Annotated in this window: 51 protein-coding genes (1 of these 51 running past the window's edge); 25 read left to right on the top strand and 26 right to left on the bottom strand. The window is 61.8% G+C overall.

Annotated features, from left to right (window positions below):
• The 5 genes from sctV to HX868_RS10875 all read right to left on the bottom strand — a co-directional run.
• On the bottom strand, positions 1-1,921 hold the 5' portion of the coding sequence (gene sctV, locus HX868_RS10895) for a type III secretion system export apparatus subunit SctV (protein ID WP_177002852.1). It extends 212 nt beyond the left edge of the window; the window shows 1,921 of its 2,133 coding nt (coding positions 1-1,921); its start codon is at positions 1,919-1,921; its stop codon lies off the left edge, out of view.
• Positions 1,918-2,253 (bottom strand): tetratricopeptide repeat protein, encoded by a 336-nt coding sequence (locus HX868_RS10890; protein ID WP_028616838.1) that lies wholly within the window; start codon positions 2,251-2,253, stop codon positions 1,918-1,920. Before HX868_RS10890 ends, sctV begins: the two co-directional genes overlap by 4 nt.
• Complete coding sequence (locus HX868_RS10885) at positions 2,253-2,609, bottom strand: hypothetical protein (protein WP_033901343.1); 357 nt, start codon at positions 2,607-2,609, stop codon at positions 2,253-2,255. The genes HX868_RS10890 and HX868_RS10885 overlap by 1 nt, the downstream gene beginning before the upstream one ends.
• Before the next feature lie 136 nt (positions 2,610-2,745).
• On the bottom strand, positions 2,746-3,633 hold the full coding sequence (locus HX868_RS10880) for a SctD/MshK family protein (RefSeq protein WP_177002851.1): 888 nt from the start codon (positions 3,631-3,633) through the stop codon (positions 2,746-2,748).
• Positions 3,634-3,718: 85 nt separating this feature from the next.
• On the bottom strand, positions 3,719-3,880 hold the full coding sequence (locus HX868_RS10875) for a hypothetical protein (protein ID WP_016969018.1): 162 nt from the start codon (positions 3,878-3,880) through the stop codon (positions 3,719-3,721).
• A gap of 601 nt (positions 3,881-4,481) precedes the next feature.
• On the opposite strand from HX868_RS10875, the gene HX868_RS10870 reads away from it, so the two are divergent.
• A complete protein-coding gene (locus HX868_RS10870) occupies positions 4,482-4,943 on the top strand; it encodes a winged helix-turn-helix domain-containing protein (RefSeq protein ID WP_425504222.1) in 462 nt (153 codons plus the stop codon).
• Positions 4,944-5,058: 115 nt separating this feature from the next.
• Positions 5,059-5,580 (top strand): superoxide dismutase family protein, encoded by a 522-nt coding sequence (gene sodC, locus HX868_RS10865; protein ID WP_016977469.1) that lies wholly within the window; start codon positions 5,059-5,061, stop codon positions 5,578-5,580.
• On the opposite strand, the gene HX868_RS10860 is transcribed toward sodC, so the two are convergent.
• On the bottom strand, positions 5,577-6,437 hold the full coding sequence (locus HX868_RS10860; RefSeq protein ID WP_177002849.1) for a Dyp-type peroxidase: 861 nt from the start codon (positions 6,435-6,437) through the stop codon (positions 5,577-5,579). The genes sodC and HX868_RS10860 overlap by 4 nt on opposite strands.
• A 138-nt stretch (positions 6,438-6,575) precedes the next feature.
• On the opposite strand from HX868_RS10860, the gene HX868_RS10855 reads away from it, so the two are divergent.
• Positions 6,576-8,192, top strand: coding sequence for an NADP-dependent glyceraldehyde-3-phosphate dehydrogenase (locus HX868_RS10855; RefSeq protein WP_177002848.1), 1,617 nt, complete (start codon positions 6,576-6,578; stop codon positions 8,190-8,192).
• Between the two features lie 23 nt (positions 8,193-8,215).
• Positions 8,216-9,274, top strand: coding sequence for an FUSC family protein (locus tag HX868_RS10850; RefSeq protein WP_177002943.1), 1,059 nt, complete (start codon positions 8,216-8,218; stop codon positions 9,272-9,274).
• A 183-nt stretch (positions 9,275-9,457) separates the two neighbouring features.
• On the opposite strand, the gene HX868_RS10845 is transcribed toward HX868_RS10850, so the two are convergent.
• Positions 9,458-10,216, bottom strand: coding sequence for a TetR/AcrR family transcriptional regulator (locus tag HX868_RS10845; RefSeq protein ID WP_016977465.1), 759 nt, complete (start codon positions 10,214-10,216; stop codon positions 9,458-9,460).
• Between the two features lie 360 nt (positions 10,217-10,576).
• Between HX868_RS10845 and HX868_RS10840 the strand changes: the two genes are divergently transcribed.
• The 4 genes from HX868_RS10840 to HX868_RS10825 are packed head-to-tail and all read left to right on the top strand — an operon-like array spanning position 10,577 to position 15,206.
• Positions 10,577-11,284 (top strand): ABC transporter ATP-binding protein, encoded by a 708-nt coding sequence (locus tag HX868_RS10840; protein WP_095016731.1) that lies wholly within the window; start codon positions 10,577-10,579, stop codon positions 11,282-11,284.
• Positions 11,281-12,498 (top strand): ABC transporter permease, encoded by a 1,218-nt coding sequence (locus tag HX868_RS10835; RefSeq protein WP_177002847.1) that lies wholly within the window; start codon positions 11,281-11,283, stop codon positions 12,496-12,498. Before HX868_RS10840 ends, HX868_RS10835 begins: the two co-directional genes overlap by 4 nt.
• A complete protein-coding gene (locus tag HX868_RS10830; protein WP_177002846.1) occupies positions 12,491-13,969 on the top strand; it encodes a TolC family protein in 1,479 nt (492 codons plus the stop codon). The genes HX868_RS10835 and HX868_RS10830 overlap by 8 nt, the downstream gene beginning before the upstream one ends.
• Positions 13,959-15,206 (top strand): efflux RND transporter periplasmic adaptor subunit, encoded by a 1,248-nt coding sequence (locus HX868_RS10825; protein WP_177002845.1) that lies wholly within the window; start codon positions 13,959-13,961, stop codon positions 15,204-15,206. The genes HX868_RS10830 and HX868_RS10825 overlap by 11 nt, the downstream gene beginning before the upstream one ends.
• 74 nt (positions 15,207-15,280) lie before the next feature.
• Here HX868_RS10825 and HX868_RS10820 read toward each other — a convergent pair whose 3' ends face one another.
• The 11 genes from HX868_RS10820 to HX868_RS10770 all read right to left on the bottom strand — a co-directional run bounded on the left by HX868_RS10820 (position 15,281) and on the right by HX868_RS10770 (position 26,219).
• Positions 15,281-16,672 carry an FAD/NAD(P)-binding protein gene (locus HX868_RS10820; protein WP_177002844.1) on the bottom strand — a complete coding sequence of 464 codons (1,392 nt, stop codon included), beginning with the start codon at positions 16,670-16,672 and terminating at the stop codon, positions 15,281-15,283.
• Positions 16,673-16,684: 12 nt separating this feature from the next.
• Positions 16,685-17,452, bottom strand: coding sequence for an ABC transporter ATP-binding protein (locus tag HX868_RS10815; RefSeq protein WP_177002843.1), 768 nt, complete (start codon positions 17,450-17,452; stop codon positions 16,685-16,687).
• 3 nt (positions 17,453-17,455) lie between these two features.
• Positions 17,456-18,796: an ABC transporter substrate-binding protein gene (locus tag HX868_RS10810; protein WP_177002842.1), complete on the bottom strand. Its 1,341-nt coding sequence runs from the start codon at positions 18,794-18,796 to the stop codon at positions 17,456-17,458.
• Positions 18,797-18,817: 21 nt separating this feature from the next.
• On the bottom strand, positions 18,818-19,867 hold the full coding sequence (locus tag HX868_RS10805; protein WP_123475848.1) for a branched-chain amino acid ABC transporter permease: 1,050 nt from the start codon (positions 19,865-19,867) through the stop codon (positions 18,818-18,820).
• Positions 19,868-19,871: 4 nt separating this feature from the next.
• Positions 19,872-20,753, bottom strand: coding sequence for a branched-chain amino acid ABC transporter permease (locus HX868_RS10800; RefSeq protein WP_034106908.1), 882 nt, complete (start codon positions 20,751-20,753; stop codon positions 19,872-19,874).
• Positions 20,753-21,523, bottom strand: coding sequence for an ABC transporter ATP-binding protein (locus HX868_RS10795; RefSeq protein ID WP_177002841.1), 771 nt, complete (start codon positions 21,521-21,523; stop codon positions 20,753-20,755). The genes HX868_RS10800 and HX868_RS10795 overlap by 1 nt, the downstream gene beginning before the upstream one ends.
• Positions 21,520-22,422: an AMP-binding protein gene (locus HX868_RS10790; protein ID WP_177002840.1), complete on the bottom strand. Its 903-nt coding sequence runs from the start codon at positions 22,420-22,422 to the stop codon at positions 21,520-21,522. Before HX868_RS10790 ends, HX868_RS10795 begins: the two co-directional genes overlap by 4 nt.
• Before the next feature lie 167 nt (positions 22,423-22,589).
• Positions 22,590-23,969, bottom strand: a complete 1,380-nt coding sequence (locus tag HX868_RS10785; RefSeq protein ID WP_177002839.1) for an LLM class flavin-dependent oxidoreductase — start codon at positions 23,967-23,969, stop codon at positions 22,590-22,592.
• Positions 23,969-24,295: an acyl-CoA dehydrogenase gene (locus tag HX868_RS10780; RefSeq protein WP_177002838.1), complete on the bottom strand. Its 327-nt coding sequence runs from the start codon at positions 24,293-24,295 to the stop codon at positions 23,969-23,971. The genes HX868_RS10785 and HX868_RS10780 overlap by 1 nt, the downstream gene beginning before the upstream one ends.
• Positions 24,296-24,304: 9 nt before the next feature.
• A complete protein-coding gene (locus HX868_RS10775; protein ID WP_177002837.1) occupies positions 24,305-25,501 on the bottom strand; it encodes an SfnB family sulfur acquisition oxidoreductase in 1,197 nt (398 codons plus the stop codon).
• 154 nt (positions 25,502-25,655) lie between these two features.
• The gene (locus HX868_RS10770) at positions 25,656-26,219 is read right to left on the bottom strand and encodes a helix-turn-helix domain-containing protein (protein WP_177002836.1); all 564 of its coding nucleotides are present in this window, start codon (positions 26,217-26,219) and stop codon (positions 25,656-25,658) included.
• A gap of 92 nt (positions 26,220-26,311) precedes the next feature.
• Between HX868_RS10770 and HX868_RS10765 the strand changes: the two genes are divergently transcribed.
• The 7 genes from HX868_RS10765 (at position 26,312) to HX868_RS10735 (ending at position 33,454) form a co-directional block, all read left to right on the top strand.
• A complete protein-coding gene (locus HX868_RS10765) occupies positions 26,312-27,256 on the top strand; it encodes a DMT family transporter (protein ID WP_016977448.1) in 945 nt (314 codons plus the stop codon).
• A gap of 158 nt (positions 27,257-27,414) precedes the next feature.
• Positions 27,415-30,336 carry a monovalent cation/H+ antiporter subunit A gene (locus HX868_RS10760; protein WP_177002835.1) on the top strand — a complete coding sequence of 974 codons (2,922 nt, stop codon included), beginning with the start codon at positions 27,415-27,417 and terminating at the stop codon, positions 30,334-30,336.
• The gene (locus tag HX868_RS10755) at positions 30,336-30,680 is read left to right on the top strand and encodes a Na+/H+ antiporter subunit C (RefSeq protein WP_003192163.1); all 345 of its coding nucleotides are present in this window, start codon (positions 30,336-30,338) and stop codon (positions 30,678-30,680) included. The genes HX868_RS10760 and HX868_RS10755 overlap by 1 nt, the downstream gene beginning before the upstream one ends.
• Positions 30,677-32,359, top strand: a complete 1,683-nt coding sequence (locus tag HX868_RS10750) for a monovalent cation/H+ antiporter subunit D (RefSeq protein ID WP_177002834.1) — start codon at positions 30,677-30,679, stop codon at positions 32,357-32,359. The genes HX868_RS10755 and HX868_RS10750 overlap by 4 nt, the downstream gene beginning before the upstream one ends.
• Positions 32,356-32,844: a Na+/H+ antiporter subunit E gene (locus HX868_RS10745; RefSeq protein WP_177002833.1), complete on the top strand. Its 489-nt coding sequence runs from the start codon at positions 32,356-32,358 to the stop codon at positions 32,842-32,844. Before HX868_RS10750 ends, HX868_RS10745 begins: the two co-directional genes overlap by 4 nt.
• Entirely contained in the window at positions 32,841-33,119 is a 279-nt protein-coding gene (locus tag HX868_RS10740) for a K+/H+ antiporter subunit F (protein ID WP_005789171.1), read from the top strand. Before HX868_RS10745 ends, HX868_RS10740 begins: the two co-directional genes overlap by 4 nt.
• On the top strand, positions 33,116-33,454 hold the full coding sequence (locus tag HX868_RS10735; protein WP_016977444.1) for a Na+/H+ antiporter subunit G: 339 nt from the start codon (positions 33,116-33,118) through the stop codon (positions 33,452-33,454). Before HX868_RS10740 ends, HX868_RS10735 begins: the two co-directional genes overlap by 4 nt.
• 112 nt (positions 33,455-33,566) lie before the next feature.
• On the opposite strand, the gene HX868_RS10730 is transcribed toward HX868_RS10735, so the two are convergent.
• Both HX868_RS10730 and lepB read right to left on the bottom strand, forming a co-directional pair.
• On the bottom strand, positions 33,567-34,025 hold the full coding sequence (locus HX868_RS10730) for an HIT family protein (protein WP_177002832.1): 459 nt from the start codon (positions 34,023-34,025) through the stop codon (positions 33,567-33,569).
• Positions 34,026-34,076: 51 nt separating this feature from the next.
• Positions 34,077-34,745: a signal peptidase I gene (lepB, locus tag HX868_RS10725; RefSeq protein WP_177002831.1), complete on the bottom strand. Its 669-nt coding sequence runs from the start codon at positions 34,743-34,745 to the stop codon at positions 34,077-34,079.
• A gap of 112 nt (positions 34,746-34,857) precedes the next feature.
• Between lepB and HX868_RS10720 the strand changes: the two genes are divergently transcribed.
• Positions 34,858-35,409, top strand: coding sequence for a dihydrofolate reductase family protein (locus HX868_RS10720; protein WP_177002830.1), 552 nt, complete (start codon positions 34,858-34,860; stop codon positions 35,407-35,409).
• A gap of 67 nt (positions 35,410-35,476) precedes the next feature.
• Here HX868_RS10720 and cysS read toward each other — a convergent pair whose 3' ends face one another.
• Both cysS and HX868_RS10710 read right to left on the bottom strand, forming a co-directional pair.
• The gene (cysS, locus tag HX868_RS10715; protein ID WP_177002829.1) at positions 35,477-36,865 is read right to left on the bottom strand and encodes a cysteine--tRNA ligase; all 1,389 of its coding nucleotides are present in this window, start codon (positions 36,863-36,865) and stop codon (positions 35,477-35,479) included.
• A gap of 44 nt (positions 36,866-36,909) precedes the next feature.
• On the bottom strand, positions 36,910-38,610 hold the full coding sequence (locus HX868_RS10710; RefSeq protein ID WP_177002828.1) for a glutamine--tRNA ligase/YqeY domain fusion protein: 1,701 nt from the start codon (positions 38,608-38,610) through the stop codon (positions 36,910-36,912).
• Positions 38,611-38,858: 248 nt separating this feature from the next.
• Between HX868_RS10710 and HX868_RS10705 the strand changes: the two genes are divergently transcribed.
• The gene (locus HX868_RS10705) at positions 38,859-39,362 is read left to right on the top strand and encodes a peptidylprolyl isomerase (RefSeq protein WP_016977438.1); all 504 of its coding nucleotides are present in this window, start codon (positions 38,859-38,861) and stop codon (positions 39,360-39,362) included.
• A complete protein-coding gene (gene lpxH, locus HX868_RS10700) occupies positions 39,359-40,108 on the top strand; it encodes a UDP-2,3-diacylglucosamine diphosphatase (RefSeq protein WP_016977437.1) in 750 nt (249 codons plus the stop codon). Before HX868_RS10705 ends, lpxH begins: the two co-directional genes overlap by 4 nt.
• A gap of 114 nt (positions 40,109-40,222) precedes the next feature.
• Here lpxH and HX868_RS10695 read toward each other — a convergent pair whose 3' ends face one another.
• The 4 genes from HX868_RS10695 to HX868_RS10680 are packed head-to-tail and all read right to left on the bottom strand — an operon-like array spanning position 40,223 to position 44,888.
• Positions 40,223-41,752 (bottom strand): DHA2 family efflux MFS transporter permease subunit, encoded by a 1,530-nt coding sequence (locus HX868_RS10695; protein ID WP_016977436.1) that lies wholly within the window; start codon positions 41,750-41,752, stop codon positions 40,223-40,225.
• Positions 41,752-42,951 (bottom strand): HlyD/EmrA/EmrK family protein, encoded by a 1,200-nt coding sequence (locus HX868_RS10690; protein WP_177002827.1) that lies wholly within the window; start codon positions 42,949-42,951, stop codon positions 41,752-41,754. The genes HX868_RS10695 and HX868_RS10690 overlap by 1 nt, the downstream gene beginning before the upstream one ends.
• A gap of 15 nt (positions 42,952-42,966) precedes the next feature.
• Positions 42,967-44,418, bottom strand: coding sequence for an efflux transporter outer membrane subunit (locus tag HX868_RS10685; protein WP_177002826.1), 1,452 nt, complete (start codon positions 44,416-44,418; stop codon positions 42,967-42,969).
• Positions 44,415-44,888: a MarR family winged helix-turn-helix transcriptional regulator gene (locus tag HX868_RS10680; protein ID WP_016977433.1), complete on the bottom strand. Its 474-nt coding sequence runs from the start codon at positions 44,886-44,888 to the stop codon at positions 44,415-44,417. Before HX868_RS10680 ends, HX868_RS10685 begins: the two co-directional genes overlap by 4 nt.
• 168 nt (positions 44,889-45,056) lie before the next feature.
• Here HX868_RS10680 and HX868_RS10675 point away from each other — a divergent pair, with 168 nt between their 5' ends.
• The 7 genes from HX868_RS10675 to HX868_RS10645 all read left to right on the top strand — a co-directional run bounded on the left by HX868_RS10675 (position 45,057) and on the right by HX868_RS10645 (position 56,941).
• Complete coding sequence (locus tag HX868_RS10675) at positions 45,057-47,843, top strand: ATP-binding protein (RefSeq protein ID WP_177002825.1); 2,787 nt, start codon at positions 45,057-45,059, stop codon at positions 47,841-47,843.
• The gene (gene pvrR, locus HX868_RS10670; RefSeq protein WP_177002824.1) at positions 47,830-49,017 is read left to right on the top strand and encodes a response regulator cyclic di-GMP phosphodiesterase PvrR; all 1,188 of its coding nucleotides are present in this window, start codon (positions 47,830-47,832) and stop codon (positions 49,015-49,017) included. Before HX868_RS10675 ends, pvrR begins: the two co-directional genes overlap by 14 nt.
• A 51-nt stretch (positions 49,018-49,068) precedes the next feature.
• Positions 49,069-52,224, top strand: coding sequence for a hybrid sensor histidine kinase/response regulator (locus HX868_RS10665; protein ID WP_177002823.1), 3,156 nt, complete (start codon positions 49,069-49,071; stop codon positions 52,222-52,224).
• Positions 52,225-52,246: 22 nt separating this feature from the next.
• Positions 52,247-52,891: a response regulator gene (locus HX868_RS10660; protein ID WP_177002822.1), complete on the top strand. Its 645-nt coding sequence runs from the start codon at positions 52,247-52,249 to the stop codon at positions 52,889-52,891.
• An 83-nt stretch (positions 52,892-52,974) separates the two neighbouring features.
• Positions 52,975-53,565: a fimbrial protein gene (locus HX868_RS10655; RefSeq protein WP_095016768.1), complete on the top strand. Its 591-nt coding sequence runs from the start codon at positions 52,975-52,977 to the stop codon at positions 53,563-53,565.
• A gap of 60 nt (positions 53,566-53,625) precedes the next feature.
• On the top strand, positions 53,626-54,375 hold the full coding sequence (locus HX868_RS10650; RefSeq protein WP_177002821.1) for a fimbrial biogenesis chaperone: 750 nt from the start codon (positions 53,626-53,628) through the stop codon (positions 54,373-54,375).
• An 85-nt stretch (positions 54,376-54,460) separates the two neighbouring features.
• Positions 54,461-56,941 carry a fimbria/pilus outer membrane usher protein gene (locus tag HX868_RS10645; RefSeq protein WP_177002820.1) on the top strand — a complete coding sequence of 827 codons (2,481 nt, stop codon included), beginning with the start codon at positions 54,461-54,463 and terminating at the stop codon, positions 56,939-56,941.
• Positions 56,942-57,137: the final 196 nt, after the last annotated feature.

Here is a 57,137-nt window from a genome sequence, read left to right as displayed (position 1 = left end):
CTTCGCGAGTGTTGTCACACGCCTGGCGCAGTTGGGCGAGCAAGGCGCGGCTGACTTCTTCGGGGATCAGTTCGCGCTGAGGCTCCTGGCGACGCAGGGAGGCACGCAATTGGTCTTCCAGGCCAGGCGCCAGCACCAGCGCACCGATCACCCGGTTGCGGTCGGCGTATTGATGGCTGATCTGCCGTGCCAGCGCGGCACGCAAGTGTTCGGCCAGGCGCCCGGCGTCGGTTTCGCGGGCGCCCCACTCCACCATGGCTTCGAGCAAGGCACGCTGGTTGCGGATCGACACGCCCTCGCCGACCAACAGGCGCAGGGTTTCAGCCACCCGTTGCAACGGCACCAGGCGCAAGGCTTCCTTGACCAGTTCACCGTAGGTGGCCTCCGTGCGCTCCAGCAGCAGGCGGGTTTCCTGGATGCCGAGGAAGTCGGCGGCATAGCGACGCAGGCTGCGTTCCAGCACGCCGCGCAGCACCTCGTCGGGCATCAGGAAACCGATGCCGGCGTTGCGCAGCGTGTCTTCGTGCTGGCGTTCGACCCAATGGGCGCTGCGACCATTGAGGGGGGAATCGGCCTGCACAGTGGCGATGTCCAGCAGCTGCACATGCACCGGATCGTCCTGCACCAGCAGGCAGTTGATCGGCAATTCGCCTTCGCTCACCGGCACGCCTTCCAGGGACACGCGGAAACTGCCCGGCGTGGCCTTGGCCTCAATGTAGATGCCGGGTACCGGCATGTCCACGCCGAGCTCGGTACGCAAATCGTGGCACAGCGCTTCGACACGCTGGCGCAGCAGTTGGCGCGGCGCGCTCTGGGACACGCCACTGCCGAGGGTCAGCAGCACCCGGGTATCGGGCAGCAGGTTGTCATCCAGCTCGGCCTGCACTTCGACCACCGCTTCCGGCGTCTCGACCAGCACTTCCAGCTCAGGCTGCCGGTGATGGCGGCGATACATCATGAACGCCGCGCCGCCAAACACCAGGGACAGACCGAGGAACACCCAGGTCGGAAACCCCGGCAGCAGGCTCACGCCAATCATGATCAACGCGGTCAAGCCCAGCGCCCGGTAACTGGCGCCCAGTTGCTTGATGATCTCGCTGCCCAGGTCCCCCGCTTCGCCGTCGCTGTTGACGCGGGTGACCACGGTGCCCGCCGCCACAGAAATCAGCAGCGCCGGAATCTGTGCGATCAGGCCGTCACCCACGGTCAACAACGAGTAGGTGTGCACCGCGACGCCGAAGGGCATGTCGCGCTCGATCATGCCGATCAGCATGCCGCCGAGCAGGTTGACCGCAAGGATCACCAGGCCCGCGATGGCATCGCCTTTGACGAACTTCATGGCGCCGTCCATCGCACCGAACATCTGGCTTTCTCGCTCAAGGCGCGAGCGGCGGCGCCGGGCTTCGGCCTGGTCGATGTCGCCGTTGCGCAGGTCGTTGTCGATGCTCATCTGCTTGCCGGGCATTGCGTCCAAAGTGAAACGCGCGGCCACTTCCGCCACACGCTCGGCGCCCTTGGTGATCACCACGAACTGCGCCACGGTGATGATCAGGAACACCACCATGCCCACCACCACTTGCCCGGCAATCACGAAGTCACCGAAGGCCTTGACGATATGGCCGGCGTCGCCGTGCAGCAGGATCAAACGCGTGGTGGTGATCGACAGTGACAACCGAAACAATGTGCTGAGCAGGATCAGCGGCGGCAGCGCGGAGAACTCCACCGAGTGGCCGATGTAGAACGCCACGATCAGGATCAGGATGCTCAGGGCGATATTGAGGCCGATCAGCGCATCCACCAGGTAGGTGGGCAGCGGGATGATCATCATCACGATCGCCATCAGCATGAACGCGACGATGATCACGTCGGTGCGCTGCGCAGCGAGACGCGCCAGGTTGTTCAGGCGGTTGAGTGCACTCATGCGCCGCCCCTGCGTGCAGCCAGGTAGCGTTTGAAGCATTGACGCGCTTCGTCCTTGCGCTCGCCGTACCACAAGGCGCGGGCGCGCAGCAGCAACAGGCTGGCGGATTCGCCTTCCAGCGCGACCAGGCGGTCCAGGGCACTCAGGGCACGGGCGGCGTCACCGCTGTCGGTGAAGGCCAGCACCAGCGAGCGCAGCAACACACCGTCGTGGGGCGCGACGCTGACGGCAATCAGCAGCATCACCAGGGCGCGCTGGGACTGGCCATTGCGCCGGTACAGTTCACCAATGCCTTTGAGCAGTTGCACGGCGTCTTCGTTATCGCGGGCCATCAAGTATGGACCTCCGAGCGTTGCTGTTCGAGGTTGCGGCGCATCTCGATCTCTTCGCCGATCAGCTCGACGGCCAGTGCCTTGATATGTGGCTCGGCGTCCAGGCCGGGCAGGATGTGTTCCATCACATGCTCCAGCAGCTCCAGGGAGCGAGCGCCGCCGAACAGCAACGAGTCGACGCCGGCGGCGGCGGTGAGCGCTTCGAGGTCACTGCGCAGGGAGCGGCGGGTCTGGGTCTTGCGGGTCTTGAGCACCGCCTCGAAGGCGGTGGCCTGGCGGGAGTTGACCGGGCGAACCGCTTCGACCGGCGCACTGCGCACATCACTGGGAATCAACGGGCGGGGTTCGACTTTCATGAAAGGACTCGCAGAAACACTGTAGGAGCGAGCTTGCTCGCGAAGGTCGTCAACGCTGACGCGGGCTGCCTGTGGGAACGGGTTGGATGGGCGTTTTTCGCGAGCAAGCTCGCTCCTACAGGGAGGCGGTGTGTTTTCATAGGGTGAAGGTGAAGCGCTCCTCGCCACGGGCGAGGATCACTTGGTTGTTTTCGATGCGTTCCAGCACCCAGTTGTCCGCCAGGGCTGCGCCGGGGTAGAGGCGCTTGCCGCTGTCGTTGATCACGTAGGGCTGGGCGCCAAACCATACGGCCTGGAAGCGCACGCGCGGCGCGGCGGCATCGGCGCGGGCTGTCACACGCGGGTTGAGCACGATCTGCTGGCCGTAGCGCTGATCGAACGCCTGCTGCAACGCCAGCCATTGTGGCTTTTGCGACTGTTCAAAGGTGCCGGTGGCGCTGAGCTGGCCATTGCTGTCACTGACCTTCACGGTGTCCAAGTGGGCGGCGTGTAGCTGCTGCTCCATCCAGGCCCTGGCTTGCTCGCGGGACGGCATTTTCAGCGGCGCTACCTCGTCGGCCACGACCGTTGCGGGCAACAGTGGCGCTTCGCTACGAACCGCCAGCGCGCCTGCACAGATAAACAGCAGGGCGGTCGCGACAATCCAGGGGGTAATTTTGCGTGGGGCGTCCGATGGTTTTGCAGCACCGCCAGGCCCCGCCAGGCTCACAGCCGCCGTGCCGATCCGCAGTTGCAGCGGCAGCCGCGCGCGATGGCCGCTGCCGTGGGGAATGCGCACATTGCCGGCGAGCAGCACATCACCGCCCAGCGCTTCGACCGCCACTTGGTCGCCTTCAAACCGCAGGCGCAGGTGCAGGCCGGCAATACCGGGATCAGTAAGTACCAAATCGGCCGCCAGGTCGGCGCCGAGGGTGTAGACCGGCTGGTCGAGCACCAGGGAACTGCCCTGGTGCAAACCACCGGTCACGGTCAAGGTCGGTGCGCCAGTAGCGGCGACCGGCCCCAGGGAAATCAAGGCTGTCATGGTTGGGTTTGCCCCCTTGAGCATGTGCAACGGGGTCAAGCATCAGAGGGTAAACGGGCAGCGCCGGCGCCGCCCGTTTGGCGAATCAGTTCTGCGGACGCTGTTTGGTGGCGTCGAGCTCCGCTTTTTTCGCGGTGCTGATTTCGGTGATCTTGGCCGACTTCTCGATAGCCATGTTGAAGGTCGCTTCCATCTTCGCGATAGCGTCGTCGGCGCCGCCTGCTTTTACTGGTGGGACATCAGCCATGTTCATCTCCTTGCATCGATAGGGAAGTTATTCAGTTGCGCAACAGCAAGCTGAAAGTATGCAAACCGGTGAATGCCCAAAACGTCAGACAGTGAGCCTTCGAACTGCCGTCGGTTTGCATGGGTTCCATACTACTCACGATCAAAACGCCTTCGCTGTGAAAGCTTGTGAAACGTTCCGCACAGGTGCTGTGAAAGGTTTTGCTCAACCTGGCGTTGAGAAAAACTCATCCCTTTTGGGTCACGGAACTTTCTGAAAAAACTCAAGACACGCTGCAGCCCTCGATTTACGCGGACCTGACAACCGAGAGCAGAATGAATTTGAACAATAAGGCGGGATATAAACGATCTGCACGGCACGGCTTGGCATTTATTTTCGCGACGACTTCACATTTCTCGCTAATAGCCTTTTGCCCAACTTCCCAGATATTTCAATTTGTAACAACGGCGACTTAATCATCACGTTTGATAGCTCCTCTCCAGCAGCCTTATTGCTTGGAGAGCAACTTTCCTCCGCGCCCGTTAGTGCAACTGCACTAATAACCAAAGGACTAGTTCGCGGGCCGGCTATATATAAAACTTCCAGGTGATCTATGACCGACATGAATTATTCACCCACAACGCTCCTCGAAAACGACGGCTGCGCTGAGATTCACTTCGGCCCTTATCGACTGCTCCCCAAGCGCCATCAACTGCTCAAGCACGGGCGACCCGTGAACCTGGGCAGCCGCGCCCTGACACTGCTGATCGCCCTCGCCTCGCGGCCTGGCGAACTGCTGAAAAAAGCCGAACTGCTCGACATCGCCTGGCCGAAACTGGTGGTGGAGGAATGCAACCTGCGCACACAGATCAAGACGCTGCGCCGCACCCTTGGTGACGATGACGCGCTGTACATCGCCACGGCACCCGGTCTGGGTTACCGCTTTGTGGCGCCGACCTGGTTCGAACGGGCGCCGAAACCGCTGGTGAAGGAGCCGGTGGTGCTGGGTGTGTACGGCTGCCGCCATTGTCGCGGCGCGGGGATGGCACCGCTGTTTGCACAGATAGGTATGCAGAACAGTTGATGGCCCAAGGTTATTCCGTTGGAAAAATATGTTTTTTCCAACGGAATGTTTGGCGCAGCCCAATCGTTGTTATTCCTGAAACTGCCCAACACCCATAACCTTCAGGAACGTTTTTATGAATCGCTCTCTTCTGCTTGGCCTGCTCAGTGTCTTCGCGGTCGGCTCCGCCCAGGCGGCTTCGTTGCAAGTCCCGGTCAACCTGGTAAGTGCCGATGGCGCGCCACAGCCCGTCGGTAGCATCACCATCAGTGAGTCAGCCTATGGCTTGATCTTCACCCCGGATCTAAAATCCCTGCCAATGGGCGTGCATGGCTTTCATATCCATGAAAACGGCAGCTGTGAAGCCGGTGTGAAAGACGGCGTGAAAGTCGCGGCGCTGGCCGCCGGCGGGCACTTCGACCCGGAGAAGACCGGCAAGCACCTGGGCCCTTACGCCGACGGCCACCTGGGTGACCTGCCGGCTCTGTACGTGAACATGGACGGCACCTCGAACAACCCGGTGCTGGCGCCCCGCTTGAAAAGCCTGGCGCAGATCAAAGGCCACGCGCTGATGATCCATGCCGGCGGCGACAACCATTCCGACATGCCCAAGCCATTGGGCGGTGGCGGTGAGCGGCTGGTGTGCGGCGTGATCTAAGCCAGCGCGCTCAGGTCCAGGTGCCCATCCTTGATCGGCGGGCACCAGTAGTAACCGCCGGTCAACGGTGCGCTGATACGGTACAGGCCATCGACAATCCCATCTTCCAGCCCGCTCATGCGGCGCAGTTGCGCTTCGAATGCATCGAAGGAGTGGCCGAACGCGAGGAACATCAACCCCGCCTGGCCGTTCTCGGCCCATGGCATCGAACGGCGCACCACGAAGGCTTCCGGGGTGAAGCTTTCCTGGGCGGTGCGTTTGGTGTGGGCGGACTCGGGAGCGTCGTCGAGTTCTTCGTTGTCGCCATGACGACGGCCGATGATGTGGTCGCGCTCTTGCGCAGGCAAGGCGGCGAAACCGTCGAGGTCGTGCTGCCACTGCTGGATCGCGGCAAAGCTGGCGCCGCTGTCGGTCAGGGCCGCTTCAACGGCTGCGTCGTCGTGGGGGTTCTCGGTGCCGTCTTCGTAGTCGGTGAGGTCGAAGCCGGTCTTGTAGCGGAAGCCTTCGGTCATCTGCACCAGGCGGAACGCCGGGGCCAGGGCCTTCTCGAAGGCACGGCTGCGCAGCAGCAATTCACCGCGATCCACGCCGTGCAGCCATACCCACAGCGCCTGTTGGGTTGACGGGTTATGTGCGCCCGGCCCGCTGACGGTGGGGAATGTGCGCAGGCCTTCAATCCGGGCGCCCAAGGCTTTGACCAGCGGCTCGCCAAAACCGACCACCGCCGCCGAGTCGGTCAACTGCACCAGCGCGTCCAACGCAGCGGGCACGGCTGCCAGTGAATCCACGGCAAAGAACAGATGGCGTGCCTGCAATGGCACCGGTGCGGCAAGAATGCCCGGCTGGTACTGACTCATGTGAACTCCTTCTGAAAAGCCGCGCAGTTTAACCGGCAGGCGCAGTGCTGCGTACAAGAAAGCGCGCAAGCCTTGCCATAGAGCCTGTTGTTGGGTGACTCTCTAGTCATGTTTTGCAACTATTCCAGGGGTAGCGACATGACCACCAGCAACCTGCTCACCCAGCTGTTTCCCGCCTCCGCCGCCGAGATTCCCGAGCCATTCCAGCTCGGAGCGCCCATTGAACAGCGTGATTATCTGGTCGATGGCCAGTTGCAGGTGTGGAACGGCCCATTGGCCAAGGTGCAAAGCCCAGTGCAGTTTGGCGACGAACGTGTGCATATCGGCAGCACACCGCTGCTGGACGCCGACACCGCCCTCACCGCTCTGGATGCCGCCGTGCGTGCCTATGACCGTGGTCAGGGTGAATGGCCGACGATGCGCGTGGCCGAACGTATCCAGCACGTCGAAGCCTTTCTACGGCGCATGCGTGAACAGCGCGACGCGGTGGTCAAGCTGCTGATGTGGGAAATCGGCAAGAACCTCAAGGACTCGCAGAAAGAATTCGACCGCACCTGCGACTACATCACCGACACCATCAATGCTCTCAAGGAACTCGACCGCCGCTCCAGCCGCTTCGAACTGGAACAGGACACGCTCGGCCAGATCCGTCGCGTGCCGCTGGGTGTGGCGTTGTGCATGGGCCCCTATAACTACCCGCTGAACGAAACCTTCACCACGCTGATCCCGGCGTTGATCATGGGCAACACCGTGGTGTTCAAGCCGGCCAAGCTGGGCGTGCTATTGATCCGACCACTGCTGGAAGCGTTCCGCGACAGCTTCCCGGCCGGGGTGATCAATGTGATCTACGGCAGCGGCCGCGAAACCGTCAGCGCGCTGATGGCCAGCGGCAAGATCGATATCTTCGCGTTTATCGGCACCAATAAAGCCGCCAGTGACTTGAAGAAACTGCATCCCAAGCCGCATCGCCTACGTGCCGCGTTGGGCCTGGACGCAAAAAATCCCGGCATCGTGCTACCTGAAGTCGACCTGGACAATGCCGTTAGCGAAGCGCTCACTGGCTCGTTGTCGTTCAACGGCCAACGCTGCACCGCGTTGAAAATCCTGTTTGTGCATGAGGATGTGGTCGATAGTTTTATCGAGAAATTCAACCAGAAGCTGTCCACGCTCAAACCCGGCATGCCGTGGGAAGACGGCGTGGCGCTGACGCCATTGCCCGAAGTGGGCAAGGTGGATTACCTCAACGGCCTGGTGGCTGACGCCGCGCAACACGGTGCCAAGGTGGTGAATGAGCATGGCGCTGAAAGCCGTGGATCGTTCTTTTACCCGGCGGTGCTGTACCCGGTGAACCCGCAGATGCGCGTGTACCACGAAGAGCAGTTCGGCCCGGTGGTGCCGATCGTGCCCTACCGCGACCTGGAGACGGTGATCGACTACGTGCTCGATTCCGATTTCGGCCAACAGTTGAGCATTTTCGGCACCAACGCCGTGCAAGTCGGGCGCCTGGTGGACACCTTCGCCAACCAGGTCGGCCGGATAAATATCAACGCCCAGTGCCAGCGCGGCCCGGACACGTTCCCGTTCAACGGTCGCAAGAACTCGGCCGAGGGCACGCTGTCGGTGCATGACGCCTTGCGCGTGTTCTCGATCCGCACGCTGGTGGCGACCAAGTTCCAGGAGAGCAACAAGGCGCTGGTCAGCGACATATTGCGCAACCGCGATTCAAGCTTCCTGACCACCGATTACATTTTCTAGAGGACGATTCGTCGTTGATAAACCTGCATCTGCCTGTGTTTGCCCGGCGCCTGTTGCGCCCACTGCTCGACCCGTACCGCCGCTATCGCCATGCCAAGCTGATCCACGCCGTGCGCGTGTCCATCGGCTTGCTGGCGACGATCCTGCTGACCACCGGCATCAACCTGCCTCACGGTGAGTGGGCGTCGGTGACCATGCTGATCGTGATTGGCGGTTTGCAGCACCACGGCAATATCGGCAAAAAAGCGGTGGAACGCGCCTATGGCACCTTGATCGGCGCCAGCGTCGGTTTGCTGCTGGTGCTGCAACAGGCATGGCTGGGCCAGCCGTTGCTGACCTATCTGCTGATGTCGGTGGTGTGCGGGTTCTTTTCCTATCACGCCATTGGCAAGGGCGGCTATATCGCGCTGCTGTCGGCGATCACGGTGTTTATCGTCGCCGGGCATGGTGACAACCCGGTATCGGACGGATTGTGGCGCACCGTGGATATCCTGATCGGTATCGTGCTGGCGCTGGCCTTTTCCTTCGCCCTGCCGCTGTACGCCGTGTATTCGTGGCGTTACAACCTGGCCAGTGCATTGCGCGATTGCGCCGCTATTTATAGCCGGATCATCAGTGGCCAGTCGGTGACCGATGATGAACACCTCAAACAGCTCAATCGCTTGAATGCGTCGATGGTGCAACTGCGTTCGCTGATGCCGTCCGTGTCAAAGGAAGTGCGGATTTCCATGACGGAGTTGGACGCGATCCAACGACACCTGCGCCTGTGCATCAGCACCCTGGAGATTCTTGGCAATACCCGACCGGATCCGCGCGATGAGCAGGCGATGTCGCGCATGCAGATGATGTTGAAGGCCGAGCATCGGCAGATTCGCGTGCAGTTGGTAGGGATGGCGCGGGCGTTGAAGTCGGGGGTGACAGAGCGGTTGGAGCGGCCAAGTCATACCGGCGCTGAACCGGCGCTGGACGTACCGGTGTATAGCGCGCTGGATGGCTATCGATTGCTGACATTGCAACTGGCACAGAACGTGGATGCAATGCGTCAGCGATTGGCCAAGAGCGCCGGGCACTGGAAAATCTGAATCCGCTGAGCAAAAAAAAGGATAATTCCGACGCGTTTACAGATTTCAAGAATTTCACACTTTGCCTTACAAAGTTTTCACGTTTTATTCACATCCAGGGACGTAGTGTGAAGCCTCATCCGTTACAAATGTTGCATATCAAGCCCGCCGCCCCAGCGGGCTTTTTTTTGCCTGGGAATTGAGTCAACGGGCTGCCTTGCTCGCTGGCGCGGCAGATTGCTCACGAATCGCGCGCTGGGTATCCAACACCTTGGCCAAGGCATGTTCCGCTTCGGGGCTTTGCTGCGGCACGCGAATCGCCGCCGACACCAGAGTGATCAACTTGGCCATCACCTCGGCATCCGTGGCCGGGCGGCCCAGGCTCATGGAGTTCATCAGCAGGCGCAGTTCGGTGCCGGCCATCACCCCCGAAATCGCCTTGAGGGCAAATTGCAGGCGCACGCCCAGTTCATTGCGCGGCAGGTCCGGCAAGGCCAGGGCAAAGGCTTCGAAGAAACGCTGGAACACCGGCTGGTAATGCACCTTGAGGTATTCCTGGATAAACGGCGACGTGTCGCTGTACACCCGCCCCAGGAAACGGATGAATGAACGCCCTTCCCCACTGGCGCTGGCCGGGTCGCTGCGCTCCAGGCCCATGGCCGGGGCAAACAGCACGCCGAGCAAGGTGTCGCAGTCCAGAGGGCCGTCGGACTCGGCCTCACAGCGCGCGAGCAGTTCCAGACGCTGCTCGTTGAGCGGTTCGAGGCGCTGCTTGAGCAGGGTCTGCATCAGGGAGTCCTTGTCCCCGAAGTGGTAGTTCACCGCAGCCAGGTTTACCTGGGCACGCTCGGTAATCTGCCGGAGCAGAACGGCGTCGTAGCCATACTTGATGAAGAGAGCCTCTGTCGCATCCAGCAATCGAGTCTTGGTAATGTTTGGAGCGCTGACTTTCTTCGCGACCATAGAAGTTCCACGTGGGAAATATTGTTTTAAAAAATAATTTGATTTTTTATACCGGGCCGACCGTCCGAAAGCAAGTAGTGACACACCGCCATATAACCGAAAGCCTTTGCAGACGGGCGTGCAAAGGTTAGTCGAACGTTTTTTTAGCAGGCTCCCGCTGCCTGGGGAGCAATCGTTTCAAAGGGTGAAACCGCTCTATATCCATGGCTGGCGAAGCGGCTGGAACACGGTTAGTATTCAAACAATATTTTAAAAACAAGAAATAAAACCAGTCCGTGACGCGTACCAGGCAGCTCCCGAACTTGTTACAAGGCTTTACCAAGGGGGCATGGCAGCACCGTCGAGACTGAAGGCGTAGTCATGATGACAGATACCCCCGCGCAACCCGGCTTGATCTCCCTGCACGGCATCGGCAAAAGCTACCAGCTGGCCGGTCAGCACCTGTCCATTCTCAATAATGTCTGCCTCTGCATCGCCAGCGGCGACAGCTGCGGCATCCTCGGCGCCTCCGGCTCCGGCAAAAGCACGCTGCTCAATATCCTCGGCCTGCTGGACCTGCCCAACTGCGGCCAGTACCACTTTGCCGGGCACGATATCTTCAACGCCACGCCCGATGAACTGGCGGCGATCCGCAACCAGCAGATCGGTTTTGTGTTCCAGAGCTTCAACCTGTTGCCACGCCTCAGCGCCTTGGACAATGTCGCCCTGCCCCTGAGTTATCGCGGCGTGTCGCGCCATGAGTCGGTGGAACAAGCCCTGCGCATGCTCGAACAAGTCGGCCTGGCCGACCGCGCCCACCATCGCCCCGCCGACCTGTCCGGCGGCCAGCGCCAACGGGTCGCCATTGCGCGGGCGTTGGTAGGCAAGCCCTCGGTGATCCTCGCAGACGAGCCCACCGGCAACCTCGACAGCACCACGGCCCAGGACATCATGGACCTGCTGCTGGCGCTGAACCGTGAACAACAAGTCACCCTGATCATCGTCACCCACGACCCCCACATCGCCGAGCGCCTGGACCGCAAGATCCTGGTGCGCAATGGCGTGGTACAGGAGGCCGGGCGCCCATGATCGGGGGGGTAAAGAGCAGCCTGCGGGTTGAACAGAACCTCAGCCAACTGCTGCATGAAGCGTTCGTCAGCCTGCGCACCCTGGGCAAGCGCTCGATCCTGGCCTTGCTGGGGATTGTGATCGGCAGTTCGTCGGTGGTGGCGCTGATCAACATCGGGCATAACGCGTCGGTGGATGCAGCGATGATCTTCAAGGACATGGGCACCGACACCCTGATCGCTCAGTTCCCCCCCAAGGGCGCCAGCACTGTGCCGATGCCCGCCCGCCTCGACCTCGACGCCATGCGCCAGACGGTGCCTGGCATAGCCCATATCGGTGCGCTCACACTGTTCAGCGGGCCCATCGTGTTCCATGGCCGTACCGCCAACGCCAACTTCGTGGGCAGTACACCGGACATCAAGGACGCGATGCGCCTGGTGGTGCAACGGGGACGTTTCCTGTCGAGCTTCGATGCCAACGAAACCTACGGCGTGATCGGTGACCAAGTGGCCCAGTCACTGAGTGCGCCGGGCGACCCCTTGCAAGTAGGCGATCGTGTGCGCATCAACGACTACCTGTTCCTGATCGTGGGCATAATGCGCAGCCAGCCACGGGCGATGCTGATGCCCGTACAGGCCAATGAGTCGCTGTTCATTCCCGCCGAAGGCATGCGCCGCATCTACGCAACACCACAGATCGGCAACCTGATCATTCGTGCAGCTCCCGGCCAGGACATGGAGCGCGTCGCCCAAGACGCGGCCGCCGCGCTGAAACCCCAGCTCCCCGACCACGATGTGGACATCCAGGTGCCCCAGCAAATGATCGACGGCATGACCCGGCAAAGCCGCACATTCGCCTACCTGCTGCTGGCTTTGGGCGCGATCTCACTGGTGGGCGGTGGTGTGGGGGTGATGAACGTGATGCTGATGAACGTCTCTGAGCGTCGCCGCGAGATCGGCATCCGCATGGCCCTCGGCGCCCGCCAGCGGGATATCCGCAACCTGTTCCTGCTCGAAGCCGTGACCCTCACCGCCGTCGGCGCCCTCTGCGGCGCGGTGCTGGGCATGACCGCTGCCTGGTTGTACGCCTGGCTGTCAGGCTGGGAATTTGCGCTGGCGGTGGCCGCCTTGCCGCTGGGGGTGGGCAGTACCTTGCTGGTGGGGTTGTTCTTCGGCATCTACCCAGCGGTGTCGGCCTCACGCTTGCAGCCGGTGGAGGCCCTGCGCGATGAATAAATGGCTCTGGCTGCTCGCATTCGTCAGCCTGCCCGGCACGGCCGCCGACGTGGTGATCAAGCCATCGGCGCCCAGTAGCACCCGTAGCGGCTATGACCGCAGCGTCTCGTTGAATGCTCAGGTCACCCGCCTGACACTGGGCGATGCGGTGTACCTTGGCTTGCGCAACAACCCGGCGATCCGCAGCGCCTACCTGCAACGGGTGGCGCAGAAATTCGACCTGCGGGTGGCCGAAGATGTGTTCAACCCCAAGCTCACCCTCAACAGTTATTACCGCACCAACCGTGGCTCCGCCGACAACACACGCAATGCCAACCTCGCGCCGGCCACCAGCCTGCTCAGTGAATACGGCACGCGCCTGAGCATGGCCTGGACCCAGCAACTGAACACCGCTGACCGCGCCGGCCGCTACCGCAGCGACGGCCTCGACCTGGCGATCATCCAACCGCTGTTGCGTGGCGCCGGCTGGGACGCCACCACCGCGCCGCTGCGCCTGTCGCGCCTGTCGGAACAGGCCAACCGCCTGAACCTCAAGGCCACCGTGGCGCAAACCATCAGCCAGATCATCGCCACTTACCGCGAACTGTTGCGCGCCCAGCAGCAACTGAGCATCGTGCAGGATGCCCTCAAGCGCTCCGGCACCTTGTTGGAAGTGAACAAGGCGCTGATCAATGCCGGGCGCATGGCGGAGTTCGAAATCGTGCAGACCGAAGCCGATATCGCCACCCAGCAACTGGGCGTGGAAGAAGCACAGAACCAACTGGACACCAGCCGCCTGGCCCTGCTGCGTCTGTTGGCCCTGGACCTGTCCACGCCGGTTCGCGCCACCGAAGCCCTGGAGGCCCAGCCCGTGCAGGTCGACAAGCGCCAGGCCTTCAACCTCGCGCAGACCCAGCAGCCGGAATACCTGGCCGCTTTACTCGGCACCCAACAGGCCGACCTGAACCTGGTGATCGCCAAGGACTCCGGGCGCTGGCAGGTGGACCTGGTGGCCGGTGCCAACCAGATACGGGCCAACACCGACAACGACGCCGGCCGTACCAACAACCGAACCTGGGATAGCTACGCCGGGGTGCAGGTGCAAATCCCCATCGGCGACATCAGCACGCGCCAGGCTGAAGTGCGTGCGCGGGTGAATGTGGAGGATCAGGAGATCCGTATCACCGATGCGCGCCAGGAGCTGGAGCGCAGCGTCAACAACGTGGTGCGCGACCTTGGCACCCGCTGGCGACAATATGAAATCTCCCAGCGTGCCGTGGAGCTGTCGCGGCGCAAGATCGAGATCGAGCGGGAAAAACTCAGCGCCGGACGCTCCACCAACTTCCAGGTGCTGAGTTTCGAGACCGACTTACGCAACGCCGAAAACGCACAGCTCAATGCGCTGATCGCTTATTTGAACGCCCAGACCCAGCTCGACTTGACCCTGGGCATGACGCTGGAAAGTTGGGAAATCGCCCTCAATGACTACTAATCAGAAACGCCTGCTGGGCGCCGTACTCATCCTGTTGCTGGGCAGCGCGGGCCTGGCCTTGCGCAGCCCGGCCTCCGATCCGGCCGGAATTCCCGAGCAGTGGCAGGCCGTCCAGCCCGACGCGCTGGTGCACCAGATCGGCCTGGTGGGCAAGATCGAGCCCGACACCACCATCACCCTCACAGCGCCGTTCGACGGCAACGTGCAAGCCAACCTGGTGGAGCAAGGCCAAAGGGTCGAGGCCGGCCAGGTGTTGCTGCGCATGGACCCGGCCACCTTGGAGGTGCAATTGCGCGACGCCCTCTCCGTCCAACTCAGGGCCCGGCGTACCGTGCAGGAAATGCAGGACTGGGACAACGGCCCCACCGTCAGCCGCGCGCGCCGTGCCTTGCGCACCCTCGAAATGACCGCCAGCAACACCCAGCGCAAACTGACCGAAAGCGAAAACCTGTTCCAGCGCGGCATCATCCCGCGCAACGAGCTGGATGACCTCAAGCAGCAGACCCAGCAGCAACAACTGGACCTCGCCTCCGCCCGCAGCGAACTGCAACAGGCCCTCGACCAGGGCAAGGGCGAGTACCGCCAGATCGCCGACATGGAACTGACCAATGCCACGGTGAAATACGACGCCCTGCACAAGCTGCTCGACGGCCAGGAAGTCAAGGCGCCGTTCTCCGGCATCGTGGTGCCGCCGCCCGGCAATACTTCAACTCAGGGCAGCGGCAACAACACCGCCCCGGTACAGGCCGGCAGCAAGGTCAGCCAGGGTCAGGTGCTGTTTGGCCTGGCGAACATCGAACGGCTTAAAATCGTCGCCAAAGTCTCGGAGCTGGACATCAACCAGTTGCATCAAGGCCAGGCGGTGGAAGTGCTGGGGGATGGGTTTGACGGCGAGCGGCTGAGTGGCACGGTCAGCGTGGTGAGCGGCTTGGCGATTGCCAGTGACAGCCAGGGCAGTGCGCAGTTTCCGGTGACCTTGTCGATCCCCAAGCTCACGCCGCAGCAGTTGCAACGGGTGCGACTGGGGATGAGTGCGCGCTTGACCATCGTGACTTACAACAATGCGCAGGCGATGGTGATTCCGAGCCAGGCGATAGGGCCGGACATGACGGTGGAATACAGGGAAGCGATGGATAAACCGGTGGAGCGGGTGAAGGTGACGACCGGGCAATCGACCGCCCTAGGCGTCGAGGTCTTCGGCCTGAAGCCCGGTTTCGTGAGCACCCATCCCCTGTAGGAGCCGGCTTGCCGGCGATGAGGCCCTTGAGATCATTGCAATATTCAAGGCCGCCATCGCCGGCAAGCCGGCTCCTACAGGGTGAGTTGTGCAGCCAGTGCCTTGGCCTGCAACGCCACATCGGTTACCGCCGTGCTTTCCCACCACATCCCCCGTAACGGCGGCCCCATGGCGAACAAGCGCTGGCTGACCTGCCCCTGAGCATCCACCACCGCCCCCGAAACATCCGCCGCAATCCCCAACGCCAACGGCCCAGGCTGGATCAGCCCACGCTTGAGCAACTGCTGGGGCAACGGCCGGGCCACGCGGCGCCAGTCGTATTCGATACCGCTGGAGTTGATCAGGGCCGCGCCGCAAACCCGCTTCACCGCCTGCTCGCCTCGGTAACGCACACCAATGGTCACGCCCTCGACCGAAGGTTCCAGGCCTTTGAACGACGCCGCCCGAATCCGCAACCGTCCTTCTTCATGCAATCGCACCACCAACTGCGCGCTCAACGGCGGCGAACGGTGGTGGTGGCTTTCCCACCACGGCCGTACATGGCGCACGAACTGGCGCTTTTCACGCTCACTGGCCTGGCTCCACAGGCGGCTGATATGCGCACGCACCGTGTCCAGCGGCGACTGCCAATCAATGCCCTGCGCTTGCGCAAGCCGGCATTGACGACGCACCTCGCGCAGCAATTGCAAGGGGCTGCGCAGCCTGTGGTCTTCGCCGAGAAAATCCACCCAGCTCGGCGGCTGTCGACGCATATGGGGCAGCAGGCCATGGCGCGAGAAAATCTCGATGGGCCCGCGATGCCCGGCCTGTTCCAGGGACACCACCGCGTCGACCATGGTCAGCCCGGAACCGATGATCAGCACCGGCGCTAGCGGGTCAATTCGGGTCATTGCTTTTACGTCCCAAGGGTCCACCGCCGCCGCGTTCAACCCGCTGGACTCGGTCTGTGGCGTACGCGCCGCAGGGAACATACCGGTGGCCAGTACCGCACACCCGCCGCGCAGCTGCCGGCCGTTATCAAGGGTGAGCAGCGCCGAGGCTTCGTCCACTTGCAGGTCAACCACTTCGCCGCGCACATGCTCGACGCTGGAAGCTGACTGCGCCTTCGCCTCTGCCAAGCGCTGCTGGGCATACAGACCAAATATCTCGCGCGGCGGGAACAGTTCGCTGATCGGCACGTGCTGCTGGTCCGACTCAGGCCAGCCGCCAGCGCCAATGTAGTCGGTGAGCCATTGAGTCAAATCGTCGGCATTGTCCGGGTCGACACTCATGCGCGCCGCGTTGCCGTTCAGGGTGTGGCCCAGTTCGACAGCACTGTAGGCCTCGCCCCGGCCGAGTTCGGCGCGCGGCTCGATCACCAGGATCCGGCGCCGACCCGGCAGGCGCAGCAGTTGCACCGCCAGCATCGTGCCGCTCAGGCCGCCACCGATGATCAGTACATCAGCGTTGCGGATGGATTCAGTCATGCAGAGTCGCCCTTACTGTTTGCCCAGGTAAATGTCATGCAAGTCGCCCCGCGCCAACAGCTCAGCGGCGCTGCCACTCAAGGCCACGCGGCCAGTATCCAATACGTAGCCGTGGGACGCATAGTTCAGTGCAACATTGATGTTCTGCTCGGCGATCAGGAAGCTCACCTGCTGCTCACGATTGAGCTGCGCGATGATCTCGAAAATCTCCTGCACGATCATAGGCGCCAACCCCATGGACGGCTCGTCGAGCAGTACCAACGTAGGACGGGTCATCAACGCCCGGCCGATGGCGACCATCTGCTGCTCGCCGCCCGAGGTGAGCCCGGCGCGGGTGTGGCGCTTGGTCTTGAGCCTTGGGAACCAGGCGTACAGGCGCTCCAGGTCCTGTTCCATGTCCTTGCGGCTCAAACGCCGCACGAAGCCGCCGCTGCGCAGGTTGTCTTCCACCGTGAGCTGGCCGAACACATGACGGCCTTCCAGCACATGGACCATGCCCTTTCGCACGCGCTGGCTGGGATCGACACCGGCCAGGTCCAGGCCTGCGTATTCGATCACGCCCCGGCTGACCTCGGCCCGCTCGGCGCGTACCAACCCCGAGATCGCCTTGAGCGTGGTGCTCTTGCCGGCGCCATTGGCACCGAGCAAGGCGACGATGGCACCTTTGGGCACGCTCAGCGACACCCCGGCCACCGCGAGGATCGCGCCGTCGTAGATCACTTCGATATCGTTGACCGTCAACAGTGAAGGGCTGGCGGATTCAGCGGCGGGCTGGCTCATGGTTTATTCATCCCCGGTGCAGGTGCGTGGCGTCAGGCCTTTTTCCTTGGCGAAGGCGGCGGACTTTTCATCGATCAATGGTCGCAGCAGCGCGCGGTCGGCGGCGATCCACTCGCTGATCAGCGTCCAGTTGGCGCCATCCCACTGCTGCACCCGCGCCGAGCCGCCGCCTTCGTGGTCGCGGCACGACAGCTTGAGGTTCTGCATCAGCCCCAAGTAGCCCATGTCTTTCAAGCGGGCGTCGTCGATGTTCAGGTGTTCCAGGCCCCAGCGGCCCTCTTCGCCATTCAGCGGACGCTTGCCGAACTTGGCCTGGCCGGTGCGGATCGCTTCCACCGCCACGGCGGCGTTCACCAGGCCGGAGTTGTAGTAGACGCTGCCGAAGTTCTTCAGGTCCTTGAGGTCGCTGTGGCCCTTGTCGAGGATGTACTGCTTGAGGCGCTTGTGGATTTCGAAGTCGGCACCCGCCGGGTACGGCGTGAGTGCCAGGTAGCCTTTGGCGGCGGCACCGGCAGGCAAGACGTCTTCGCTGGAACTGGCCCAGATGTCGCCGATGATGTGATCCACCGGAAAACCGAAGCGCGCGGCAGTCTTCACCGCCACCGGGGTGGAGACGCCCCAGGTGCGCAGGAACACCCAGTCCGGGTTGGCCTGGCGCACCTGGCGCCATTGCGCGGACTGTTCGTTGCCAGGGTCGGCCACCGGGATCTGGATGTTTTCAAAGCCGTACTTTTCCGCCAGCAATTTCAGCGGGCCGAGGGTTTCGCGGCCATAGGCCGAGTCGTGGTAGACCGTGGCGATTTTCTGGCCCTTGAGCTTGTCGAACCCGCCTTCACGCTGGGCGATGTAGTTCACCAGGGTCGATGCTTCGCTGTAGAAGGTCAGCATCACCGGGAAGTTGTAGGGGAACACGGTGCCGTCGGTGGCTTCGGTGCGGCCGTAGCCGAGGGTGATCAGCGGGATCTTGTCCACTTCCGCGCGCTCGCTCAGCGCATACGCCGCCGGTGCGCCGTTGGGCTGGTACACCGCGACCGGCGCGCCATCCAGGCCATTCTTGAAGCGCTCGTAGCACTCGATGCCCTTCTCCGCCGTCCACTCCGTCTCGCACTCCTGCCACACCAACTTGACGCCGTTAATGCCGCCTTCGACCTCGTTGATGTAGCGCAGGTAGTCGATCATCCCGGCCCACACCTGCACGCCGCTGGAGGCATAGGCGCCGACGCGGTAGGTGGCCAGGGGAATGAATTGCTGGTCCGGCGAGGCCATCGCCTGGGGAACAGCACCGGCCAGGGCGGCCAGCGCAAATGCAGCGCCGACCAGGGAATGTTTCAAGGATGCACGCATGGGAATTCTCTTGAGGGAATGTTAGAAACGCAGCGGCCACTGCCGCACACGGTCACGCAGGTTGTGCAACAGGCGAATCAAGCCCTCGGGTTCCTTGATCAGGAACACGATGATCAACACGCCAAAGATGATTTTCTGCAAGTTCTGCAACTGCCCCGCATCCACCGAACCGCCAAACAGCGCCTGCCCGGCGTGGCTGAGGAAGATCGGCAACAAACTGATGAAGGCCGCACCGACAAAGTTGCCGGCAATGCTGCCCATGCCGCCGATAATGATGATGAACAGGATCTGGAATGAACGATTGATGTCGAAGCTGCTGGCGCTGGCCGTACCCAGGTAGGCAAAGGCCCACAGCGCGCCGGCGATGCCGAGGTAAAACGAGCTGACTGCAAACGCCAGGCGCTTGTAGCGCACCACCGGAATGCCGACCACGGCGGCGGCGGTGTCCATGTCGCGGATCGCCATCCAGTTGCGCCCGACCTGGCTGCGCACCAGGTTAATCGCGGTCCAGGTCAGCAGCAGCACCGTGACCAACGTCAGCAGGTAACGGCCCAGCGGCGTGTTGAGGTCGTGGCCGAACAGCGCAAGCTTCGGCGCGGAGATGGTCCCGGACGAGCCGTAGTTGTAGAACCAGGGGAATTTGACGAACAGCCACTCCAGGAAAAACTGTGCGGCCAAAGTGGTGACCATCAGGTAGAAGCCCTTGATCCGCGAGCTGGGCAGGCCGAACAGCAGGCCAACCAACGCGCTGATAATCCCGCCGCCGAGCAGCGCCACCGGCAAGCCCAGCTCCGGCAGGCGCAGTAAAAAACCGTAAGTGGCAAATGCGCCAACAGCCATGAAACCCGCGGCCCCCACCGAGGTTTGCCCGGTGTAGCCGGTGAGCAGGTTCAAGCCCAGCCCGGCCAAGGACAGCACTAAAAAGGGGATCAGAATCGCATTGAGCCAATAGTCATTGCCCCACAGCGGCACCACGACAAAGGCCAGCGCCAACAGGCCAATCAGCCCCCAGGGAATGCGCCGCTGGATCAGCAGCAACGGCGCGGTGTCTTGAACAACGGGAATCGACATGGTTTCAGACTCGCTCGATGGCACGCTCGCCGAACAGGCCGGCGGGACGGATATACAGGAAGGCCAAGGCCAGTACATAGGCGAACCACGGCGTGATGCCGCCGCCGATCAAGGGGCCGATATACACCTCGGCCAGGTTCTCCGCCGCGCCGACGATCAACCCGCCGACAATTGCCCCGCCAATCGAGGTAAACCCGCCGATGATCAGCACCGGCAAGGCCTTGAGCACCACCAGCGACAACGAAAACTGCACCCCTTGGCGCGCGCCCCACAGCAGCCCCGCCACCAGCCCGACAATCCCGGCGACCGCCCAGACGATCTGCCAGATACGGTTGAGGTTGATACCGATGGACAGCGCCGCCGTGGTGTCATCCGCCACCGCGCGCAGCGACACGCCAATGCGGGTCTTGTTGAACAGCAGCGCCAGCACCGTCACCAGCACCACCGCAGCGGCCGCGGCGATCAGGTCGAATTGACTGAGCATCAGCGGGCCGACGAACAGCGGCACGTCGTCGATGCCCAGGTCGAGGGCGCGTACTTGCGAGCCCATCAAACCCTGGGCCAGACCTTCGATTATGAATGACAGGCCCAAGGTGGCCATGAACAGGGTGATCTGCGAACGGTTCACCAGCGGCCGCAACACCAAGCGCTCGATGAGTAAGGCGCCGATGATCATCACGATGACAGTCAAGAGCAGCGCCAAGGCAAATGGCACGCCCTGATCATGCAGGCTGACGAAGGTCAGCGCGGCAAACAGCAGCATCGAGCCCTGGGCAAAGTTGAACACGCCGCTGGCTTTATAGATCAGCACGAAACCGATGGCGACCAGCGAATACATGGTGCCGGCGAGCAGACCGCCGAGCAGGGTTTCAAAGAAAAACGTCATCAGTGCACCACCCCCAGGTAGGCCGCGATCACCTCGGGATTGGCCTGCACTTCAGCGGGCGTGCCGTCGCCGACCTTGCGCCCGTAATCGAGCACCACCACGTGGTCGGACAGCCCCATGACCACGCCCATGTCGTGTTCGATCAACACCACGGTGGTGCCGAGGTCGCGGTTCACGTCGGCGACGAAGCGCGCCATTTCCTGTTTTTCCTCAGCGTTCATGCCCGCCATAGGTTCGTCGAGCAGTAACAGGCTGGGCCCGGCGATCAATGCCCGGCCCAACTCGACACGCTTTTGCAGGCCATAAGAGAGGTTGCCCACCAGCACATCACGCTGAGCTTGCAACTCAAGAAACTCGAGAATGCCCTGGGCGCGCAGGCGGAACACTTCGGCTTCCCGGCGTGCGCGTGGCAAGCCCAGGGCTTGTTCAATAAAACTACTGCGCATATGCCGCGACAGACCGGTGAGAATGTTGTCGAGCACGCTCATCTTCTTGAACAGCGCGTTGTTCTGAAAGGTGCGACCAATGCCCCGGCGCGCGGCGCCGAGCGGGTCGATGCGGTGGAAGTGCTGGTCTTCGAAGACGATCTCACCGGCATCGAAGCGATATACGCCATTGAGCACATTGAGCAATGAGCTTTTACCGGCACCATTGGGACCGATCAGCGCGCAGATCTCGCCGCGCGCCACCTCGAAGGACAAGGCATTGATCGCCTTGACGCCCTTGAACGACAGCGAGATATCCCGCACTTGGAGAATGGCTTGGCTCATGCGATGTCCCGTTTGAATTCCGCCAGCCACACCGGCGACGGGGTCGATTTGAGGGGTTGCCAGATGTAAGCCAGGCGCTGAAAACCGAGCAGCTTGCGCACACGGTTTTTCAACAGGCGGCGCAGGCCGCTTTGCGGGTGGGCGATGGCCCAGTCGCATAGGCGTCGACGCCAGGTGCCATGAGGCGCCAAGCGGCTTTCGATCTCATCGGCCAGGTGCTGCAAGCGTGCGGGTGACAACAGCAGACCGGTGGGCGCCACTTCACTGCGATCACGCCGGGCGGAGGCTGGGCTTTCCGGAAAGGCCAGGCCATGGCCGCTGTTCAGCCATTGCTCCAACACCACCGCTAGGCCACCCTGCCAGTGGGTGCCCTCTTCGCTCCACAACGCGGTTTCTGCGCTGGATTGCCACCAGCGTACAAGGTGTTGCGCCGGGTCGATCGGGCCGAGCAACTGGGCAAAGTCCAGCAGGTTGGCCGATTGCCAATGCCGCACTTGCTGGCGGTCCTGGGTGTAAGTGTGGGTGGGACGGCTGCGCCACAGGTGTTGTTGCAGCGCGTCGACCTCTAGGTCGTCAGCCAGGGTCAGGACCTGCCCACCGATGGAATGAGCAGCCAGCGCCAACAGCAACAAGTTCGGCTCGAACGCCCCACTGAGGGCCAGCCGCGATTGCTCGTCAAAGCCCTGCTGGCGCAAACCATCGGCCAGGCGTTCCACATCCCGCAAGGTGTCGATCCAGCGCCACGCATGCCATTGGCCCTGGCGTTTGTGGCGCAAGGCAGTGTGCAGCGGCGTGATCTGCGCCCAGTGGTGCAATTGTTCCAGCGCCTTGGGTAGGTTGCCGAGCAGTTCGGCGGGCCATTCCAGGGCCAGCGGACGTTTGAGTTCGTGCACGCTCATAGGGGTGATACTCCTATTCAAGTGATGTGCGTGCGGTGGTCCGCTGGCTAGGATTGGTGAAATGCCACAACATTTTGTAGGAGCCGGCTTGCCGGCGATGGCGGTGGTTCAGCTAGATAGGTTTTAACTGACAGTCCGCTATCGCCGGCAAGCCGGCTCCTACAGGGTCAGATTGAGTTGGCCTTGAGGTCGCGATAGCCGGCGCCGGGGTGATTGGCGCCCAACCGCGCGCCATCGCCAAACAACTTCTCGCGCAGCGTGCCCTGGGCATATTCGGTCTTGTACACCCCGCGCTTCTGCAACTCCGGCACCAGCAGGTCCACGGCGTCGATGAAGGTTTCATGGGTCAACGCATAGGCCAGGTTGAAGCCGTCCACGTCGGTCTCTTCCACCCACTCCTGCAACAGATCCGCCACGGTTTCCGGGCCACCGACAAACAGCGGGCCAAAACCGCCGATGCCGACCCAATCGGCCAGCTCGTTGGGCGTCCAGACTTTGTTCGGGTCGGCCGTGGAAAAGGCTTCCACCGCCGACTGGATGGCATTGGTGTGCACATGCTTGAGCGGTTCATCCGGTTTGAACTGGCTGAAATCGATACCGGTCCAGCCGGAGATCAGCGCCATCGCACCCTCGTAGCTGACGTAGGATTTGTACTCGTCAAACTTGGCCTTGGCCTTGGCATCGGTCTCACCGACGATCACCGTCTGCAGGTTGAAGATCAGGATTTTCTTCGGATCACGTCCGGCCTCGGCGGCGCGACGGCGGATGTCGGCAACGGTCTTTTTCAGCAAGACTTTGGACGGCGCGGCGACGAACACACACTCGGCCTGCTCGGCGGCGAACTGCTTGCCACGGCTGGACGCACCGGCCTGGTACAGCACCGGCGTACGCTGCGGCGACGGCTCGCACAGGTGAATGCCAGGCACCTGGAAGTGTTTGCCGACGTGACGGATCTCGTGGATCTTGCTCGGGTCGCTGAAAATCCGCCGCTCGCGGTCGCGCAACACGGCGCCCTCCTCCCAACTGCCTTCCCAGAGTTTGTAGCAGACCTCCAGGTATTCCTCCGCGTAGTCGTAGCGCGCGTCGTGTTCGGTCTGGGCTTTCTGGCCGAGGTTCTTGGCGCCACTTTCCAGGTAGGAGGTGACGATGTTCCAGCCGATGCGGCCCTTGGTCAGGTGATCCAAGGTCGAGAGGCGCCGGGCGAACGGATACGGGTGTTCGAACGACAGCGAGGCGGTCAGGCCAAAGCCCAGGTGCTCGGTGACCAGCGCCATCGGCGCGATCAGCGACAGCGGGTCGTTGACCGGCACCTGTGTGGCCTGGCGAATCGCCGCGTCGCCGTTGCCGTTGTAGACGTCGTAGATGCCCAGTACGTCGGCGATAAACAGGCCGTCGAACTTGCCGCGCTCAAGGATCTTGGCGAGGTCGGTCCAGTATTCCAGGTCCTTGTACTGCCACGAACGGTCACGCGGGTGCGCCCACAGGCCGGGCGATTGGTGGCCGACACAGTTCATGTCGAACGCATTCAAGCGGATTTCACGGGACATCAAAGCACTCCGTTGAGGTGGTAGTTGCCGACAATCTGGTATTTCCAGCGCAGGGGGTCGTCGAGGGTCGACGGCAGTGCGGTGCGTTGGCCGGTCAGTTCGAATTCGGCGTTGCTCGCGGCAATCAAGGCTTCGGCGGCGGCGATCTGCGCTTCGGTGGCGGCCACCGGGCTTGGGTGGGTTTCAGCGCGTTCCAGCAAGGCGGCGGCCACGTCGACGCGGATCTGCAGATCGCCGAAGCGGCTGATCACATAGGGGTCATCGCTGGTCTCGACATGGCGGCGGGTGCTGTCCAACAGTTGGCGCGCAAGACTCAGTGCGGTCATGGTCAATCCTCAGTTCCAGGCGTGGCGCGCGGGCTTCACGCCGTTGAGCACGAAATTGCCGATCAGGTGGTATTTCCAGCGGGCCGGGTCGTGCAGGGTGTGGGTGCGTGCGTTGCGCCAGAAGCGGTCAAGGTTGTGTTTGCCGGTGACCGAGCGGGTGCCGGCCAGTTCGAAGAGCTTGCTGCTGGCGAGCAAGGCGGTTTCGGCCGACAGTACTTTGGCTTGGGCGACGACCAATGAAGCGTGGGCGACGGTGTCTTCGCTGGGGTCGGCGAGGGCACGGTCCACCGCCAGGCCGGCCTTGGCGAGGATGGCTTCGGTGCCGTGCACGCGCCACTCCAGGTCGCCGATGGCGGCGATGGTGAACGGGTCTTGCCAGCCGTGCTCCTGCTGGCTGTCGATCCACGGGCGCGCTTGGCGGGCGTAGATTTTCGCTTGCTCCAGGGCGCCGAGGGCGATGCCGGTATCGACGGCCGCCTGGATAATCTGCGAAATCGGGCCGTTGGCAGTGGGTTGGTCGAAGGCCAGATGGGCGGGGATCACTGCGCTCAGGGGCACCGTGACACCATCGAGGGTCACGCCGCCGCTGGCGGTGGTGCGCTGGCCGAAACCATCCCAGCTGTCAATCACGCTCAAGCCCTGGGCATCACGCTCGATGAAGGCGATGAACGCCTGGTCTTTTTCGTTATTGCCGACGGTGGGCACGATGTGGGCGAACAACGCGCCGGTGCAGTAGAACTTCTCGCCGTTGATTTGCGCGGTGTCGCCGTGGAAACGGATCTGCGTGTCGAATGTGCCGGCATTCTTGCTCTTGGCTTCGGAGAACGCGTTGCCGAATCGATAACCCTGGAGGACTTTGCCGAAGTAGTACTGCTTTTGTGCCTCCGTGGCCGTCTGCAGCAGGATGTCGACAACGCCAAGGTGGTTCTGCGGAATCTGCCCCAGGGACGGGTCGGCGGCGGAGATCAGTTTGATCACCTCGGCCACTGTCACATACGACACCTCGGCACCGCCATAAGCCTTGGGAATGGTGATGCCCCACAAGCCGCTGGCCGAGAACTCGTCGAGTTCGGCCACCGGCAGGCGACGCTCACGGTCGCGCTCGCTGGCGTCGACGGCAAACCGTGCAGCCAGGCGCGTGGCGACCTCGATGGCTTCCGCGTCCGAACGGATGATATGGGCAGGGTGATGAGGGTGGGCTGACATGGGCCGACTCCAGGCTCCGAGGGGATACTGGAGTGATTGCAGGAGTCGTGCCTGAATGTAATCGCCAATAAAATCAGCGTTTTACCGGTAATTCAGCGCAACAGGGCGCGTTTCAAAACAGCAAAGTGTCGATCCACTGTTGCCGGGTAAACAGTTAGATCACCACGTTGCGCACAAACCGCACAGACACCTGGCCGTCATTGCGATAGCCATGCACGTGACGGCTGGCGAACATATAAAACTCGCCTGCGCCGACGTGCTTTTCTTCCTCGCCCACCAGCAGGGTGAGGCAACCTTCGAACACGAACAGTTGCACGCTCCAGCCATCCGGGTCGGGATCGGGGCTGTAGCGATCGCCCGGCTCCAGTTGCATCTCCCACAATTCGACTTCACGCCGCGCCGTGGCTTTGGCCAGCAACACCGCCTTGCTGCCGGGAATTTCACCGGCCCAGGCCAGCTCATTGATGCGGCTGTGGTCGGGGGCATCCGGCGCCTGGATCAGGTCGCTGAAGGCCACGTCCAACGCTTCGGCCACACGGTCGAGGGTGGACAGGCTGACGTTCTTTTCCCCCGCCTCGATGGCCACCAGCATGCGCCGGCTGACCCCGGATTTTTCCGAGAGCGCTGTCTGGCTCAAGTCGGCAGCATGGCGCAGGCGACGAACGTTCTGGCTGACGTGCTGCAGGACCGAGGCCCGGTGTGGATTTTCTTTGTGCACTATATTGCTCAATGGGTGGGTGTGCGCAGTATACTGCCCAGCGTGCGGCGCATTGTGCGGTCCGTGCCTTTCCCTTGCAAGACCGAGCCGCCATGACCACCCCGAACTCCCCCTCGCGTTTCAACCGTTTCAGTAAAGCCGAATGCATCCTGGTGGTGATCACCATGATTTGGGGCGGCACCTTTTTGCTGGTGCAGCACGCGATGACTGTCAGCGGGCCGATGTTTTTCGTCGGGCTACGGTTTGCGGCGGCGGCGATTGTGGTGGGGTTCTTTTCCTTGCGCACCTTGCGCGACCTGACCCTGTTCGAATTGAAGGCAGGCGTATTCATCGGCGTGGCTATCATGTTTGGCTACGGGTTGCAGACCATTGGCCTGCAGACGATCCTGAGCAGCCAGTCGGCGTTTATCACGGCGTTATATGTGCCGTTCGTGCCGTTGCTGCAATGGCTGGTACTGGGACGCCGTCCAGGCTTGATGCCGAGCATTGGCATCATGCTGGCGTTTACCGGCTTGATGCTGCTGACCGGGCCGGCGGGCGCTTCGCTGAATTTCAGCCCCGGCGAAATCGCCACCTTGATCGGTGCCGTCGCGATCGCAGCGGAGATCATCCTGATCAGCGCGTTTGCCGGGCAGGTGGATGTGCGCCGGGTGACCGTGGTGCAACTGGCCACGGCCTCGTTGCTGTCGTTCCTGATGGTAGTGCCGATGGGCGAGGCGTTGCCGGGGTTTTCGTGGTTGCTGCTGTTCAGCGCAGTGGGCCTGGGTTTGACCAGTGCGGTCATACAAGTGGCAATGAACTGGGCGCAGCAGAGTGTCTCGCCTACCCGAGCCACGTTGATTTATGCCGGTGAGCCGGTGTGGGCAGGCGTGGTGGGACGAATCGCCGGCGAGCGCTTTCCGCCGATTGCGATGCTGGGCGCGGCGTTGATTGTGGCGGCGGTGATTGTCAGTGAGATGAAGACCAAGGCCCAGAAGGCAGCCGCATCCACAGGTAGGAGCGAGCTCGCTCGCGAAGAACCTGAGAACACTGTGTGAATCCAGGAGGCCCGCGTTACCGTTGACGATTTTCGCGAGCAAGCTCGCTCCTACAAGGGTTTTCAGCTTAGCTTGTAGGATCCTGCCACATCTTGCCGTTTGGTGATCGAGAAAGCGGCACGTATGATGCATCCCAAACTCCCGCAGATTAGAAGCCTATGTCCCTGATAGTTCTACTGCTTCTGCCGTTCGCTGGCAGCTGTCTGGCGGCCTTGCTGCCGCACAATGCACGTAACACCGAATCCCTGCTGGCCGGCCTTGTGGCCCTGGTCGGTACCATTCAAGTCGCCCTGCTCTACCCTCAGATCGCCCACGGTGGCGTGATCCGCGAAGAATTCATGTGGTTGCCCAGCCTCGGGCTGAACTTCGTGCTGCGCATGGATGGGTTTGCCTGGCTGTTCTCGATGCTGGTGCTGGGCATCGGCACGCTGGTGTCGTTGTATGCGCGCTATTACATGTCGCCGGATGATCCGGTGCCGCGCTTCTTTGCATTTTTCCTGGCGTTCATGGGCGCGATGCTCGGGCTGGTAATCTCCGGCAACCTGGTCCAGATCGTGTTCTTCTGGGAACTGACCAGCCTGTTCTCGTTCCTGCTGATCGGCTACTGGCACCACCGCGCCGATGCACGACGCGGTGCGTACATGGCGTTGATGGTCACCGGCGCCGGTGGTTTATGCCTGCTGGCGGGCGTGATGTTGCTGGGGCATATCGTCGGCAGCTATGACCTCGACCAGGTGCTGGCGGCCGGCGATCAGATTCGCGCGCACACGCTGTACCCGGTCATGCTGGCCCTGGTGCTGATCGGCGCCTTGAGCAAAAGCGCGCAGTTCCCGTTCCACTTCTGGCTGCCTCACGCGATGGCGGCGCCCACGCCGGTGTCGGCGTACCTGCATTCGGCCACGATGGTGAAGGCCGGCGTGTTCCTGCTGGCCCGCCTGTGGCCGTCGCTGTCCGGCAGCGAAGAATGGTTTTACATCGTCGGCGGTGCCGGCGCGATTACACTGCTTCTCGGCGCTTACTGCGCGATCTTTCAGAACGACCTCAAGGGCCTGCTGGCCTATTCCACCATCAGTCACCTCGGTTTGATCACCTTATTGCTGGGCCTCAACAGCCCGCTGGCCGCCGTCGCAGCAGTGTTCCACATCCTTAACCACGCTACATTCAAGGCCTCGCTGTTCATGGCCGCAGGCATCATTGACCACGAAAGCGGCACCCGTGACATCCGCAAGCTCAGTGGCCTGGTCCGCTTGATTCCGTTTACTGCAACGCTGGCGATGGTTGCCAGCGCGTCCATGGCCGGGGTGCCGTTGCTCAACGGTTTCCTGTCCAAAGAGATGTTCTTCGCCGAAACCGTGTTCATCTCCTCCACCGCCTGGGTGGAATTTGCCTTGCCGGTGATCGCGACGGTCGCGGGTACGTTCAGCGTGGTCTATGCGCTGCGCTTTACCATTGATGTGTTCTTTGGACCGACTGCCACCAACCTGCCACACACACCCCACGAACCGCCGCGCTGGATGCGTGCGCCGGTCGAACTGCTGGTGTTCACCTGCCTGCTGGTGGGGATTTTCCCGGCCCAGGTGGTGGGTTCGATCCTCGCCGCTGCCGCGTTGCCTGTGGTCGGCGGCGTGCTGCCGGAATACAGCCTGGCAATCTGGCACGGCTGGAACGCGCCGATGATCATGAGCCTGGTGGCCATGTCTGCTGGCGTCGTTCTGTATCTATTGCTGCGCAAGCAACTCAAGCGTGGCCGCTTCAAATACCCGCCCATCATCAGCTACTTCAACGGCAAGCGCGGCTTCGAGCGCAGCCTGGTGGTGATGATGCGCGGCGTGCGCAAGATCGAGAAACGCATCAGCACCAAGCGCCTGCAGACCCAATTGTTCCTGCTGGTGCTGGTGGCGGTGATCGGCGGCATGATCCCGATGCTCAACAGTGGCCTCAGCTGGGGCGATCGGCCGAAAATCCCGGGCTCCATCGTATTCGTCACCCTGTGGTTGCTGGCGATTGCCTGCGCCCTCGGCGCTGCCTGGCAAGCCAAGTACCACCGGCTGGCGGCCCTGACCATGGTCAGCGTGTGCGGCCTGATGACCTGCGTGACGTTCGTGTGGTTCTCCGCGCCGGACCTGGCGCTGACCCAACTGGTGGTCGAAGTGGTGACCACGGTGCTGATCCTGCTCGGCCTGCGCTGGTTGCCACGGCGGATCGAGGAAGTCTCGCCACTGCCGAGTTCGCTGCGCAAGGCGCGCATTCGCCGTCTGCGCGACTTCCTGTTGTCCACCGTAGTAGGTGGCGGCATGGCGCTGCTGTCCTACGCGATGCTGACGCGCCAGACGCCCAACGACATTTCCTCGTTCTACTTAAGCCGCGCGCTGCCCGAAGGCGGCGGCAGCAATGTGGTCAATGTGATGCTGGTGGACTTCCGGGGCTTCGATACCTTGGGTGAAATTACCGTACTCGGCGCCGTGGCGCTGACCGTGTACGCCCTGTTGCGCCGCTTCCGTCCGTCCAAGGAAAGCATGCAACTGCCCGCGCAACAGCGCCAGTTGGCGCCGGACGTGGCCACCGACCTGGTCAACCCGCGTCAGGCCAGCGACACCGCCCTGGGCTTCATGATGGTGCCGGCGGTGCTGGTGCGCCTGCTGCTGCCGATAGCGCTGGTGGTGTCGTTCTACCTGTTCATGCGCGGCCACAACCAACCGGGCGGCGGCTTTGTCGCCGGGCTGGTGATGTCGGTGGCGTTTATCCTGCAATACATGGTCGCCGGCACGCAGTGGGTCGAGGCGCAGATGAGCCTGCGGCCGATGCGCTGGATGGGCTTTGGCCTGTTTTCCGCCACGCTGACCGGTCTCGGTGCACTGTTTGCCGGGTATCCGTTCCTCACCACCCACACCTGGCATTTCGGCCTGCCGCTGCTCGGTGACATCCATATCGCCAGCGCCTTGTTCTTCGACGTCGGCGTGTACGCCATGGTCGTCGGCTCGACGCTGCTGATGCTCACCGCCCTCGGTCACCAATCCGTGCGGGCCCACAAACCGAGCAACCAGGCCAAAGTGGTTGCCGCAACGGAAGGAGCCGCCTGATGGAAGAAGTCATCGCAATTGCCATTGGGGTCCTGGCGGCCTCCGGCGTCTGGCTGATCCTGCGGCCACGGACATTCCAGGTGGTGATGGGCCTGTGCCTGTTGTCGTACGGGGTCAACCTGTTCATTTTCAGCATGGGCAGCCTGTTTATCGGCAAGGAGCCGATCATCAAGGACGGCGTGCCGCAAGACTTGCTCAACTACACCGATCCCCTGCCCCAGGCACTGGTGCTGACGGCCATCGTGATCAGCTTCGCCATGACCGCCTTGTTCCTGGTAGTGCTGCTGGCCTCCCGTGGCTTGACCGGCACGGACCATGTGGACGGCCGGGAGCCCAAGGAATGACGTGGATGAATCAAATGATCGTCGCGCCGATCCTGCTGCCGTTGCTGACCGCCGCATTGATGCTGATGCTCGGCGAGAAGCACCGCCCGCTGAAAGCACGCATCAACCTGTTCTCCAGCATGGTCGGCCTGGGCATCGCTATTTTGCTGCTGTACTGGACGCAAAAAGGCGGCCCCGGCTCGATCGGCGTGTACCTGCCAGGCAACTGGCAGGTGCCGTTCGGCATCGTGCTGGTGGTGGACCAACTGTCGGCGCTGATGCTGGTGCTCACCGGCATCATCGGCGTGAGCGCTCTGCTGTTCGCCATGGCCCGCTGGGACCGCGCGGGCACCAGTTTCCATGCGCTGTTCCAGGTGCAGATGATGGGGTTGTACGGTGCCTTCCTCACCGCCGACCTGTTCAACCTGTTCGTGTTCTTCGAGGTGCTGCTGGCGGCGTCCTATGGCTTGATGCTGCACGGCTCGGGCCGGGCGCGGGTGTCGGCGGGGCTGCATTACATTGCGATCAACCTGCTCGCGTCGTCGCTGTTTTTGATTGGCGCGGCGATGATCTACGGGGTGACTGGCACGCTGAACTTCGCTGACCTGGCGTTGAAAATCCCATTGGTACCGGAGGCTGATCGCGGCCTTCTGCACGCTGGCGCTGCGATTCTCGCGACCGCATTCCTGGCCAAGGCTGGCATGTGGCCACTGAACTTCTGGCTGGCACCCGCCTATTCCTCGGCGAGCGCTCCCGTGGCGGCGATGTTTGCGATCATGACCAAGGTCGGCGTATACACCGTGCTGCGCCTGTGGACTCTACTGTTCTCCGGCCAGGCCGGCGCGTCAGCGCTGTTTGGCGGGGACTGGCTGGTGTATGGAGGCATGGCGACCATCATCTGCGCCGGTCTGGCGATGGTGGCGGCGCAGCGATTGGAGCGCATGGCCAGCTTGAGCATTCTGGTGTCGGCGGGGATCTTGCTGTCGGCCGTGGGTTTTGCTCAGCCAAGCCTGACGGCGGGGGCGCTGTTTTATCTGGTCAGCTCGACACTGGCGTTGAGTGCACTGTTCCTGCTGGCCGAGCTGATCGAGCGTTCGCGCTCGGCCAACGACCTGCCGCTGGATGAAGAGATCGATGCGCTGCCTAAAGCCATGGAGTCCTTGCACCCACGTCCCGGCGTCAACCTCGATGATGAACAGCAAGCCGTGGTCGGCCAGGTGATTCCCTGGACCATGGCCTTCCTGGGGCTGAGCTTTATCGCCTGCGCCCTGCTGATCATCGGCATGCCGCCGCTTTCCGGGTTTATCGGCAAGCTCAGCCTGTTGAGTGCACTGGTCAATCCGCTGGGCCTGGGTGTCAGCGTTGATGCGCCGATCCGCCCGGCGGCCTGGGGCTTGGTCGCTTTGCTGATCCTCTCGGGCCTGGCCTCGTTGATCGCCTTCGCCCGCCTCGGCATACAACGCTTCTGGACCCCGGAAGAGCGTCCTTCGCCGCTGCTGCGTCGCTACGAGTGCCTGCCGATCTTCTTCCTGCTGGGCTTGAGCATCCTGCTGACCTTCAAGGCCGAGCCGCTGATGCGCTACACCCAGGACACGGCCGTCAGCCTGAACAACCCGGAACACTATGTAATGGCGGTGATGGCGACGCGACCGGTGCCGAGCCCTGAAGCCAAAGCCGCCGCGCTGGAGGTGCAGCCATGAAGCGTCTTTTCCCTGCTCCGTGGTTGTCATTGGCGCTGTGGTTGTTGTGGCTGGTGCTCAACCTGTCCGTGAGCCCCGGCAACCTGCTACTGGGCGCGCTGCTGGGCTTTCTGGCGCCACTGATGATGGCGCCACTGCGGCCCTTGCCAATCCGCATTCGCCGCCCTGGGGTGATTGTTCGCCTGTTCTTCCTGGTAGGCCGCGATGTGATCGTCTCCAACCTGCAAGTGGCCTGGGGCGTATTGACCTGCGGCTCCCGCCCGCCACGCTCACGCTTCATCAAAATCCCCCTGGACCTGCGCGATCCGAACGGCCTGGCTGCGCTGTCGATGATTACGACCGTGGTGCCTGGCACCATCTGGTCGGAACTGGCGCTGGACCGCAGCGTCCTGCTCTTGCACGTGTTTGATCTTGAGGATGAAGCGCCGTTTATCGAGCATTTCAAGACCGCCTACGAACGGCCCCTGATGGAGATCTTCGAATGAGCGCCCTGCTCTCCAATGCGATCCTGTTCAGCCTGTTCCTGTTCTCGCTGGCCATGGTGCTGACGCTGATCCGCCTGTTCAAAGGCCCATCGGCCCAGGACCGGGTACTGGCGCTGGACTACCTGTACATCCTGGCGATGCTGATGATGCTGGTGCTGGGCATTCGCTATGCCAGTGACACCTACTTTGAAGCGGCGCTGCTGATTGCGCTGTTCGGCTTCGTCGGCTCGTTTGCCCTGGCCAAATTCCTGCTGCGCGGGGAGGTGATTGAATGATGCCGTTATGGATGGAAGTCGTCGTGGCCGTGCTGCTGGTGTTGAGCAGTGTGTTTGCATTGATTGGCGCGATTGGCTTGCTAAGGATGAAGGACTTCTTCCAGCGCATGCACCCGCCAGCTTTGGCTTCGACGTTGGGGGCGTGGTGTGTGGCGTTGGCGTCGATCATCTACTTTTCGGTGCTCAAGTCCGGGCCGGTGTTGCACGGGTGGTTGATTCCGATCTTGCTGTCGATCACGGTGCCGGTGACCACGTTGCTGCTGGCACGTACGGCGTTGTTTCGTAAGCGCATGGCCGGTGATGACGTACCGGCCGAAGTCAGCAGCCGCCGCTGACGCCCAGGCTGAACACAACTCACTGTAGGAGCCGGCTTGCCGGCGATGGCGATTTTGAGGACGCCATCGCTGGCAAGGACTAGGCGTCCCCCCGGCTCCTACAGTTTGGGTGTCAACCGAACGATCGGATATGGGCCGCCAAGTCTGCCAATTCAGCATCATCCGCCCGCCCATGATCATGGGACGAGATGTAGCCTTCATACGCTTCGAAAAACTTGTCCACCTTCGAACTCAACGGTTTGAACGCACTGTCCCCACCGGTCCCATGCATGGGAAACAACTTCGCATGCAAATGATCCACGCCATACCCCTCCATGATCAGCCCCGTGCGCGCCACATCGGGAAACGCCCGGTCGATCTGCAACGCGGTCTTCTTCGCCGCTATCGCGAGCCCGGCCAACACCTCATCCGACTGCGCAAACGCATAGCTGCCGTAATGCTGCTTGGGGATCACTACGCTGAAACCGGGGGTGTTGGGGAAGATCGAGAGAAACGCCATATGCTGGTCGTCTTCCCACAAGATGTGCGCCGGGGAAGTCTTTTGAACGATGCGGCAGAAAATGCAATCCATTTGAATCTCCGTCAGTGGATCCGGGTGTCCTTCAACCTAGTAGAAATCCTATTACAAAATTGGCGCGCCAAACCTGCGAAACCGCGGCATCCAATCATCCAGGATCTGCGCTGAAGCCAGCACATGATGCGCCCGCCCGATCAACAACCGGCGCGGCACAAAACCGATATACCGGGAGTCATCGCTGTTATCGCGGTTGTCCCCCAGCATGAAGTAACTGTCAGCTGGCACAGTAACCGGGCCAAAATTGCGCAACGCCCGCACAGTCGGCATGAACTGCACCGTGCGCTGACGGTTGGCAGCCAGCTCCTTCAGCCTGATCCCCGGCACTGTATGACCGGGCACGATGGGCTCGCTGATGTCCTGCGCATCACTGTAAATGGCCGGCACGCCGTTGACCCACAGCACCTCATCTTTCATTTCCAGGGTGTCACCGGGTATGCCGACGATGCGCTTGATCAGACGTATGCCATCCTTGGGCGATGAAAACGTCACCACATCGCCGCGCTGGGGGTTGTCGAGCTTGGCCAGGGAAATGTCCGTGAGCGGCACCTTGAGGTCATAGGCCACACGGTTGACCAGCACCACATCGCCCTCCAGCAAGGTCGGGCGCATGGAGCCGGAGGGAATCGGATTCCAATCGGCCAGGGAAGTGCGAAAAACGCCGAAGCACACCCAGAACATGATTGCGTAACGGTAACGGATCAACCAACTTCGCATACATCCTCACACGACAGACAGGGGCATCAGGGCAATTTCTTAGAAGCTCGGTTGTTGCAGGTCAGGATTAAATTATCATTAGCGTCCAAGCGCACAAAAAGGAGTTTTCGCCATGGATATCAAATGCTCAGTCTTTATCGCAGCCAGCCTCGACGGTTTTATTGCCCGCCCGGACGGTGATATCAACTGGTTGCACCGGCCGGAGTATGAAACCGCTGAGCTGAATGGCGTGACCTATGAAAGCTTCATCGCCACGGTGGATGCATTGGTGATGGGCCGCAAAACCCTGGAGAAAGTGCTGTCCTTTCCCGAGTGGCCCTATGAGGGTACGCCGGTCATTGTCCTGTCTCGCCAGCAGCTGCAGATTCCGGCACATCTTGAGGGTAAGGTTGAGGTCATGGCGGGAGACGTGACCACATTGGTGGCAACGTTAGCCGAGCGCGGCATGCAGCATCTGTATATCGACGGTGGGCAGACGATCCAGGCGTTTCTTGATGCAGGTCTGATCAATGAGCTGATCATTACCCGTATCCCGGTGTTGCTGGGGCAAGGTATTCCACTGTTCGGCCAGGCTGGCAGTGAGCATGAGCTGCGCCATGTCGCAACCTACGTGTCGGACAATGGGTTTGTTCAGAGCAGGTATGAGGTGGATAGTAAGCATTGAGGCCAAGCCCGCGTCCAAAAAAAACGCCCCGAACCAGTCGGGGCGTTTTTCATTCAGCGTTTACCGATCAAGCCTGATCAGCCAACCGCCACGTCGTCCCACCCTTCCCGTCTTCCAACACCACACCCATCGCGGTCAGTTGGTCACGGATACGGTCGGATTCCGCCCAGTCTTTGTTAGCCCGAGCAGCCAGACGCGCCTGAATCAACGCATCAACCTCAGCAGCATCCACACGCCCTTCGGCGCCGGCTTGCAGGAAGTCCTCAGGCTTCATTTGCAGAACCCCAAGCACGCTGGCCAGTTCTTTCAAGCGGGCCGCCAGGCCAGCCGCTGCATCGAGATCGCTCTCGCGCAGGCGGTTGATCTCGCGCACCATCTCGAACAACACGGCGCAGGCTTCGGGGGTGCCGAAGTCGTCGTTCATCACTTGGGTGAAACGCTCAACGAACGCTTCGCCGCCAGCCGGGGCGACAACGGGCAGGCCTTTCAACGCATGGTAGAACCGCTCCAGGGCGCCCTTGGCGTCCTTGAGGTTGTCTTCCGAGTAGTTGATGGCGCTACGGTAGTGGCTCGACACCAGCAGGTAACGCACAACCTCTGGAGGGTACTTTTCCAGCACGTCGCGAATGGTGAAGAAGTTGTTCAAGGACTTGGACATCTTCTCGCCATTGATGCGGATCATGCCGCAGTGCATCCAGGCGTTGGCGTAGGTCTTGCCGGTGGCGGCTTCGCTCTGGGCGATTTCGTTTTCGTGGTGCGGGAACTCAAGGTCGCTGCCGCCGCCATGAATGTCGAAGGTCTCGCCCAGGCAGCAGGTGGACATCACCGAGCATTCGATGTGCCAGCCCGGACGGCCCGCGCCCCATGGCGACTCCCAGCTCGGCTCGCCCGGCTTGGTGGCTTTCCACAGCACGAAGTCCAGCGGGTCCTGCTTGGCTTCGTCGACTTCGATACGTGCGCCAATGCGCAGGTCTTCGATTTTCTTGCGCGACAGCTTGCCGTAGCCCATGAACTTGGCGACGCGGTAGTACACGTCGCCATTGCCCGGGGCGTAGGCGTAACCCTTGTCGATCAGGGTCTGGATCATGGCGTGCATGCCCGGGATGTGGTCCGTGGCACGCGGCTCCATGTCCGGCTTGAGGATATTGAGGCGGGCCTCGTCCTCGTGCATTGCGGCGATCATGCGCTCGGTCAGCGCGTCGAACGACTCGCCGTTTTCATTGGCGCGGTTGATGATCTTGTCGTCGATGTCGGTGATGTTGCGCACGTACGTCAAGTCATAGCCGCTGAAACGCAACCAGCGGGTCACCAAATCGAAGGCAACCATGCTGCGGCCGTGGCCGATGTGGCAGTAGTCGTACACGGTCATGCCGCACACGTACATGCGCACCTTGTTGCCATCCAGCGGCTTGAAGACTTCTTTGGTCTTGCTGAGTGTGTTGTAGATCGTTAGCACGACGAATCCTTCTCTCTAGGCAAAGCCGGTCAGGCCTGCCTGAATCACTGGCCCCACGAATCACGCAAGGTCACGGTACGGTTGAATACCGGAGCACCTGGTTTCGAGTCCTTGATATCCGCGCAGAAGTAACCTTCGCGCTCGAACTGGAAACGGTCTTCCGGCTGTGCTTCGCCCAACGAGGGTTCGGCACGACAACCAGTGAGTACTTGCAGGGAGTCAGGGTTGATGTTGTCGAGGAAGCTGGCGCTGTCTTCGGCCTTTTCTGGGTTCGGCGAGCGGAACAGACGATCGTACAGGCGCACTTCGCACTCGATGCTGGCAGCCGCCGGCACCCAGTGGATCACGCCCTTGACCTTGCGGCCTTCAGGGTTCTTGCCCAGGGTGTCCGGATCGTAGGAGCAACGCAGTTCGACGATGTTGCCATCGGCGTCCTTGATCGCTTCGTCGGCACGGATCACGTAGCTGCCGCGCAGGCGCACTTCGCCGTTCGGCTCCAGGCGCTTGTAGCCTTTTGGCGGCTCTTCCATGAAGTCATCGCGGTCGATGTAGATTTCACGGGCGAACGGCAGCTTGCGCACGCCGAGTTCTTCTTTCTGCGGATGACGCGGCAGTTCGAGGTTGTCGACCTTGTCTTCCGGGTAGTTGGTGATCACGACTTTCAACGGACGCAGCACGCACATGGCGCGCGGAGCGTTCGCGTCCAGGTCCTGGCGGATGCTGAATTCGAGCATGCCGAAGTCGACCACGCCGTCGGAACGGTTGGTGCCAACCATGTCGCAGAAGTTGCGGATCGACGCCGGTGTGTAGCCACGGCGACGGAAGCCCGACAGCGTGGACATGCGCGGGTCATCCCAACCGTGGACGTGTTTCTCGTCAACCAGTTGCTTGAGCTTGCGCTTGCTGGTGATGGTGTAGTTCAGGTTCAGGCGGCTGAACTCGTACTGACGCGGGTGCGCCGGCACTGGCAGGCTGTCCAGGAACCATTCGTACAGCGGGCGATGGCTTTCGAACTCCAGGGTGCAGATGGAGTGCGTGATGCCTTCGATGGCGTCCGACTGACCGTGGGTGAAGTCGTAGTTCGGGTAGATGCACCACTTGTCGCCGGTCTGGTGGTGATGGGCATGGCGGATGCGGTACATGATCGGGTCGCGCAGGTTCATGTTCGGCGAGGCCATGTCGATCTTGGCACGCAGCACGCGGGCGCCGTCCGGGAATTCACCGGCGCGCATGCGGGCGAACCAATCCAGGTTCTCTTCCACCGAACGGTCGCGGAACGGGCTGTTCTTGCCCGGCTCGGTCAGGGTGCCACGGTATTCCTTGGCCTGTTCCGGGCTGAGGTCGTCGACATAGGCCTTGCCGGCCTTGATCAGTTCGACGGCCCAGTCGAACAGCTGGTCGAAGTATTTGGAGGCATAGCGCACTTCACCGGACCATTCGAAGCCCAGCCACTTGATGTCGCTTTCGATGGCGTCGATGTATTCCTGGTCTTCCTTGGCCGGGTTGGTGTCGTCGAAACGCAGGTGCGTGACGCCACCGAATTCCTGGGCCAGGCCGAAGTTCACACAGATCGACTTGGCGTGACCGATGTGCAGGTAGCCGTTGGGCTCTGGCGGGAAGCGGGTGACGATCTGCGTGTGCTTGCCCGAATCCAGGTCCGCCTGGATGATCGGGCGCAGGAAATTGACCGGGACGGCAGGTCCGGCCTTGGCATTCGAGGTAGGGTCGACAGTGGGCTTGCTCATAGGATCCTTGAACAGACAAGTACGTGGCCGGGCTAGGCCGACAAAACAAAGGCGATATCATAGCCGATGCTGTCAAGTACCTGACAGAGCGAGGCCAAAAACTGCTGCATTTATTGCACCGGCGGTAAAAAACCACCTCGAAATTCCTGCAGGGCACGCTAAACTGCGCGCCTTGGCTGCAGTTTCGCCATACCGGTCGTGGTGCCCAGGCACCCAAACCCACGAATTCCCTGAAAAGAGTAGTGAACATGACTCAAGTCAAACTGACCACCAACCACGGTGACATCGTCATCGAGCTGAACGCCGAGAAAGCGCCGATCACCGTCGCCAACTTCATCGAATACGTGAACGCCGGCCACTACGAAAACACCGTTTTCCACCGTGTCATCGGCAACTTCATGGTCCAGGGCGGCGGTTTCGAGCCTGGCATGAAAGAAAAGAAAGACAAGCGTCCAAGCATCCAGAACGAAGCGGACAACGGCCTTTCCAACGACAAGTACACCGTCGCCATGGCCCGTACCATGGAGCCGCATTCGGCCTCCGCGCAGTTCTTCATCAACGTCGCCGACAACGCCTTCCTGAACCACAGTGGCAAAAACGTGCAGGGTTGGGGCTACGCGGTATTCGGTAAAGTCACCGAAGGCCAGGACGTCGTTGACAAGATCAAAGGCGTGCAGACCACCGGTAAAGCCGGTCACCAGGACGTTCCGGTAGAAGACGTTATCGTCGAGAAAGCCGAGATCGTTGGGTGATATTGCTGATTTCAGATTTGCATCTGGAAGAGGAGCGCCCGGATATCACCCGGGCGTTTCTGGATCTGCTCCACACCCGCGCCCGTGGCGCCCAGGCGTTGTACATTCTGGGGGACTTCTTTGAAGCCTGGATTGGCGACGACGGCATGACGCCCTTCCAGCGTTCCATCTGCGAGGCTCTGCGTGAGCTGAGCGACAGCGGCACCCCGATTTTCATCATGCACGGCAACCGTGATTTCCTGATCGGCAAGGCGTTCTGCAAAGCCGCAGGTGCCACCTTGCTCAAGGACCCGAGTGTCGTGCAGCTCCATGGCGAGCCCGTGCTGTTGATGCACGGCGACAGCCTCTGTACCCGCGACGTCGGCTATATGAAGCTGCGGCGCATCCTGCGCAACCCGATTGTGCTGTTTATCCTGCGCCACCTGCCCTTGAGCACCCGCCACAAGTTGGCGCGCAAGCTGCGCAGCGAAAGCCGGGCGCAAACGCGCATGAAAGCCAACGACATTGTCGATGTGACGCCCGAGGAAGTGCCACGGGTGATGCAGCAGTTCGGCGTGCGCACCCTGGTCCACGGCCACACCCACCGCCCCGCCATTCACAAGTTGCAGATTGGTGACCAGGCGGCCAAGCGCATTGTGCTGGGGGATTGGGACAAGCAGGGCTGGGCGTTGCAGGTGGATGAGCAAGGGTTTCAGTTGGCGGCGTTTGATTTCGTCAATCCACAGCTGGCCCTACCCGGCGCCTGATCACCCATACCCTGTAGGAGCCGGCTTGCCGGCGATGGCGGTGTTTCAGTTGGCACATAGGCTGACTGGTGGACCGCTATCGCCGGCAATCCGGCTCCTACAGTGATCCGGGTATCAGTGGCCGGAGGCCGCTGGCCCCGCTTTCGCGGTAAACGGCGGCTTCGCCAGCCACACCAGCAACATCAACCCCATGAACATCCACCCCAGCAACGTGAAGTAGTCCACGGTGGACATCATGTACGCCTGGCTGGTGAGGATCTGGTCCAGCTGCGTGTAGGCCTTCTGCCCTGCACCGCCCAGCGCCTGCAAGGCATCGCGGGTGGCGGAGTCGTAGGTGGTCATGTTTTCGCTCATGTACGCGTGGTGCTGGTCCGCCCGGCGGATCCAGATCCAGGTGGTCAGCGACGCCGCAAAACTACCGCCCAACGTCCGTAGAAAAGTCGCCAGGCCCGCACCGTCGGCAATCTGATGCGGCGGCAGGTCGGACATCAGGATGCTCAGGGTCGGCATAAAGAACAGCGCCACGCCGATACCCATGAACAACTGCACCAAGGCGATGTGCTGGAAGTCCACTTCATTGGTGAAGCCTGCGCGCATGAAGCAACTCAAGCCAATCGCCAGGAACGCCAGGCCCGCCAGCAAGCGCAGGTCAAACTTGTGCGCGTACTTGCCGACAAACGGCGACATCAGCACCGGCAAGATACCAATCGGCGCCACCGCCAACCCCGCCCAGGTAGCGGTGTAGCCCATCTGGGTCTGCAGCCATTGTGGCAGGATCAGGTTTATGCCGAAGAAGCCCGCATAGCCCAGGATCAACACAATGGTGCCGATACGGAAGTTGCGGTAGGCGAACAGCTTCAGGTTGACCACCGGGTGTTTGTCGGTGAGTTCCCAGATGATGAACACCGCCAGGGCAATCACCGAAATCGCCGCACCGATGATGATGAAGTTGGATTCGAACCAGTCCAGGTCATTGCCTTTGTCGAGGATGATCTGCAAGGCGCCGACGCCGACGATCAGGCTCAACAGCCCCACGTAGTCCATCGGTTGATGGCTGGTGACCACGGGGCGTTTCTTCAGTTGGGAACGCACGACCATCACCGCAAAGATGCCGATCGGTACGTTGATGAAGAAGATCCAGGGCCAACTGTAGCTGTCCGTAATCCAGCCGCCGAGGATCGGCCCGGCAATCGGTGCCACCACCGTAACCATCGCGAGCAACGCCAGGGCCATGCCGCGCCTCGCCGGCGGGTAGACCGCAATGAGCAGCGTCTGGGTCATCGGGTACAGCGGCCCGGCCACCAGGCCCTGTATGACCCGAAAGGCGATCAGCTCGGGCATCGACGTGGAAATACCACAGAGGAACGACGCCAGCACAAACAGCATGGTCGCCCACAAGAACAGCTTCACCTCGCCAAAGCGGCGGCTCAGCCAGCCGGTGAGCGGCAAGGCAATCGCGTTACTCACCGCAAACGAGGTGATGACCCAGGTACCCTGCTCCGAACTCACACCGAGGTTGCCGGAAATGGTCGGCAGCGCCACGTTGGCGATGGTGGTATCGAGCACCTGCATGAAGGTCGCCAGCGACAGGCCAATAGTGGCCATCAACAGGCTGGGTGGCGTGAAGGAGGCGTTATTGCTCATCAGCGTTGCACAGCCTTGGGCGCGGCGAGGCTGTTGTCATGGATCAACTGGGTGATCATGGCATCCGCTTCAGCGAGTTGGCGGTCATACACATTGGTGGTGAACGAGGCTTTCTGCGGCGCTTGTTGCGCCAGGACCGGGCCGCTCTGGTCGTGCAAATCGACGTTGACCAGGGTGCTCAAGCCCACGCGCAGCGGGTGCTTGGCCAACTCATCGGCGTTGATGTGGATGCGCACCGGCACCCGCTGCACGATCTTGATCCAGTTACCGGTGGCGTTCTGCGCCGGCAGCAAGGCAAATGCGCTACCCGTGCCCGCACCGAGGCTGTCGATGGTGCCGCTGAATTTCACGTCGCTGCCATAGATGTCCGACTCGATGTCCACCGGCTGGCCGATACGCATGTCGCGCAGTTGGGTTTCCTTGAAGTTGGCGTCGATCCACAACTGGTTCAGCGGAATCACGGCCATCAACGCGGTGCCCGGTTGCACGCGTTGGCCCAGTTGCACAGTGCGCTTGGCCACGTAGCCAGTCACCGGTGCAATCAAGGTGCTGCGCGCATTGGTCAGGTAGGCCTGGCGCAATTGCGCGGCGGCGGCCTGCACGTCCGGATGGGACGAGATCACCGTGTCATCCACCAACGCGTTGGTGGTTTTCAGTTGCTGCTCAAGGTTGGTCAGCGCGTTTTTCGCCGCGGTCAGGCTGTCACGGGCGTGGGACAGTTCTTCCTGGGAAATCGCCCCGCCCTGGGCCAGGGTTTTACGGCGGTTGAAGTTGTCCTGAGCGGTTTGCACATCGGCTTTCTGCGCATTGACCTGGGCTTTCATGCCGTCGACATTGCTGTACAAGCCGCGCACCTGGCGCACGGTGCGGGCCAGGTTGGCCTGGGCACTTTGCAGGCCGACGGCGGCGTCGTTCGGGTCGAAGTTGACCAGCACCTGGCCTTCGTGGACCAGGTCGCCATCGTCGGCGCCGATGCTGACCACGGTGCCGGTGACCAGCGGGGTGATTTCCACCACGTTGCCGTTCACGTAGGCGTCGTCGGTGCTTTCATTGAAGCGGCCATAGAGTTCATACCAACCCCACACGCCTACCACTGCGAGGATGACGATCAGCGCCAGGCCGATCAGCATCACTTTACGTTTGCGTGGGTTGTTGTCTTGGGGTTGTTCAGTTGCATTGGTGTTTTCGGCAGTGGCCATGACAAATACCTCAAATTATTCCGAGCGTGTGGCTGGGGTGGTCGCGGCCATGTTCCTGGCGTCGTATCCGCCACCCAGGGCCTGCATCAATTGAATCGACAGATCGATCTGCGCAGCATTCAGCGTCGCCAACTGGCGTTGGGCTTGCAGCAATTGCTGCTCGATGCTGAGCACATCCAGGTAGTTGCCGATGCCGGAGCTGTAGCGCTGCACACCGGTGTCGTAGGACTGCTGGGCAATGTCCGCGGCATGTTGCTGGGCCTGGATCTGCCGGCCGGTGTCGCGCAGTTGTGAAAGGGTGTTGCCGATATCGCCCAGGGCTTGCACCAGGGTCTTGTTGTACTGCGCCACCGCCAGATCGTAGTCGGCGTCGCGGGCGTCGAGGTCGGCACGCAGGCGGCCGCCGTCGAAGATCGGCAGTGAGATCGTCGGCGCGATGTTGAAGAAGCGGCTGGCCGAACCGAACATCGCATCCCCCAGCAACGACTCGGCCCCAGCGCTCGCGCTCAGGTTGAGGTTGGGGTAGAAGCGGGTCTTGCTCGCGTCGATATTCTTGCCGGCCGCTTCGACGCGCCAGCGCGCAGCGATCAGGTCCGGACGACGGCCCAGCAGCTCGGCGGGCAACACCGAGGGCACGGCGACGGCGCTGGGTTTCAGCACGTTGGGTCGGGCCAGTTCACTGCCACGGTCCGGGCCTTTGCCGAGCAACACCGCCAGGGCGATCTTGGCGCTTTGCAGTTGTTTTTCCGCGTCGATCAGTTGCGACTGCGAGCTGGCTTCCAGGCTTTCGGTCTGCTGGTACTGGTAGTGGCTGTCGATGCCCGAGTTCAGGCGGCGCTGGCCCAGGTCGAGCATCTGCCGGGTGCGCTTGAGGTCGTCGTTAGCCAGGTCGCGCACGATGTGGGCCTGGCCGAGGTCGCTGTAGGCCTTGGCCACGTTGGCGGCCAGGGTCAGGCGCGCGGCCTGTTGATCGACCTGGGCGGCGCGCGCCTCGCCCAACGCGGCTTCCCAGGCAGCCCGCTGGCCACCCCAGAGGTCGAAGTTGTAGTTGAAGCTGGCGCCGATGTTGCGCACGGTGGAATAGGCATCGCCCTCCCCGCGTGGGTCCTGGTCTTTGGCCAGGCGCGAACGGCTCACACCCGCGCTGGCATCCAGGGTCGGCATGCGCTCGGCGTTGGCGGCGTAAGCAGCGGCCTCGGCCTGGTGGGCACGGGCGCTGGCGACTTGCATGTCGGGGCTGTTCTGCAGGGCTTCCTGGATCAGGCCGTCGAGCTGGGGGTCGCCGAGGCTTTTCCACCAATCGGCGCTGGGCCACGCCGCGCTCGATAAGGTCACGCCGCTCAGGGTCTTGCCGGTTTGCAGGCTGCCGGCGTCGAGGCGTTTGCCTTGGGTGTCGAGGCCGCTGTAGTTGGCGCAACCGGCCATGCTCATGGCCACCAGCACCAGGCTAAGTGCGCGTCTGTTCATTCATTACCTACCCGCTGGATGACGATGGCGTCACCGGCAGCTACCAGAATTTTCTTGAGGATCCGTTCCAGGGTTTGCAACTCGCCGGGCTCCAGGGCCCCGGCCAACTCGTTCATCGACTGCGCGCCGATGTGCGGCAGCATGTCCGCCAGGCGCTGGCCGTCTTCGGTGAGCACCAGCCGCACCTGGCGCCGGTCCTGCTCGGAACGCTGGCGCGCCAGCAGGCCCTTCTGTTCCAGGCGGTCGAGCATGCGGGTCATGGAGCCACTGTCCAGGGACAGGTTGCGGCACAGTTCCGCCGGGGTATCGACGTCGAACTGGGCAATGATGATCAACACCTTGAACTGCGCGGCCGTCACGCCATGCGGTTCCATATGGGTGTCGATAATGCGGTCTTTGAGCAGCGCCGCCCGACCCAGAAGCAGGCCGAGATGGCAGTTGCGAAAACTGTCAGGAGTGAAGTGAGACATCGAAAGTCACCTTATTACTGCCTAGGCAGTGAATGTATGACAAGATGTTACTGCTTAGGCAGCGAATGTCAAATGGAATTATTAGCTTGCTTGGTATTTGGCGGATGAATGGCGGGTTCTAAGGATCGTCTGATTTTTCCCACGGTTGACCATCCCTAAAGTGGCGGGATGAGATTAAAGAGCTACCTGCACCAGATCAGCCCCGTGCTGTCCACGCCCCATGCCGCGCGCCGCCTTTTGCGTATTTTCGCGTTGGTACTGCTGGTGGGTATGTTGGGCGGCGTGTACAGCTTCCTGCTGTTCACTTTCAACAATGAGATCTCCCAGCGGCGCAGCTACATGAGCAGCGCCATCGCCGAGGCGCATACCTTTTTCACCACCCGTGAAGCGCTGTTGGAAAGCCTCAGCCTGTCAGCGACACGCAAGGCCGAATTGAATCTGCCGGTCTCCGATGAAGAAATCCGCCTGTTGCTGGGAAATACCCCGGGCAAGCAATGGAGCATTTGGCTGACCCAGCGCATGCGTGATTTCTTGAAGGCCAAGCAGCTCAACCTGCTGTATGTCAGCACCGATGCCCAAGTGTTGCGGCTGTATGATGCGGCGCCCGTTGCTGCCGATTTTCCCGCGACCATGCTGGAACAACTGCGCGCCCTCAAACAGCAGAAAACCCTGCAGGAACTCTGGCTGACCCACGCCACGGACGGCCACTCACAGTTGTACATCTTTATTCGCTTGGATGAGCGCGACCTGGACTCCGGCTGGCTCGGCCTGGAAATGGATGACCGTGAAGTCTCCAACGCCTTGAGCGATCACAGCGCCGGCGAGTTCACCATGTTCAATGCCCAGGGCATGCCGCTCTTCAGTAACAGCCATAAACCGCCGCCAGGGCAAAACCTGCCGCACCTGCGCCAGCAGGACTTCTTCGGTTTTGTCGGCGATGGCTGGCTGCCCGAACAATTGGTGCTGCGCAAACAACTGAAGTCTTCAGACTGGCAGCTCACCTACTCCATCGACCTGCGCGCGGTCCTGTGGGCGCTCTGGCCACAGATGCTCGGCGCCCTGCTGTTCTGCCTGCTGACCATCAGCCTGGTGTGCCTGCTCACCCGCCGTCTCGAACACCGCTTCATCACACCAGCGATCCATCGCATCCAGGCGCTGGTGGAAAGCGAGCTGTTCAGCCGCGACGTGATCCAGACCGCCCCCGTGGCGCTGTGCGTACTGCGTCGCACCGATGGCACGGTGGTGCTGAAAAACACCCTCGCCCAACAGTGGCTCGGCGAATGTGGCGCACAACTCGGTCCCGGCTGGATTCGTCAGGCCTTCGACCCCGACGCCCCCTGCCTCACCGACTACTTCGAAGCCGCCGACGGCCGCCATCTGTACCTGAGCTGCGCACCCACCCGCTACAAAGGCGAAGACGTGTTGCTCTGCGCCTTCAGCGACATCAGCGCACGCCGGCAGATCGAAGCGGCGCTGGAACAGGCACGCCAGTCCGCCGACGCCGCCAACGAAGCCAAGACCTTGTTCCTGGCCACCATGAGCCATGAGATCCGTACGCCGCTGTATGGCGTGCTCGGCACCCTGGAACTGCTCGCCCGCACCCGCCTGGATGCCCAGCAGAAAAGCTACCTGCACGCCATCGAAGGATCGTCCGCGACGTTGCTGCAACTGATCTGCGATGTGCTCGACGTGTCAAAAATCGAAGCCGGGCAACTGGCCCTGGAACTGAGCGAATTCTGTGTGCCGACCTTGGTACAAGAAGTGGTGCAAGGCTATGCGGCAGCGGCACACAGCAAAGGCTTGCAGTTGTATGCCTGCCTCGATCCGCAACTGCCCCGGCGCTTGATCGGCGACGCCAGCCGCGTACGCCAGATTCTCAACAATCTGCTGAGCAATGCGGTCAAGTTCACTGACTCCGGCCGCGTGGTGCTGCGGGTCAAAAAGCTCAGTCGCGAAGGCGAACGGGTGTGCCTGCAATGGCAAATCTCCGACACCGGCAAAGGCATCGCCCCTGCCGACCAGGCGTTTATCTTCGAGCCGTTCTACCAGAGCGAAGGCAACTCCCATGTGATCGCCGGCACCGGCCTTGGCCTGGCGATCTGCCTGCGCCTGACCCATTTGATGAACGGCACCCTGCGCTTGGTCAGCGAGCCGGGACTGGGCAGCAGCTTTTCCCTGAGCGTGCCGCTGGAACAACCGAGCGGCAATACACCGCCAGCCTTGCAGCCATTGGCAGCAGAAATCGTGTATGTACTGTCGCCAATCCGCGAACTGGCCGACAGCCTCTGCGGCTGGCTGCGCCGCTGGGGCGCGCGCGCGCAGGTCGGTCTGCCGACCAGCACAGAGCTGGCGGGGCCCGGTGTATTGCTTGAACTTATCGAACGCCGCCTCGACTTGCCCTGGCACGGGCCACGGGTACTGGCCAGCAATGACGGCGCCCATGAACCGCAGTTCAGCGGCGATGGCTGGCAGGTCAACCTCAATGATCTGGATGCGATCCAACAAGCTGTCCGCCACGCCCAGAACGGCCAGGTGGTGCCACCCCAGGCGCGCTGCGAAGTGCGCGACCTGCGTCCCTTGCACCTGCACATCCTGGTGGCCGAAGACAACGTCATCAACCAGTTGATCCTGCGCGACCAGCTTGAAGAACTCGGCTGCAGCGTGGAACTGGCCAGCGATGGCGAAGAGGCCTTGGCGCGCTGGCACGAGGGCACCTTCGACATTGTGCTCACCGACGTCAACATGCCCAGGCTCAACGGCTACGAACTGACCGAAGCGCTTCGACGCCTGGGCTGCACCACCCCGATCATCGGCGCAACCGCCAACGCCCTGCGCGGTGAAGAAGCCTTGTGCCTGGCGGCCGGCATGAATCACTGCCTGGTCAAACCCTTTACGCTGCGAGCCTTGTCCGCTGTCCTGGCTCCCTACGAACGAGCCATCCATGAAGCCCTGTAGCATTCTGATTGTCGAAGACCATCCCTTTCAGCACCTGTATTTGCAGAACCTGTTCAGCGAGTTGGGTGAGTTCGACCTGGTGTGCGCCCGGGACGGCGAGGAGGCGCTGGCCTGCCTGAAGCAACGTGACTTTGACCTGGTGCTCACTGACCTATTGATGCCAGGCATGGACGGCGTGCAGTTTATCCAGGGCCTGGCCGCGCAACCGTCGCGCCCAGCATTGGCGATCATGAGCGCCGCCTCACGGCGCATGTTGATGGGCGCGAGCCTGGTGGCGAGCAACCTGCAAGTGAAGGTGATCGGGCTGATTTCCAAGCCGGTGAATGCCGCGGCCTTGCGCTGCCTGACCGATCAATTGCTGGCGCTGCGCCAGGTCGAACCGGCCGAGACCCAGCCCGGCATTGATTGTCAAAGCCTGATGAATGCCCTGGTCAATGGCGAGCTGCAAGCCTGGTTCCAACCCAAGAAAGCCCTGAGCAATGGTCGCATCGTCGCGGCCGAAGCCTTGGTACGCTGGGTTCACCCCGAGCACGGCCTGTTGTTACCCGGCATGTTCCTGCCGGCATTGATCAGTTGCAACCTGGAAGAACGCTTGTTGTGGTGCGTGCTGAAACAAGCGATGGCCGCTCAAGCCATGTGGCGCCAACACGGCTATGACATCCCGGTATCCATCAACTTGCCCACTCACCTGCTCAACAGCCACGACCTGCCCGACCGCATCCTGGCGTTCGTGCAGGAACACCAGGGCTTGCCCGCGCGCATCTGTTTCGAGCTGATGGAGTGCTCGGTGCCGGATGACATCAGCAACTTCTACGCCGGCGCCTGCCGTTTGCGCATCAAGGGCTTTGGCTTGTCCCAGGATGATTTCGGCAAGGGCTACAGCTCGTACATGAACCTGGTGTCGGCGCCGTTTACCGAGGTGAAGATCGACCGCGCACTGGTGCAAGGCTGCAACGCCAATGAGGAACTGGCCCAGGCGCTCACCAGCATTGTCAGCCTGGGACGTCAGTTGGGCTTGATCGTGGTCGCCGAAGGCGTAGAAACCGCGCAAGAACTTGCGCTGTTGCGTAAGATCGACTGCACTCAGGTCCAAGGCTTCCTGATCTCCCACGCCGTGTCTTCGGATCAGTTCCAGCAATTGCTGACCCACGACGGGCCGGCGAGCGCCTATTGACCCGCTGGCCGGGTGCGTACGAACGCCGTTAGCTTGCGAGGTCACCGCGTCATGCATCACCCCAACGCCTTCCTGGAGAAACTCACCAGCAGTTCGCTGCGCCTGAATAAAGGTTTGCTGGTGCTGGGGGCCTTGGTGCTGTTGCTGCTGGGGATCAGCTTGCTTGGCGCGCAACGCATGATTCAGGAGCAACGCGACACCCTGCACTTTCACTTCGCCCGGCTGATGGAGAACATCCACGAGCAGGAAGTGTTTTTGCTCGATATCTCACGGGGCAGCACCGACGCCAAGTACAAGTCCATTGGCCTGCCGCCGCCTTTTGTGCAAAAGCCGCTGCCCGAGGAAGGACCGAACACCTATGAAGGCCGCGGTTTGCCGTTCTCCCTGCCCTACAGTTTGAAAATCAACTCCGACAAAATAGCCGCCGACCAATACCCCAAGGTTTTCGCCCTGGGCACCTACCTGTCGGCTTACTACAGCGCCTTTTGGGCGGGCTCCCACTACCAGGCACCTCAAGTGGTCGTGGTCAACGGTCCGGACAATTTCGACATCGCCGTGCCCTCCTCCGGCCGGCTGCGCGATGGCGGCCACGTGCATATAGGCATGTTGGTGGACGTGATGACTCAACTCAACGAGCGCCTGCACCTACAGAACAACTCCCTGACCCACACCGTGCACTGGGAACCCTACGACACCGCCCCCGATGGCAAGGAAGCTCCGATATTGTTGGGTTATGTCGATATCAACCTGGCCTCCACCTCGCTGACCGTCACCGGCGCCAACACCTGGGTGGTGGTGGCCTCGCTGCTGGACCTGTCCAAGGTCAATAACATCGAGCGGCTGATGCAGTGGTCGATCTACGACGACTTCACCTTGATCACCCCAGGTGGCGTGGTGCTAACCGGGGCCGTCAAGCCCGGCGAGGTGCTCAATGAAGGTGTGAACCTCAACCGCGACGGTCTGGTGTTCAAGCTGACAAGCCAGGGCGAGCAGCCCTGGACGGCGATCTACGTGATCAGCCTGCAACGCTTTCTCGACTATGCGTTGTGGCCTTTGCTGTGCCTGGTAGGCGTGGTGCTGGTGATGCTGGGGTGCAGTCGCGCGTTCAATCGCTGGTACACCGCACGGGTAGTACTGCCTGCCCACCAAGCCCATGCCAGCATTGCCGAAAGCTCGGCATTCGCCCGAGCGGTCATCGACACCGCACCGACCGGCCTGTGTGTAATCCGGCGCAGCGACCATCATGTACTCCTGCAGAACCAGCGTGCCTTGGAGTGGCGCGACGCTCGCCCGCTGTTCGACTTGCTCAAGCAACAGACGCAGGCTGCACCGGGCCAGGCCGACCTGGAAAGCGAAGGCCGCCACCTGCACGTGGCCTTCGTGCCCACCCGCTACCAGGGCCAGGACGCGTGGCTGTGTGCGGTGCATGACGTGACCCGGCATATCGAAGACGCTGCGGCCCTGGAAGAAGCGCGCCAAGCCGCAGACTCGGCGAGCGAGGCCAAGAGCCGCTTCCTCGCGACCATGAGTCACGAAATTCGTACGCCGCTGTATGGCGTGCTGGGTACCTTGGAGCTGCTCGGCCTCACGTCGCTCGCGCCGCGCCAGCAGGATTACCTGCAGACCATCCAGCGCTCCTCAGCCACGCTGTTCCAACTGATCAGCGACGTGCTGGATGTCTCAAAAATCGAAGCGGGGCAAATGACCCTCGAACTCCAGGATTTCTGCCCACTGGAACTGACCGAAGACTGCGTGCGCACCTACAGCGCGTTCGCCCGCTCCAAGGGCCTGCAGCTGTATGCCTGCATCGACGCGGACCTACCGGATCGGTTGCGCGGTGACCCCCTGCGTATCCGCCAGATCCTCAATAACCTGCTGAGCAATGCGATCAAGTTCACCGACAACGGGCGTGTGGTGCTGCGCCTGCGCGCGTCGGAGAACACCGCCGGCGAGGTAGACCTGCAATGGCAAGTCAGCGACTCCGGTGTGGGTATTTCCCAAGCGCAACAGCAACAATTGTTCGACCCGTTCTACCAGGCCGAAGATGCTACTAGCCAGGCCGGCGCAGGCCTGGGCCTGGCGATTTGCAAATGGTTGTGCGAGTTGATGCACGGCCAACTGAACGTCGTCAGCGAACCCGGCCTGGGCAGCAGCTTTACCCTGCACCTCGCGCTGGAGTCAGTCCCCGGCGCCCTGACTGACTGCCCCGCCTTCAGCCCCGGCATGCCGACGGTCTATGTGCGCGCGCAGGAACTTGAACGGGCGCAACACCTGATCGACTGGCTCAAGCGCCTAGGGCTCGACAGCCGCGCGGTTTCACCCGATGCGCCGTCCTCTGCACTGCTGGTGGACTTTACCCGAGAACCGGCATGGCCCGGCACGCGGATCATCGCCACAGCCGGCGGGCCGAACCCGGCGCAGCGGTGTGCCAGCGACTGGGCCGTCGACGCCGACGACGTACGCGCCATTGCCTGGGCCATCTCCCTGGTACAACAGGGTGCCGAGGCCGGCAACCGCCCCGCGCCCACCGTCAACGCGCGCCCGCTCAACCTGCAAGTGCTGGTAGCCGAAGACAATGTGATCAACGCCGCCATCATCCAGGAACAACTGCAAGCCCTGGGCTGCTCGGTGGTGCTGGCCGCCAACGGTGAACAGGCACTCATGCAATGGCTACCGGGGCGCTTCGACCTGGTGCTGACCGACGTGAACATGCCGGTGATGAACGGCTACCAGCTGGCCAAGGCGTTGCGCCAGCAAGATGCCGCGCTGCCGATTATCGGGGTGACCGCCAATGCCATGCGTGAAGAAGGCGAACACTGCACCGCCGTCGGCATGAATGCGTGGATGGTCAAGCCGCTGAACCTCGCCACCTTGCGTACCAAGTTGGAAAAGTACTGCAAGATCGAGGTGCCCGCCGTCGTCGACATGCCGCCGTTGTCGCCCAAAATGCGCGAACTGTTTGTCACCACCCTGCGTCAGGATGTACAGGCCACCCTGACCGCGCTAGAGAATCAGGACGCCAATGGCGCAGCGCAGCAATTGCACAGCATGGCCGGTGCCCTTGGCGCGGTGCAGCTCGGTGACATGGCCAGCGCCTTCGTCGAGCTGGAACTGCGCCTGACTGGCATGGCGGTCACCCCCGCCCTGACCCTGGAAGTGCGGCAGAACCTCGCTCGGCTCACCACGTTGCTCGACACACTTGAATAACCTCACTCTGGATAATCACCCCATGGAAACCCTCAACGTAGTCATTGCAGACGATCACCCCATCGTGCTGGTCGGGGTACGGGAACTGGTCGAGCGCGATGAGCGTTTTCGCGTGGTGGGCGAAGCCGTGTGTTCCAACGAATTGGTGACGCTGCTGGAAACCACGTCGGTCGATCTGGTTATCACCGATTTCAACATGCCGGCGGACTCGCCCTACGGCGATGGCCTGAAGTTGGTGGAGTACCTGGTGCGGCACTTTCCCAAGGTGCGCGTGCTGGTGCTGACAATGATCTCCAATCCGCTGATCCTGACGCGCTTGCAGGAATTGGGCGTGCTGGCCGTGATCCAGAAAAACCAACTGCACAATGAGATCCAGGCCGCGCTCAAGGCCATTGCCCGTGGCAACCCGGTTCGCAGCAAGGGCCCGCGACCGACCTCGGTACTGGAATCGTCCGACCTCGATGAGCGCTTCACCCGGCTGTCGCCCAAGGAGCATGAGATCCTCCGTTTGTTTGTCTCAGGACAGAGCGTCAATGAAATTGCACGAGGGTTGAACCGCAGTGCCAAAACCATCAGCACACAAAAAGTCGCGGCCATGCGCAAGTTGGAAGTCAACAGCGACCAAGACTTGCTGGCTTATTGCATAGAGCGAAACTTGTTCAACTAACACCCGCTTCTAGGGATCGTCTGATGTTCCATTAACCGCCGCCGCCTTATCGTGTTGTTTTAACCCCACCATGGAAAAACAACATGAAACAGCTGTCTCGCACACTTCTGGCATTATCGATCTTCGCCGCGGGTAATGCCTTTGCCGTCGACCCACCGGTAACACCGACCAAGGCCGGCAGCGGCACCATCAACTTCACCGGCAGTATCAACAATGATGCCTGCTCCGTTGAAGGTATCGGCGTGAACAAAACCATCTCGATCAACATGGGCGAAGTGTCGATCAAGGACATGGGCACCGCCACCGCCCCCAAAGGCAACGGCACCCTGAGCGCCGAGAACTTTGACATGAAGATCAGCTGCAACGCCGGCACCAAAGTGGCGATGATCTTCGAACCGACCAAAGGCGCCGGTTCAGGCATCGTGACCGGCACCAAAGTGTTGAAGCTGATCGACGGCCTGGGCGCCGCCAAGAACATCGGTATCGCCTTGCTGGACTCCAATGGCGCACTGATCGACCTGAGCTCGCCAACCACCGCGAAGATCGAGAACACCCTGCAAGACAGCAACACCACGCTGAAATTCTCGGCCGCCTACGTCACCACCATCGACGCTGCCTCTGCCGTGGCCGGTCGTGGCGATGCCACCCTGCCGTTCACCCTGCAATACGAATAACCCCAACCCGATGCGGGGCCTGCGGGCCTCGCACACCTCTCGAACGTAGCGGTAGCCATTATGTTTTTTCGCCACTCACTGTCCCTGTGCGCGGGCCTGCTCGGCCTGCTTGCAGTCGGGCAAGCCACAGCCGGCATTTCGTTGAGCAGCACGCGCTTGGTGTTCGACGGCCAACACAAAGAAGCCGGAATCACCGTTCGCAACAGCGGCGAGGACGTGTTGATTCAGTCCTGGGTCGACACGGACGCCGACGACGCGACTTCGGTACCCTTTGCCGTCACCCCGCCGCTGGCGCGGGTCACCAACAATGAACAACAACTGTTGCGCGTGATCTATGAAGGCACGGGCATGCCTACCGACCGCGAGTCGGTGGTGTGGCTCAACGTGCAGGAAATCCCTAAGGCCTCGAAAACCGAGAACACCTTGCAGCTTGCCGTGCGCCAGCGCATCAAGGTGTTCTTCCGCCCGCCCGCGTTGAAAAACAACGCTTACCTGGCGCCGACCGAACTGCTCTGGCAACTGGCCGAACACGGCGGTAAACGCGTGCTGCGGGTGAGCAACCCCGGGGTTTATCACGTGTCGATTGCCGACATCACCCTGCAGGCAGGTGCCGTCAGCGAACATCCATTTGATTCGATGATGATTGCGCCAGGCGAACAAAAAGAGTTTCAACTCAAGCAACTTTCCTCGATTAACTCCGCGCTCTTGAAGTTCAGCAGCATCAACGACTATGGCGCACAAGACCCTTATAGCGCACAACTTTCTGACCGTGCTCAAACCAGCGCGAGTTTGAACAAAGAATCACCATAACGCGCCTGCCGTTCGCGCAGCCGCACTTTCACTGTATTTCTCTTCGCTCCGTTAGTTCGTATCGGAGGTGATATAGGGTTCCTGCATGTTTTTATTCAAGCGCGATAGTCTGGCGCCTTTTTTGATTGTCGTGGGCTTCAGTTCGGTCTGCCAGGCCGACGACAATGAACAGTTCAATACGTCGTTTTTGCAAGGCGCCGCAGCGTCCGTTGACCTGCAGTCATTGCTCGCCAGCAGCAGCGTGCTCCCCGGCAATTACCGAGTTGACCTGTATGGCAACGACACCCTGGTGGGCCGACGCGATATCGACTTTCGCCGCAACCCTGTAAACGGCCGAGTCGAAGCCTGCCTGACCCTGGAGATGCTGCAACAAGTGGGCGTCGATATCGGCGCCTTGCAGTCCAGCGGCAAACTCGTCGACACCGACCCCAATGCCTGCCTCGACCTGCCTGCGCTGATCGAACACGCCAAAGTGCGCTACGACGTACCGCGCCTGCGCCTGCTGGTCAGTGTGCCGCAACGCGCTATGGAGCGCGGGCGCCGCGGCTATGTCGACCCGGCCTTGTGGGACGACGGCGTACCCGCCGCGTTCATCAACTACCAGTTGAGCAGCAACCGCAACAGCACCGACGCCGACACCACGCTGTCGAATAACCTGGGCCTGCGCAACGGGATCAACCTGGGAGCGTGGCGCTTGCGCAACGAGTCGAACTTCAGCAGCAGCACCGGTCGCCCCAGTACGTTCAAGAGCAACCGCAGCTACCTGCAACATGACGTGACCGCCCTGAAAGGCCAGTTCAGTGCCGGGGACATTTTCTCGGATGCCGACCTGTTCGACAGCGTGCGCTATCGCGGCCTGAAACTGGCCTCCGATGACGGCATGCGCGCCGACAGCGAGCGCGGCTACGCGCCGATCATCCGCGGCATTGCGCAGTCCAGCGCCACCGTGGAGATCCGCCAGAACAACTACATCCTCTATACCGCCAACGTGCCGCCGGGTCCGTTCGAGATCAGCGACATTTACCCCAGCGGCTCCAACGGCGACCTTGAAGTGACGGTGATCGAGGCGGACGGCCGTCGCCGGGTCACGGTGCAGGCGTTTTCCAGCCTGCCGATCATGGTGCGTGAAGGCCAGCTGAAATACAGCGTCTCGGCGGGCAAATACAACAGCAACAGTGACGCGCAGAAAACCCCGCAGTTTGTCAGCAGCACCCTGGCCTATGGCATCAGCAGCAACCTGTCGGGAATCGTCGGGGTGCAGGCCACGCAGGACTTCCAGGCGCTATCCATCGGGGCCGGGCGCAACACGTCGATCGGTGCGGTGTCGCTGGACATGACCCACTCTGCCAGCCGCACCTTTGGCCGGCAGGTCACGGGCAACAGCCTGCGCGCGCTGTATGCCAAGACGTTTACCGGCACCGACACCAACTTCACCCTGGCGGCCTATCGATACTCGACCGAGGGTTATCGCACCCTCACCGAACATGTCGAGGAACTGAGCAGCGACGGCCGCACACGCCTCGGCAACTCGAAAACCCGCACCGACCTGACCGTCAACCAGAGCCTGGGGCGCAACCAGCAGTTCGGCAGTGTGTACGTAAACGCCAGCGACCAGCGCTACTGGGGACGCGGCGGCGCGCAAAGCCTGTCAGCGGGCTACAGCAATTACTGGGGCGACGTGAGCTACAACGTCAGTGCTACCCATACCAAGGATGTGGGCAACTACGGGCCGACGAACAATGACACGCTGATCAACCTGTCCCTGTCGTTTCCACTGGGCTCTAAGCCACGCGCGCCGAGAGCATTTGTCTCCGCCAGCACGCAAAAAGACAGCGACACCACGCAAATGGGCGTCAACGGTTACCTGACGGACGACAGCGACACCTATTACTCACTGCAAGCCGGCAACAGCAGCACGGGCGGCAGCACCGGCTCGGCCAACCTCAGCACGCGCACCTCGCTGATGGACATCAGCGGCGGTTACAGCCAGGGCCGTGGCTACAGCGCGCAGAACCTCAACGTGGCCGGGTCAGTGGTGGCCCACGCGGGTGGTATCAACCTGGGACAGACCGTGGGCGAGACCTTTGCGCTGGCGCAAGTCGAAGGCATTCCCGGCGTGAAGATCGGCAGTTTCTCCGGCGCAAAAACCGGCAGCAACGGCTATGCCGTGATCCCCAATGCCCAGCCTTACCGGGTCAACTGGATCAGCCTGGACACCCGCGACCTGGGCGCTGAGATCGAAATCGATAACGCCACCCAGCAAGTCGTGCCTCGGCGCGGCGCCGTGGTCCTGGCCCGCTACGCCAGCAAGACCGGACGCCGCGTACAGTTCGCCTTGTTCGACGCCCAGCACCGACCGATCCCGTTTGGCGCATCGCTGGAAAACATGGCGGGCAAGCAGATTGCGATCGCCGACCCGAGTGGCAAGGCGTTGGCCTTGGTGGAAGAAGAGACGGGGACGCTGGTGATCAACTGGGGCGACCAGCACTGCCAGGCGCCCTATGCGCTGGGCGAACCCAACAAGGCGCTGAACTATGAGCGGGTAGCCCTGACCTGCGCGCCATAGCTGTGATCACACCGATGTAGCCATAGGTATCAGCGCCTGTAGGAGCCGGCTTGCCGGCGAAAAACGCGAGGGCGCCGCGTTTTGCCTGGTTTCCCGTGTCATCGTTAACGACCATCGCTGGCAAGCCAGCTCCTACAAGGGACTGTGCTGCGACGCGGTCCTGTAGGAGCCGGCTTGCCGGCGAAAAACGCGAGGG

Source organism: Pseudomonas reactans, from assembly GCF_013385825.1.
Taxonomy (GTDB): Bacteria; Pseudomonadota; Gammaproteobacteria; order Pseudomonadales; family Pseudomonadaceae; genus Aquipseudomonas; species Aquipseudomonas reactans.
Note: the sequence above shows the minus strand (reverse complement) of the source record. Positions and strands in the feature narration are given on the sequence as shown.

What these genes read in the sequence shown, in the direction of transcription:
- HX868_RS10685 (WP_177002826.1), bottom strand. Translation starts at nt 44,418, where the DNA reads ATGAACAGACGCGCACTTAGCCTGGTGCTGGTGGCCATGAGCATGGCC.
- HX868_RS10755 (WP_003192163.1), top strand. Translation starts at nt 30,336, where the DNA reads ATGGAAGAAGTCATCGCAATTGCCATTGGGGTCCTGGCGGCCTCCGGC.
- HX868_RS10710 (WP_177002828.1), bottom strand. Translation starts at nt 38,610, where the DNA reads ATGAGCAAGCCCACTGTCGACCCTACCTCGAATGCCAAGGCCGGACCT.
- HX868_RS10880 (WP_177002851.1), bottom strand. Translation starts at nt 3,633, where the DNA reads ATGACAGCCTTGATTTCCCTGGGGCCGGTCGCCGCTACTGGCGCACCG.
- lepB (WP_177002831.1), bottom strand. Translation starts at nt 34,745, where the DNA reads ATGCGAAGTTGGTTGATCCGTTACCGTTACGCAATCATGTTCTGGGTG.
- HX868_RS10800 (WP_034106908.1), bottom strand. Translation starts at nt 20,753, where the DNA reads ATGACGTTTTTCTTTGAAACCCTGCTCGGCGGTCTGCTCGCCGGCACC.
- HX868_RS10815 (WP_177002843.1), bottom strand. Translation starts at nt 17,452, where the DNA reads ATGAGCCAGCCCGCCGCTGAATCCGCCAGCCCTTCACTGTTGACGGTC.
- HX868_RS10675 (WP_177002825.1), top strand. Translation starts at nt 45,057, where the DNA reads ATGAGATTAAAGAGCTACCTGCACCAGATCAGCCCCGTGCTGTCCACG.
- HX868_RS10855 (WP_177002848.1), top strand. Translation starts at nt 6,576, where the DNA reads ATGACCACCAGCAACCTGCTCACCCAGCTGTTTCCCGCCTCCGCCGCC.
- HX868_RS10820 (WP_177002844.1), bottom strand. Translation starts at nt 16,672, where the DNA reads ATGACTGAATCCATCCGCAACGCTGATGTACTGATCATCGGTGGCGGC.
- HX868_RS10695 (WP_016977436.1), bottom strand. Translation starts at nt 41,752, where the DNA reads ATGAGCAATAACGCCTCCTTCACGCCACCCAGCCTGTTGATGGCCACT.
- HX868_RS10875 (WP_016969018.1), bottom strand. Translation starts at nt 3,880, where the DNA reads ATGGCTGATGTCCCACCAGTAAAAGCAGGCGGCGCCGACGACGCTATC.
- HX868_RS10705 (WP_016977438.1), top strand. Translation starts at nt 38,859, where the DNA reads ATGACTCAAGTCAAACTGACCACCAACCACGGTGACATCGTCATCGAG.
- HX868_RS10890 (WP_028616838.1), bottom strand. Translation starts at nt 2,253, where the DNA reads ATGGCCCGCGATAACGAAGACGCCGTGCAACTGCTCAAAGGCATTGGT.
- HX868_RS10765 (WP_016977448.1), top strand. Translation starts at nt 26,312, where the DNA reads ATGACCACCCCGAACTCCCCCTCGCGTTTCAACCGTTTCAGTAAAGCC.
- HX868_RS10730 (WP_177002832.1), bottom strand. Translation starts at nt 34,025, where the DNA reads ATGGATTGCATTTTCTGCCGCATCGTTCAAAAGACTTCCCCGGCGCAC.
- HX868_RS10790 (WP_177002840.1), bottom strand. Translation starts at nt 22,422, where the DNA reads ATGAGCGTGCACGAACTCAAACGTCCGCTGGCCCTGGAATGGCCCGCC.
- HX868_RS10690 (WP_177002827.1), bottom strand. Translation starts at nt 42,951, where the DNA reads ATGGCCACTGCCGAAAACACCAATGCAACTGAACAACCCCAAGACAAC.
- HX868_RS10760 (WP_177002835.1), top strand. Translation starts at nt 27,415, where the DNA reads ATGTCCCTGATAGTTCTACTGCTTCTGCCGTTCGCTGGCAGCTGTCTG.
- HX868_RS10825 (WP_177002845.1), top strand. Translation starts at nt 13,959, where the DNA reads ATGACTACTAATCAGAAACGCCTGCTGGGCGCCGTACTCATCCTGTTG.
- HX868_RS10775 (WP_177002837.1), bottom strand. Translation starts at nt 25,501, where the DNA reads ATGTCAGCCCACCCTCATCACCCTGCCCATATCATCCGTTCGGACGCG.
- HX868_RS10805 (WP_123475848.1), bottom strand. Translation starts at nt 19,867, where the DNA reads ATGTCGATTCCCGTTGTTCAAGACACCGCGCCGTTGCTGCTGATCCAG.
- HX868_RS10845 (WP_016977465.1), bottom strand. Translation starts at nt 10,216, where the DNA reads ATGGTCGCGAAGAAAGTCAGCGCTCCAAACATTACCAAGACTCGATTG.
- HX868_RS10780 (WP_177002838.1), bottom strand. Translation starts at nt 24,295, where the DNA reads ATGACCGCACTGAGTCTTGCGCGCCAACTGTTGGACAGCACCCGCCGC.
- HX868_RS10835 (WP_177002847.1), top strand. Translation starts at nt 11,281, where the DNA reads ATGATCGGGGGGGTAAAGAGCAGCCTGCGGGTTGAACAGAACCTCAGC.
- HX868_RS10795 (WP_177002841.1), bottom strand. Translation starts at nt 21,523, where the DNA reads ATGAGCCAAGCCATTCTCCAAGTGCGGGATATCTCGCTGTCGTTCAAG.
- HX868_RS10665 (WP_177002823.1), top strand. Translation starts at nt 49,069, where the DNA reads ATGCATCACCCCAACGCCTTCCTGGAGAAACTCACCAGCAGTTCGCTG.
- pvrR (WP_177002824.1), top strand. Translation starts at nt 47,830, where the DNA reads ATGAAGCCCTGTAGCATTCTGATTGTCGAAGACCATCCCTTTCAGCAC.
- HX868_RS10810 (WP_177002842.1), bottom strand. Translation starts at nt 18,796, where the DNA reads ATGCGTGCATCCTTGAAACATTCCCTGGTCGGCGCTGCATTTGCGCTG.
- HX868_RS10860 (WP_177002849.1), bottom strand. Translation starts at nt 6,437, where the DNA reads ATGAGTCAGTACCAGCCGGGCATTCTTGCCGCACCGGTGCCATTGCAG.
- HX868_RS10885 (WP_033901343.1), bottom strand. Translation starts at nt 2,609, where the DNA reads ATGAAAGTCGAACCCCGCCCGTTGATTCCCAGTGATGTGCGCAGTGCG.
- HX868_RS10660 (WP_177002822.1), top strand. Translation starts at nt 52,247, where the DNA reads ATGGAAACCCTCAACGTAGTCATTGCAGACGATCACCCCATCGTGCTG.
- HX868_RS10830 (WP_177002846.1), top strand. Translation starts at nt 12,491, where the DNA reads ATGAATAAATGGCTCTGGCTGCTCGCATTCGTCAGCCTGCCCGGCACG.
- HX868_RS10645 (WP_177002820.1), top strand. Translation starts at nt 54,461, where the DNA reads ATGTTTTTATTCAAGCGCGATAGTCTGGCGCCTTTTTTGATTGTCGTG.
- HX868_RS10750 (WP_177002834.1), top strand. Translation starts at nt 30,677, where the DNA reads ATGACGTGGATGAATCAAATGATCGTCGCGCCGATCCTGCTGCCGTTG.
- HX868_RS10735 (WP_016977444.1), top strand. Translation starts at nt 33,116, where the DNA reads ATGATGCCGTTATGGATGGAAGTCGTCGTGGCCGTGCTGCTGGTGTTG.
- HX868_RS10740 (WP_005789171.1), top strand. Translation starts at nt 32,841, where the DNA reads ATGAGCGCCCTGCTCTCCAATGCGATCCTGTTCAGCCTGTTCCTGTTC.
- HX868_RS10650 (WP_177002821.1), top strand. Translation starts at nt 53,626, where the DNA reads ATGTTTTTTCGCCACTCACTGTCCCTGTGCGCGGGCCTGCTCGGCCTG.
- HX868_RS10720 (WP_177002830.1), top strand. Translation starts at nt 34,858, where the DNA reads ATGGATATCAAATGCTCAGTCTTTATCGCAGCCAGCCTCGACGGTTTT.
- HX868_RS10870 (WP_425504222.1), top strand. Translation starts at nt 4,482, where the DNA reads ATGAATTATTCACCCACAACGCTCCTCGAAAACGACGGCTGCGCTGAG.
- HX868_RS10680 (WP_016977433.1), bottom strand. Translation starts at nt 44,888, where the DNA reads ATGTCTCACTTCACTCCTGACAGTTTTCGCAACTGCCATCTCGGCCTG.
- HX868_RS10840 (WP_095016731.1), top strand. Translation starts at nt 10,577, where the DNA reads ATGATGACAGATACCCCCGCGCAACCCGGCTTGATCTCCCTGCACGGC.
- HX868_RS10745 (WP_177002833.1), top strand. Translation starts at nt 32,356, where the DNA reads ATGAAGCGTCTTTTCCCTGCTCCGTGGTTGTCATTGGCGCTGTGGTTG.
- sodC (WP_016977469.1), top strand. Translation starts at nt 5,059, where the DNA reads ATGAATCGCTCTCTTCTGCTTGGCCTGCTCAGTGTCTTCGCGGTCGGC.
- HX868_RS10655 (WP_095016768.1), top strand. Translation starts at nt 52,975, where the DNA reads ATGAAACAGCTGTCTCGCACACTTCTGGCATTATCGATCTTCGCCGCG.
- HX868_RS10785 (WP_177002839.1), bottom strand. Translation starts at nt 23,969, where the DNA reads ATGTCCCGTGAAATCCGCTTGAATGCGTTCGACATGAACTGTGTCGGC.